This window comes from Streptomyces melanogenes (assembly GCF_014649795.1).
Lineage (GTDB): Bacteria > Actinomycetota > Actinomycetes > Streptomycetales > Streptomycetaceae > Streptomyces > Streptomyces noboritoensis.
Genome location: NZ_BMTS01000027.1, coordinates 1 through 57,671, shown reverse-complemented (window position 1 = coordinate 57,671; position 57,671 = coordinate 1). Strand labels below are relative to the sequence as shown.

The window sequence follows — 57,671 nt, the reverse complement described above, 5'->3', positions numbered from 1 at the left end:
CCTCGGGGCTCAGCGCGGACTGACGCTTCGCTACGACAAGACGTCGGTGGCCCGCTGGGTCTCCAAGGGCATGGTGCCCCAAGGCGCCGCGCCCCATCTGATCGCGGCGGCCATCGGCGCCAAGCTGGGCCGCCCGGTGCCGCTGCACGAGATCGGGCTCGCCGACGCCGACCCGGCGCCGGAGGTCGGTCTGGCGTTCCCGCGCGACGTGGGCGAGGCGGTCCGCTCGGCGACCGAGCTCTACCGGCTCGATCTGGCCGGACGGCGGGCGGGCGGCGGCATCTGGCAGTCGCTGGCCGGATCCTTCGCGGTCACCGCGTACGCGACCCCCGCCTCGCGCTGGCTCATAACCCCCGCCGACTCGTCGGTCGCACGCGACCACGACGGGGCGGCCGGGACACCGCTGAAGGTCGGCCACAGCGATGTGGCCAAACTGCGCGAGGCGGCGGAGGACGCGCGCCGCTGGGACTCCAAGTACGGGGGCGGGGACTGGCGTTCGTCGATGGTTCCCGAGTGCTTACGGGTGGACGCGGCGCCGCTGCTGCTCGGCTCGTACTCCGACGAGGTCGGCCGGGGCCTGTTCGGCGCGACGGCCGAACTGACCAGACTGGCCGGCTGGATGGCCTTCGACACCGGCCAGCAAGAGGCCGCCCAGCGCTACTACATCCAGGCGCTGCGCCTGGCCCGCGCGGCGGCCGACGTGCCGCTGGGCGGCTATGTGCTGGCCTCGATGTCGCTCCAGGCCACCTACCGGGGCTTCGCCGACGAGGGCGTGGACCTGGCGCAGGCCGCCGTCGAGCGCAACCGGGGCCTGGCGACCGCCCGCACCATGAGCTTCTTCCGGCTCGTCGAGGCACGCGCGCACGCGAAGGCGGGCGACGCGCTGGCGGCCGGGGCCGCGCTCAAGGCAGCCGAGGCCTGGCTGGAGCGCTCCCGGGACGGCGACTCGGACCCGTCCTGGCTGGGCTTCTACTCGTACGACCGCTTCGCGGCGGACGCGGCCGAGTGCTACCGCGACCTGAAGGCCCCGCGCCAGGTGCGCCGCTTCACCGAGCAGGCGCTGTCCCGGCCGACCGAGGAGTTCGTGCGCTCCCACGGCCTGCGGCTCGTGGTGTCGGCGGTGGCCGAGCTGGAGTCGGGCAATCTGGACGCGGCGTGCGCGGCGGGCACGCGCGCGGTGGAGGTCGCCGGACGCATCTCCTCGGCGCGCACCACCGAGTACGTGAGGGACCTGCTGCACCGCCTGGAGCCGTACGGGGACGAGCCCCGCGTCGTCGAGCTCCGGGAACGGGCACGGCCGCTCCTGGTCGCCCCGGCATAGATCACTTCCCCCACGGGTTTACGGGCATTGTCAGTGGGCCAGTGCACTATTCGGGTGGGAGGTGTGCGGGTGACCGGGTTCGACTGCGACGTGCTGGTGATCGGCGGCGGGATCGTCGGTCTGTCGACGGCGTATGCCCTGACACAGGCCGCTCCCGGCACACGGGTGACGGTCCTGGAGAAGGAGGACGGCCCGGCGCGCCACCAGACCGGCCGCAACAGCGGCGTGATCCACAGCGGGATCTACTACCGCCCGGACTCCCTGAAGGCGCGGTACGCGGTGCGCGGCGCCGCCGAGATGGTGGCGTTCTGCGCCGAGCAGGGCATCCCGCACGAGGTGACCGGCAAGCTGATCGTGGCCACCGAGCGCACCGAGCTGCCGAGGCTGCACGCGCTGGTCCAGCGCGGCAGGGAGAACGGGATCCCGGTGCGCGAGCTGGGCCCCGCCCAGATCGCGGAGTACGAGCCGGAGGTCCGGGGCCTGGCCGCGATCCACGTCGGCACGACCGGCGTGTGCGACTACCCGGCGGTGGCGGCCCGCCTGGGCGAGCTGTCGGGCGCGGAGATCCGGTACGGGACGGAGGTGGTGCGGATATCGCGCCGCCCCGACACCGGCGTGGCGGTGCTCACCTCGACCGGGGCGGTGCTGCGGGCCCGGGCGCTGGTGAACTGCGCGGGGCTGCACTGCGACCGGGTGGCACGGCTCGCCGGGGACGACCAGGGGGTGCGGATCGTGCCGTTCCGGGGCGAGTACTACGACCTGGCGCGGCCCGGTCTGGTCAAGGGCCTGGTCTATCCGGTCCCGGACCCGGCGTTCCCCTTCCTCGGGGTGCATCTGACCCGAGGGGTGGGCGGCGGCGTCCACGTCGGGCCGAACGCGGTGCCGGCGGCGGCCCGCGAGGGCTACGACTGGCGCACGGTCCGCCCGGCCGAGCTGGCCGCGACCCTGACCTGGCCCGGCTCCTGGCGGATAGCGGGCCGCCACTGGCGGTACGGGGCGGGCGAGATCCACCGCTCGCTGTCCCGCCGCGCCTTCACGGAGGCGGTGCGGCGGCTGCTGCCCGCGGTCGAGGAGGCGGACCTCCACCCGGCGCCGTCGGGGGTGCGCGCGCAGGCGGTGCTGCGCGACGGCACCCTGGTCGACGACTTCCTGATCCGCGAGGCCCCCCGCACGATCCACGTCCTGAACGCCCCGTCCCCGGCGGCCACGGCGTCCCTGCCGATCGGCCGCGAGGTGGCCCGGCGGGCGCTCGGGGTGCTCGGGGTGATGGGGGTCCCCCCTGCTCCTTAAGAGCTTGGGGGAGGGTCTGAGCGGGCGGCCCCGGCGGCCGGGCACGTAGAATCCGGTCATTGTGTCTGAGCAGCCCGCCGCCTCCGCCCGTCGCCCCAAGGGCGAGCCCCGGTTCCCCGGGGGTCCCGTCGCCGATCCCGCCGGATCGCACCACGAGCGGCGGATCCGCAGTTTCCAGCCGCGCCGCAGCCGGGTGACCACCGGCCAGGGCGAGTACCTGGAGCGGCTGTGGCCGGTCTGGGGGCTCGACATCGACGGGCAGGGCAAGCTCGACCTGAACGAGATGTTCGACGGGCTGCCCGTCGTCCTGGAGATCGGCTTCGGGATGGGCGAGGCGACCGCCGAGATGGCCGCCGCCGACCCCGGCACCGGCATCCTCGCCGTCGACGTCCACACCCCCGGCCAGGGCAACCTCCTGGGCCTCGCCGAGCGCGGCGGCCTGACCAACGTGCGCGTCGGCAACGGCGACGCGATCATCCTGCTGCGCGAGATGCTGGAGCCCGAGTCGCTGGACGGGCTGCGCGTCTACTTCCCGGACCCCTGGCCCAAGAAGCGCCACCACAAGCGCCGCATCATCCAGCCCGACTTCCTCACGCTGGCCGCGCCCCGGCTCAAGCCCGGCGCCGTACTGCACTGCGCCACCGACTGGGAGCCGTACGCCGAGCAGATGCTGGAGGTGCTGAACGCGCACCCCGCGTTCGAGAACACCCAGCCGGACGGCGGCTACGCGCCGAGGCCCGCGTTCCGGCCACTCACGCGCTTCGAGGGGCAGGGCCTCGACAAGGGCCATGTGGTCCACGACCTGCTCTTCACCCGCGTCGCCGAGCTGCCCTCCGTCTGACGGCCGCCCCCAGGCACCGTCGCGGATTGTCCGTACCCCTCGTTAGGGTCGTCTGGTGTCGTCCGAGTCGCTTCCGCAACGCCAGCCGCCGGGCCCGCTCCAGCCGGTCCCGGAGCGGGGCGCCGAGCCGCGGTTCGACGCCGTGCCGGAGCGCGCCAAATGGCGCTACCGGCCGCGGCGCGACTTCTGGCGCTCCCGGGCCGTCCGGGCCAGCGCGCTGATCACCCTGCTCGCGCTGTGCGGTCTGGTCATCCTCGCGATCGTGCGGGAGCAGACCGGCACCGAGGGGTTCCTGGTGGGGCTTGCGCTCGCGGTGCTGCCGGTGCCGCTGCTCGGCACCGCGTTCCGCTGGCTCGACCGCGTGGACCCGGGCCCGTGGCGCAATCTGCTGTTCGCCTTCTCCTGGGGCGCGTGCGCCGCCGCGCTGGTGGCGATCATCGCCAACTCGTTCGCGACCAAGTGGATAGCCACCGCGACCGCCGACCCGTCCTCCGCCGACCACCTCGGCGCGACCGTCATCGCGCCGATAGTCGAGGAGAGCGCCAAGGCGGCGGCCGTGCTGCTGCTCTTCCTGTTCCGACGACGGGATTTCAAGGGGATAGTCGACGGCGTCGTCGTCGCGGGCTTCACCGCGACCGGCTTCGCCTTCACCGAGAACATCCTCTATCTGGGCAACGCGTTCGGGGAGGACCAGGTCAGCCACACCGCGGGCCTCTCCTCGACGACCGCAGCGACGTTCTTCGTACGGATCGTGATGTCGCCGTTCGCGCACCCGCTGTTCACGGTGTGCACCGGCATCGGATTCGGCGCGGCCGCGCTCGCCGCGCCGGGCAGCCGGTGGCGCCGGATCGGCCTGCCGGTGCTCGGCCTGCTGTCCGCGATGGGGATGCACGCGCTGTGGAACGGCTCGTCGTCGTTCGGGACGTACGGCTTCTACCTCGTCTACGCCGCGTTCATGGTCCCGGTCTTCGCCCTGCTCACGTGGCTGGCGATCTGGAGCCGCCAGCGGGAGCTGCGCACGGTCGCGGCCGAGCTGCCCGCGTACGCGGCGGCGGGCTGGCTGGGTCCGGCCGAACCGCTCGCGCTCTCCTCGATGCGGGCCCGCTCGATGGCCCGCGACTTCGCGCACCGCACCTACGGCGGCAAGCGGGCGGCGCGGACGGTCGCGGAGTACGAGGCGTTCGCGACCGCGCTGGCGTTCCTGCGCCGCCGGGCCCGCCGCGCCCAGGCCGGCCCGGACTTCACGGCCCGCGAGCAGGAGCTCCTGCACCACCTGTGGGAGCGCCGGGCGGTGGCCGGGCCCGCGCTGCTGTACGCGGCGGGCGCGGCGGGCCGCATCTGGATCCCGCCGCAGCCGTACCCGTACGGGCACCCGGCGCCGTACGGACACCAGGCCCCGTACGGATACGACCAGTCCTCCCCGTACAACCCCTATCTGCGCTGAGGCGCCCGGCGGCTACGCCGAGGCGGTCTTCAGCTCGCTCAGCTCCGCGTCCGTGAGCTCCAGGTCGGCGACCGCGAGGAGCGCGGGCAGCTGCTCGACCGTGCGGGCCGAGGCGATCGGGGCGACCACGGTCGGCTGGGCGGCGAGCCAGGCCAGGGCGACGCTCGCGAGCTCGGCGTCGTGCGCCTGCGCGACGCGGTCGAGCGCGGCGAGCACCTTCGTGCCCCGGTCGGTGTCCAGGTACTGGGCGGCCTTCCCGGCCCGGGCGCTCTGGACGTCCTGGCCCGGGCGGTACTTGCCGGTGAGGAACCCGGCGGCGAGCGCGAAGTAGGGGACGGCGGCCAGGCCCGAGCGGCCCGCGGTGTCCTGGAGGGCGCCCTCGTAGGTGTCGCGGGAGACCAGGTTGTAGTGCGGCTGGAGGGCGACGTACTTGGCCAGGCCCTCGCGGTCGGAGAAGTCCAACGAGTCCGCGAGCCGCTCCGGGGAGATGTTGGAGGCGGCGACCGCGCGCACCTTGCCCTCCCTCACCAGCTGGTCCAGGGCGGTGACGATCTCCTCGACCGGGACGGACTCGTCGTCGAAGTGCGTGTAGTAAAGGTCGATGTAGTCGGTGCCGAGGCGGCGCAGCGAGGCCTCGGCGGCGGCCTTGATCGTGGGGGCCGCGAGCCCCTTGAACTTCGGGTGCGCGCCGACCTTCGTGGCGACGACGACGTCCGCGCGGTTGCCGCGCGCGGCCAGCCACTTGCCGATGATCTCCTCGGACTCGCCCCCCTGGTTGCCGGGGATCCACGCCGAGTACGCGTCGGCCGTGTCCACGAAGTTGCCGCCCGCGGCGGTGTACGCGTCGAGCACCGCGAACGACGCGGCCTCGTCGGCGGTCCAGCCGAAGACGTTGCCACCGAGGGCGAGCGGGAAGACGGAGAGGTCGGAGGAGCCGAGGGGGCGCAGAGAGGTCATAGGGGGTGAACGGGCAGGCGGGGCACGGCTATTCCGCGCCCTGCCCGAACCCCATGCGCCCCCGCGCTCTACGGACGCGTCCCACGGCTCCCGCGCGTCCTACGGGTTCAGGCCCTTCGACTGGAGCCACGCCATCGGGTCGATGCCCGTGCCGCCCGGGGTGTGCACCTCCAGGTGCAGATGCGGGCCCGTCACGTTGCCGGTGGCGCCGACGCGGCCGACGGTCTCGCCGGTCGTCACCTTCTGGCCGGCGCTGACCGCGATCGAGGACTGGTGGCAGTACCAGAGCTCCGAGCCGTCCTCCAGCTCGATGACCGTGCGGTAGCCGTACGAACCGGACCAGCCCGCCGACTTGACCGTGCCGCCGTGGATCGCCTTGAGCGGGGTGCCGGTGGGGGCGGCGAAGTCGAGTCCGGTGTGGTGGCCGGAGGACCACATCGAGCCGGCCTCGCCGAACGTCGAGGTGATCGTGTAGGAGGCGACCGGGAGCGAGAAGCTCTTGGCGAGTTCGGCGAGCCGCGCCTCCTCCGCCTTCTTGGCGGCGGCCTCCTCGGCGGCCTTCTTCGCGGCCGCCGCCTTCTGCTCGGCGGCGCTCTGCGCGGCCTTCGCCTCGGCCGCCGCCTTCTCGGCCGCGGCCTTCTCGACGGCCGCCTTCGCCTCGGCCTCGGCGCCGTTCTGCTGCTGCTCGGCCTGCTGGAGGATGCGGGCGCGCAGGGCCTCGCCCGCGCCGGTGGCGCCCTGTTCGGCATCGGCCCGGGAGACGCCCGCCATGGTGAGCGGGGCGCTCGCGACGGCCTTGTCGGCCTGCGCGGCCGGGGAGGTGTCGGGCTTCTCGTCGCCCGCGATGTCCGATATCAGCGTGCCCACGCCCGGCAGCGACTTGACGTCGGGCAGATTGTCGGCGACCGAGTCGGGCAGGGATATGGAGACCGGCGGCTTGCTCTGCGCGCTGGCCATGCCGCCCGCGCCGACGGCCGCGATGACGCCGACGCCGAGGACGGTGGAGCTGCGGGCGAGCCCGCCGCGCTGCTTGACGACCCGGTGCCGGCCGCGGGTCGCGGCGACGGAGTCCTCGGTGGGGTTCCACTCCTCCCACACCTCGGTGTCACTGGGCGCGGTCCCGTACAGGGAGACGGGGGGAACCGGCGGGGTGCCGAGGGCAGGCTCGTTGGACGCCACGGAGGCGCACTCCTTTCCTTCCTTCTCGCCTACCGGGTTAGCTGACGGGTTCGGAGCAGGAAGGTCTCCTACGGGCACCTCTTCGAAGGGACAAAGGTGCCCGATTCACCCCAAGTTGATGGTTCCCCGGTTCCCTTTCGGGATTCGGCGCGTGCGCACGGTGCCGCCTCTGCGACGGCTGGGACGACCGCGCTGCGTTATCGAACGTTAATAGACAGGGGGACCGGATTCCAAGCAGTTCCCGGTGATCCTTGGGGGCAAGAGTTGACGGTGTGTCAAATGTTATGCACAGGGGCGCTGTTCGGCTACACAGGGTTACGTGTGCGGCTGTCGCGGCACGACTGTCACGGCACCACCGGCATCGTCCGCCGCCGCTCCGGCTGCCGCACCCCCGGCCGCCCCACCGCGAGCAGCGCCATGTCATCGCTCGCGCCCCCGCCCGTATGTCTGCGCACATCGTCGATCAAAGCGTCCAGGACCCGGTCGGGCCCCGGGAAGATCCGGCCGCGCAGCCGCTCGTGCGGGTCGTAGAAGACCCCCGGCGGCTCCACCGAACGCGCCTCGGAGAGGCCGTCGGTGTAGAAGAGCAGCGTCGATCCGGCCGGGAAGGGGTACGTCTCCGCCCGGTCCGGCCACACCCCCAGCTCCGCCATCCCCAGCGGCAGCGCGGGATCGGACGGGGTGAGGGCGTCGAGCGCCCCGTCGGGGTGGAGCAGCAGCGGCTCGGGGTGGCCCCGGTTCACCAGGCGTACCGGCCCGGCGCCGCGCGGGATCTCGGCGAGCACGGCCGTGGTGAACCCCTCGACGGCGTCCAGGCCGTCGCGCCGGGCGCCCTCGCGGGTGAGCGCGCGATCCAGCCGTCCGGCCACGGCCTCCAGGGTCGCCTCCTGCTCGGCCGCCTCCCGGAACGCCCCGATGACCACCGCCACCGCCTCCACCGCCTCAAGGCCCTTGCCGCGTACGTCCCCGACGACCAGGCGCACCCCGTACGGCGTGTCCTGCACGGCGAAGAGGTCCCCGCCGATGAACGCGTCGGCCTGGGCCGCCTCGTACCGCGCGGCCACCTGGAGGCCCCCGATGCGCTCGGCGGGCGTCGGCAGCACGGCGCGCTGGGCGGTCTCCGCGATGACCCGGGCCGAGGCGAGCCGCTCGCCGCTGCGGCGCAGCATGCGGTTGATGAAGAGGGCGAGCGCGCCGACGGTGGTGACGGTGAACAGCTCGCTGACCGCCTCGCCGGTGCTGGGGATGTCGTGCAGATACTCCGTGACCAGCACCGCCCCGACCGCCGATGCGCCCGCGACGGCGGTGCCGACCGGCCCGTAGAAGGGTGCCGCGATCAGGGGAGCGGCGGCGAAGAGCGCGGCGGCGGTCAGATCGGGCGGCGTCGCCACGTCGAGGACGACCCCGACGACCAGCAGCAGCACGGGCAGCAGGCGCGCCAGGGCGAAGCGCCGGGAGCCGTCCCGGCCGCCGCCGTCCGATCGCTGCCGCACCTGTGGCCTCCAGCCCGTCCGCAGGGCCACCGACGTCCCGCACCCCACCCAGGGTGTCGGGCGCGGCGGCACGCGGCGACCTCACCTCGGCCAACCGGGTCAGTGCCGCTCCGCCCCCGTGGCGATCAGCCGCGCCCGGCATCTGCGGGGCCCGGCCCGCCCCCGTACGCACGTCCCCCGGGCGTGCCGCCGGGCCGCCGGGTCGCCGTGCACGGACGGGACGCCGCCCTTCGCGTACGAGGGGGCGGTCACCCAGGGCGCGGCCGGCGTCAGCGGCAGCGAGAACGGCAGGGACAGACACATCAGCAGCGCGCACAGGGCGAGGTACAGCGGCACGGCGGGCACCTTTCGCCGCCTCGCCGCTCGCAGCAGCCCCGCCACGTGCTCACGCATAGCACCCGCGAGACTACTGGACGTACACCGCCGGGCCGGTGAGGTGCGACCGGCGCCCGCCGGCCCGCACGCGGGAATTTGACGTCGCGCAGAGGCCCCCCGCAGGCTCGTGTCCCATGCACGAACTTTGCTCGACCGCCGCCCTGCCCTGTGACCCGCCGCTGCTGTGGGCCGCCCAGGGCCTGACCGGGTCCTCCCGCGCCTGGGCGAGCGAGGACGGCCGCGCCTTCGCCGTCGCCGTCCCCGACCTGTCCCGCCACGACCGGCTGGCCGTCTCGGGACCCGTCGGGTCGCTGGCCCCGCTGGTCGCCGAGGTGCTCGCCGAGACCGGCCCGTCCTACCGCCCGCTGGGCGACGAGACGACCGTACGGCCGCTCCTCGACGCACTGCCGCAGCTGCGTCCGGTGGCCACCTTCGGCTGGATGGACCGCTCGCACCCCCTGTCGTCCGCCGAGGCGGGCGTGGCGGACGAGGGCAAGGCGCGGTGGCTGGCGGACGAGGACGCCGAGGAGATCACCGCGCTGCTCGCCGAGGCCTTCCCCGGCTCGTACGCGGTGCCGGGCGCGCCCGGCGTCGGCCGCTGGGCGGGCACCCGGGACGACGCGAACCGCCTCACCGCGGTCGCGGCGCTCGCCTGGCCGTCCCCCGAGGTCGGGCTGGTCGCGGGTGTCGCGGTGCACCCGTCGGCGCGGGGCCGGGGCCTGGCCCGTACGGTCGTCGCCAAGGTGCTCGCCGAGGCGCTGGCCGTACACGGGACGGCGGGCCTGATGGTGGACGGCGCCAACGACGCGGCGATACGTCTGTACGAGGGCCTGGGCTTCGCCTACCGGCGTTTCCTGGCGGTGGAGCTGGACGTATAGGGAGGGGCGGCCCGGGAATGCCGAAGGCCCGGCACATTCTCATGTGCCGGGCCTTGGGACTTCAGTAGCGGGGACAGGATTTGAACCTGCGACCTCTGGGTTATGAGCCCAGCGAGCTACCGAGCTGCTCCACCCCGCGTCGGTAAACACAACTGTACGGCATGCGGGGCGGTGCTCCGTACCGCTTTACGAGGAGCCCGTGCGGGGGACCTCCGTGCCCGCCGACCAGCGGCCCCGCGAGGCGGCCAGCACGAACCCCGGGCCGAAGCCGATGATCAGGCCCGACTCGCGGTCGCCGGGGGCCTGCGCGAAGGTGCGGGCCAGCACGTCGAGGACGGCCGAGCCGCCCAGGTTCCCGTTGGTGGCCAGGCTCGCCCAGGCGTGCCGCAGATCGCCGCGGTCGCGGTCGCCGTCCAGGCCGAACCCGGCGGCCGCGTCCTCCAGGACCCGGGGCCCGCCGGGGTGGACGACCGCGAACTGGAGGGCCCGGCCGCTCCCGTCGAGCCATTTGCGTACCGCCGGGAGGCTGTCGTTGAGCGCGGCGGTGGCGGCGGCCGTGGAGTCGAAGTGCAGCCCGGCGCCCGAAAGGCGGCCCCGGTAGCGGTCGATGCTGTCGGGCAGGACGTACTCGAAGGTGTCCTCGATGACGAAGCTGGGCCCGCTCCAAGCCGGGTGGTCCGAGACGACGACCGCGCCCGAGCCGTCCCCGAAGAGCACCTTGTAGATCATCGACTCGCGGCTGGTGTCGGTGTGGTTGTACGTGGCCGTCGACAGGCACTCGGCGACGACGACCAGGACGTGGGAGCCCGGGTGCGCGGCGATGTCCTGGTGCGCCCGGACCAGGCCCTGCGCGCCGCCCGCGCAGCCGACGCTCGACATGGGCACGCGCCGCACGTCCGGCCGCAGGCCCAGCTCCCGGACGAGGGCGACGTCGAGGGTGGGCACGGCCCAGGAGGTGGTGTGGCTGGTGATGACGCAGTCGATGTCGTCGGGGGCGAGCCCGGCGTGGGCCAGCGCCTGGCGCCCGGAGCGGACCGCGAGCCCCAACGCGTCCTCGTACGCCGCCCTGTTGCGCTCCTCGACGGTGGCATTTCCAGCCACGGTCGGGGCGTCGAGAGGGCGGGTGAACCGGCGGGTGCGGACGGTGGTGGCCCGGGCTATCCGCAGGTGTGCTTCCAGCCGCGGGCGATCGGGGTTGGCACGCCGGATGTCTGCGCAGATCTCATCCGTTGCGATGACGTGGTCCGGCAGTGCTATGGCGGGGAGGGCTATGTGAGCGGGCACGGGTGGGCTCCCTCGGGTGGCCGACGAGCGAAACCTCAACTTACTTGAGACGGCTGGAATTCGTTCCTGCGAATTCGAACAGAGCTCAGCCGGAGGGAGTCGTTCCGTGCGCGGTCCCGCCTCCCGGGCACGCCGGTCGTGCGCTCAGCTCGTCAACGGCGCGCTCAGCACGGGGTGCCGACTCACGAGGGACGCGCCCGGGGTGTAGAGGAGCAGCATCACCCGGGCCCCGGGCGAGGTGACCGGCTCGGCCACACAGGTCGTCACCCACCCCGGCCCCAACTCGCTGTGCCGGATGGGCCGTTCGGACCCGTCGGGGTACGGGATCGGAGTGGCCCCGGTCTCCCGGTAGAGCGGTCCGGCGACGGGGTCGGCCTGCACCTCGGCCTCCAGGCGGCGCAACTCCGCGTGGTTGGGCCGCATCTCGACGCCGTGCCGCAGCTGCGGCAGCACCATCGGCGCCCAGCGCTCCGACCAGTCCGTCAGCACGTCCTCGCGCGCCTCGGGGTCGAGGGTCATCCACCGCATGGTGTTGGCCGGAACCTCACCGCGCGGGAAGAGGGCGGCGAACTCCGCGTTGTGGGCGAGCAGGTTCCAGGCGGCGTCGGTGATGTAGGCCATCGCCCCGTCGATCTGCTCGACGACCCGCTGCCAGACGCCGGGCACGGACATGCCGGAGTCGCGGTGCAGGGTGTACGGCGGGTACTCGCGCCGGGTGAGCCGCCACAGGAACGTCCACTCCTGCTCGTTGAGGCGCAGGGCGCGGGCCACATTGGTCAGGAACTCGGCAGTGGGGTTCAACTGCCCGTTCTCGAACCGGTTGTACGTGCCCGGCGTGCGCTCCAGGAGGATGTCCATCTGCTCCTGGCTGAGCCCGGCGACCCGTCGGCCCGGCCCCGCCTGACGCGGCGGAAACCCGGCGGACTCCGGGTGGATGGCGGCGCGCCGCTCCTGGAGGAGCGTCTTGAGGGGCATGCGGTCACGGGCGGCGAGCGGCAAAGCGAGACCTTCGTTCACGGGGGGGGCGGGGACGAACGGCTGTCGTCGCGGCGGGACGACGGGCGATGACGGTCTGTCGGCGGCGCTCCCCCTCTTCTCCGGCGCTGATATCCGGGGCCGAATGTTGATGGCTGGATCATTATCTGCAATTCAGCCCCCTGGAAAGGGGGCGGGGTACCCCTCCAGACTGTTCCGCACGAAGCCCTCACGGGACTCGTACGCATCGGCCCAGGCCAAAGCGGTTGCTTGGTGTCCTTCGCAGGACATCGCACTCCGCCTTCGCCCGGGACGCGCCGACCGCCCCTGTGCCGCGGGGACGGCCGGCGTACACGTACCCCATTCAGCGGCCGGTGTCGACAATCGCCAATACGTCGCGTCCTCGACACCGGCCGCCCGCGGCGCGCCGGAGAGCAACATTCCCCCGTCTCCGGCCAGCTCCGGCATGCGGGCCGGGGCTGAACGGCCGGTGCCGTGGAGCGCGCCCACCAGGGCGGCCCCACGGCACCGGCCGTCTTTTTCTGCGCTCCCCTTGCCTTACGAGCGTCCGCTTGGCCGTATATCATGAGAAATGTATCTTGATACATCGAGCTGGATACATGCGAGAGGAGCCCGCTCATGACCCGCACAGTCATCGACCTCGACGACGAGGCTCTGGAAGCAGCCGCCAAGGAGCTCGGCACCACGACCAAGCGGGACACGATCAACACAGCCCTGCGCGAGATCGTCGAGCGCAACCGCCGACTGCGTGCCCTGCACGAGCTGCAGGACCTCACCACCGACGGAGCCCTCGACGCCGAGCTCCTGCTCGACAAGAGCAACTACCGGCGCGGTGCCGCCCGGTGAGCGTTGCCGACTACCTGATCGACACCTCCGCCCTCGCCCGGATCCTGCTGCGCCAGGCGACCGACGACTGGGAACGGCGCATCGGCGCCGGCCTCGTCGCCCTGTGCGACCTCACCGAGCTGGAACTGCTCTACTCCGCCCGCTCGGCCAAGGACCGCGAGAGCATCCGGCTGCGGTTGAGTCAGTTCACCTGGTGCCCCATGCCGGACGGCATCTACCGGCGCTCGCGGGTGGTCCAGGAACAGCTCACGGCAAAGGGCGAGCACCGCAGCGCGGGGACCGTGGACCTGCTCCTGGCCGCGGTCGCCGAGGAGGCCGGGCTGACACTGCTCCACTACGACCAGGACTTCGAGACCATCGCGCGGACGACATCCCAGCCCGTCCGCCGGATCGACCTCAAGTCATAGCTCCGACCACAGCGAAGTGCCCCGCCCAGGAAACCCAGGCGGGGCACTCAAGCGCAGGTCAGAGGCCATATGGCTCCTGCCGCTGCCGGTAGGCCATGTCGGACTCGAACCGACAACCAACGGATTAAAAGACCCGGCAAGATCGTGCCGGGTGGTTTTGGGTGCTCCCTCGGCGTCCTGTTTTACCTGGTCAGCGAGAGGCAGGTTGCCGATCAGTCCGGCCTGAGATGCCCTGTACTGGCGCATCCGCTCACGCATCGCTCACACAATCCGCCTGCTCCCACCACGGGCACCGAGCAGCTCGTGGGCAGACTCTCCAACCTGGTGCCGCCCCGGCAGGACGGGGCCTGCTCCTCCGTATGTCCGACCGCCAAGCGGAATCCCCGCAGGCAGCGGCTGGATCCACCACGGGCCGATGTCCAGTGGAAGGAGTCCAAGTTGCCCGGGCAGGCACCGCTGAAGGATCATGCCGTACACCTCGAATGCCACCCATTGCCTCCACAGCGCAGGCCGCTGCGGTTACACGACAATGGAGCCCCGTCAGGACGGACCTGACGGGGCTCCATTAACGGTCAGATCGCAGAGGTCCCCAGTACTGAGGGCCTGCGCGGATCCACCAGGTTCACGCCGTACTGCTCGAACCGCTCTTCAAGACGTTCCATGCCCCGCCGCCGAACATACGCGGCTTCATTGGCATGGATGGGCACCAGCCACAGGATGGAAATCTCATTCGGTCCATCGCGGACCAGTTCGACTTCTTCCGGGAAGGCGTAGAGCGGCGTCATCAACAGGTGATCGGCTGCACTCCCTGGTACCCATGGCTTGCCGATGGCCAACACGGTACCCACCGAGCCGTCACGGCCCGCAGCCACCCAGTCGGCAACCATGGCGAGTGTCTCCACGTGCCGCTCATCTGCGATAGGCGGCAACAGCGCGAACTCGTGAGGCCACCCCTGAACCGTGGATGCCCCCATGGAGAGGTAGATCCAGGGCTCCGAGGGATCCCGTGTCTCGATGCGCCGGACCCGGAAGCCCGGAAGGGTCTCCTCCACTGGCCCTAGGGTCCAGCGTTCATCGACATGGACATCGCCAGGCCATGACGCACGGAAGTGCCGGTCGAGCACTGCTTGACGTTTGTTTATGGTCGAGGACATCGGTGGCTATCTTTCCATCCCGAATGCATTCGCCACTTTCGTGACAAGTCCAGACAACGTGCCGCCCTGGCTGCTCTGGCATCTACGGCATCGTGTGCCGTCGATTCCTTCTTTCGCATATGCCCTTCGTTCCGCGTTGGTCATTTTCCAGCCGTCACGGAAGTAATAGTGAATGGCGAGCTCAGGCGAGTGCTCTGGTACGGGTTGCGTCTCGGTCCCGCTGATCATCACTTCACCACAGTCCAGGCATCGCTGCCCCTCGCCGGCCTTCTTGGCCGCCCGGCCCGCCGGCCCTCGGGTCTGTGCACCACCGTAGTCGCGCTTCCTGTTATACCTCTTCGTCGGCATCTCCGGTCCCTGGCGGTCAGTCACAGTGCCGTCCGAGTCCGCTTCGAACCTGGGGCTGGGGCAAGTGACGCCATCGGTGTTATGGACGAGGACCGCGAGGTCGCCCGCCACCACGTGGTAGGTGTGCAGCCCGTCGACGCTCAGGTCGTAGGTGGTGCGCTGCGCCTGGTAGCCCCTGACGTTGACGATCTCGGCTTTACCGCCAGCCGCGTCCTGCAGCTTGTGGTGCGCCTTGAGGTCCTTCGCCTGCGTCCAGGAGTTGGCAGTCGCGTCGTAGAACTGGTGGTGTGCGGTGGTCTGGATCGTCTTGGCGCCGGACTTGGTGGCCACGGCGATATCGACGTAGTCACGGTCCGTTTTGGTGACGACCACCGCCTTGACCTGGTGCTTCTCCTTCTTCTTACTGCCGGGCTCGGCGGTGAGGACCCAGTCGCCGACCTTGATTTCGGAGATGGGCTTCGCCGCGCCGCTCGCCAGGACGACTGGGGTGGTGGCGGTGAAGCTGTGCGGGGTGCAGCCCTTGCGGCCGAACTTGCTCGCGGCAGCACCGAAGAGGCCGCCGAGTGCCGCGCCACCGGTCGTTGCCTTGGCGGCGCCGCTGACGCTGCAGCCTCCAGGGCTGCTGGAGCAACTCACGCCGTAGCTCACGGCACCCTCGGCGCCGCCGGCTGCGGCGCCGGTGAGGGCACCACGCGCCAGGGCGCTCGCACCGCTGCTGGCCAGAGCACGCCCGGCGAGGGCACCTGCGCCACCGCCGACCAGACCGGTCAGGCCACCCACGGCCGCAGCACCGAGGTACCCGCTGAGAGTGTGCGGGCCGTCGCTCATCGCGTAGCCGACGGCGTTGGCCACAGCCCCCGCCGCAGCGGCACACGCCACTGCTCCGACACCCGCGGTGAGTGCGGTACACGCGGCTCCGGCCGCGATGCCGACCACCACAGGGACGATGGTGGAGGCGTGCTGCTTCACATAGTGGGCAGTCGCCTTGGCTGCCTTCTTGACGGCTCTGCCGACCTTCTTGGCGGCCTTGACCACCTTGTGGGCGGCGTGTTTGACGGCCTTGGCGGCGTGCTTGACGGCGTGCTTGACGGTCTTGGTGACCTTGTGGACGTACTTCTTTACGCGCTGGTAGGTCCTCTTGACATATTTCTTGACCTTTTTGACGGCGTCGTGGACGTAGTGCACGGCCTTCTTGACCGCGCGCTTGACCGTCCTGACGGCCCTCTTGACGGTCTGCTTGACCTTCTTGGCCGCCGTCCTGACGACCTTGGCGACCTGCTTGACGGCCGCCGTGGTCTTGTGCCAGGTCGACTTGGCAACGCTCGTGACCTTCTTGGTGACCTTCTTCGTGAGCTTCTTCAGCGCGCCGCCGATGCTCCAGTGACCGGTGGGGTCGGTCATGGTCATCGGGTTGTCGTCGCCGTAGGCGAAGCGGTTGGCGCTGACCGATGCCGCCACGTTCGAGACGTCGGCGGTGTCGCGGCTGTTGAACTGGCCGGTCTGCGGCGAGTACCAGCGGGCCGCCATGTTGACCTTGGCGGTGGTCGGGTCGGTCCAGCCGGACTGGTAGCCGAGGCGTCCCAGCATGGTGCTGGACTGCTGGACCTTGCCGAACGGCGAGTAGGTGGTCGAGCCGGTGAGGGCCTCCCCGCCCGCTGTGAACTGCGCGATCACATCGTCGTGCAGATCGGTCATCGCGAGCGCCGACTGGGTGGCGTCCTTCACGCCGACCAGCGAGCCATCGACATTACGGCTGTAGGTCGCCGAGCCGTCGGAGGCCACGTCGTTGCCGGTGCCGCTGTAGGCGAAGGTGAACAGCGGGCCCGTGCCCGGGTCGCTCGCGCTGAGAACCCGGTCCAGACCGTCGTACGTGTACGTCCGGTCGCCCTCGTTGATCACACGGTTGAAGGCGTCCGCGCGGATGGAGGTGGCCTTACCCGCCTCATCCGCCATCGAGCTCATCGTGCCGCGGGCCGTGTAGGAGTAGCTGTTGTGCCCGTCGGAGGTGAGCTGGTTGCGGGCGTCGTAGGTGTAGGTGTCGCCGCCCACGCGCGTCCGGTTGCCGGAGGCGTCGTAGCCGTAGTTCTCGGTGGTGCTCCCGTTGTTCCAGGACGACAGGCGGTTCGCCCAGTCGTAGCTGTACGTGTTGGTCGACGCGCCCGCGACCCCGCTGGTCGTCTTCGACGTCTCGTTGCCGTTCTCGTCGTACCCGTAGTTCACCGAGGCCAGGGTCTTGCCGGTCGGGGAGGTCAGGGTGTCCGACTTGAGCTGCTCCAGGGCGTCGTAGCCGAAGGTGCGCTTGGCCTTGCCGGTGCCGTAGTCGATCGACTTGACGTTGCTGTTGACGTCGTAGCCGTAGGTCAGCGAGGAGCCGGTGGCGCCGTCGTTGACCGTCGACAGGCGCCCAGCGGTGTCATAGCCGTAGGTCGACGTGCCCGCGGCGTCGGTCCGGGAGGTCATCGCTCCGTCGCCGTTGTAGGCGAAGGAGGAGGTGCCGGACGGGCCAGTGGTCGACAGCAGCTGGCCGCGGTCGTCGTAGCCGAAGGTGTCCTTTCCGGTGTCGGAGTCGGTGCCGGTCACCGAGGTGATCCGGTCGTCCGAGTCATAGGTGTAGGTGTGGTCGGCCGTGGCGGCCTCGGCGCCGGTGCCGGTCTGCCGGGTGAGGCGGCCCTTGGCGTCGTAGTCGTTGGTTACGGTCACGCCGCCCGGCGAGCGCTGTTCCTTCACCTGCCCGCTGGCGTCGTACACCGTGGTGAAGGTGCGGTCAGCGGCGTTCGGGTAGGCGGGTGTGGCCGGCTCGATGGCCGACTCCGGCAGCCCCCAGGAGTTGTAGGAGGTCAGGAACGGGTTGCCCCGCCCGTCGGTGAAGCGGGTGCGGTGACCGGCGATGTCGTAGCCGAAGGTCGTGGTGATCGACTCGGTTGCGGACACCGGCTGGACGGCCTTGGTGACCAGACCCGTCGGGTCCACCGTGAGGCGGGTGGTGTGCCCGCGGAAGTCCGTCGTCGAGGTCCGGTTGCTCATCCGGTCGTACGTCGAACCGGTGGTCCGCAGGACCTTCCCCGTCTCGTCCAGATCACTGATCGAGACCAGATCGCCGAACCCGTTGTACGTGTTCCGGGTCGAGGTCCCATCCGGATCGGTCGAGGTCACGACCTCCCCGTCCTTGTCGTACGTGAACCGCGTGGTGTTGTTGGCCCCGTCCGTGGTGGACGTGACCTCACCGAGCGCGTTGTACGTGAACGACTGGGAGACCCCGGCGGGGCTCACCTTCCGGGACAGCTGCTGTCCCGGCGCGTCGTAGGAGTTGATCGCCGTGTAAGCGCGCTGGGTCGGCTGACGCACGATGTCCGTGCTGGTGAGCTCGCGGCCCAGGTAGTCGTAGGTCGACTCCTCGCGCGCGCCGTTGGCGTGCGTGGCCGAGAGCTGGTCACCGTTGGTGTCGTAGGTGTACTTGGTCAGATCGCCGTTGGCATCCTTGACCGAGGCCACGTCACCGAGCTGGGTGTAGGTGTACTCGGTGCGCCTGCCCAGCGGGTCGACTTCGGCCGAGACCTGGCCGAGGTGGTTGTACTCGTTCCAGGACACCGACTTGACCGGCGCCGAGGCGCCCGGCGGGGTGTAGTCCGGAAGCGTCGTCGAAGACTCCTGGCCCTCCCCGTCGTAGGCGGTGACCGTGACGTTGCCGAGCGGGTCCGAGGACTCCGTCTTCTCACCGAAGGTGTTGTAGCCGGTCATCGAGACCGGCCGCACCGAGGCGGGCGTGCCGCCGCTCTGCTCGGCGTTCACGGCCGGCTCGGTCACGCTGGTCTGCTGGCCCGACTCGTCGTAGCCGTAGTCCGTCGTGTTGCCGTTGGCGTCCGTCATCGCGATCGGCATGCCGCGCTGGTCCAGCTTCCAGCTGGTGCTGCGCACCGAGCTGTCAGCGGCGGGCAGCGTCTTGCCGTAGACGCCCGAGACCTGGGTCGCGGTGAGCGCCTCGCCGTAGACCTGGACGTCCGCGAGGGCGCCCTTGTGGTACTCGCCCTGCGTGCCCCCGGACATCCGGCGGCCGATCTGCAACGGCCCGGTGGCCTCCCACGACCCGCTGTACGGAGTGGTCGCCTTCAGCGCGCCGTTGACGTACAGCCGGATCTCCGCAGCCGCCGCGTCGTAGACACCCGTCAGGTGCGTCCAGGTGTTGGCCGTCACCGCCGCCGTACCAGAGGCGGCACGGGTCACGGTCGGGTTCGCCTCGTCACCGGACGTCCGATTGAAGGACCACCCCTGTGAGGTCGAATACCCCAGCTGGAAGGCGTTCTCGGTCTTGCTGTCCTGGGAGACGAAGGTGCGGTTGGCCGTGGTGTCGGCCAGCTTCACCCAGGCCGAGACAGTGAAGCCACCGTTGGTGTTCACCGCCCCGGTAGCCGCCTGGCCGTAGGCATTGGCGGTGCCGTCGAAGACCGCGCTGCCGCCCTGCTCGGTCGAGCGGGTGACGCCGGAGCCGAAGGCGACCTTGTTGTTGCCGCCCGAGGAATCGTCGGCCAGCGTGCCGCTGGTCTCGTTCAGCTTCCAGCGGCCCACCGGAGCAGTGGAGCCGTCGTGGACGGTGGTGCCGGTGACGTTGCCGAGGCGGTCGTAGCGGGTGTCCTTGGTGCTGGTGTCGCCCGACGGATCGAACTCCGTCTCGGAGACGACGTTGTCGTCCGGGTCGTAGGAGACCTTGGTAGTGCGGGCGAGGCCGCCTGGGTCGTGGGTGGTCGAGGTGGTGCGGTCGGCGGCGTCCACCGTGAACGAGGTGGTCGTGGTGCCGTCGTTCGTGACCTGCTTCGTCAGGTTCCCGGCCGCGTCATAGGTGTTCGCCTGCTCGGTGAACGCCTTGTTGTTCTGCGGGTCCCTGCGCACCACGGACGCGGACAGGCCGTCGTCGGTGTAGGTGTACTCGGTCACCCAGCCCATCGCGTCGGTGATCGACGCGAGCCGGCCCGCCGGGTCGTAGGCCCGCGACTCCTGCACCAGCTTGGTGGGAGCGGACGGGCTGTTGGGGTCGCCGGTGTAGTTGAGCAGGCTGGTGGTGAGCGGCCTGCCCTCGGCGTCGAAGGTGTACTCGTTGACGTTCCCGGCCGGGTCCGTCTCCTTGACCTTGTTGCCGTAGACGTCGTACTCGAACGCGGTGGTGTCGCCGCCCGGGTCCGTCCGGGTCGCGACCCGGTTGTACGCGTCGTACGTCATCGACGTGGTCCGAGCCGTGTCGCCACCGCTCGCGTCGGAGACCGTCTGCGAGGAAACGTTTCCGTCCGGGTCGTAGACGGTCATCGACTTCGCCTGGTGCACGGCGCCGGTGACCCGGTTGGTGACCTTCGGGCTGATCTCCGAGACGACCTGGTCGTCCTTGTCGTACGCCAGCGTCGTCGTCAGACCCGCCGGATACGCGTCCGAGACCTCCGTCTTGGTGACCTTGCGCCCCAAGGCGTCGTACGTGAACTTCGCTGAAGCGCCGTTGGCGTCGGTGATCTGCGCCAGATCACCGTTCTTGAAGTAGGTGTACGAGGTCGTGCGCCCGCCCGGCGTGCGCACCGAGGCCACAAGCCCGGCCGGGGCGTAGGTGGTGCCGCCCTCGGCCGCAACCGTGGTCGCGGTGGTGTAGGTGGTGGTGGCGGTCCGTCCGTTCGGCGAGCCCGGGACCGGCGGGGTGGTCACCGACGTGATGTTCCCGGCCGCGTCATAGGTGTGGCTGGTGAGATAGGTGTTGTCGGTAGGACCGGAGGAGCGGCCGTCCCTTTCTGTCAGCAGCAGGTCGTTGCGCGGGTCCATCGCCGGGAACAGCGTGGTCGCGTCCGGGTAGTACGTGTAGTACTCGGTGGCGCAGGTGTTGGCCGCGGTGTTCTGGCAGGTGGTCGTGGAGACCGTGTTGCCGCGCACGTCGTGGCCGGTCACCGAGCGGTTGCCGTTGGCGTCCGTCACCGTGTGCAGGAAGCCGGAGGTGTCGTAGCCGTAGGTGGTCCGGTTGCCGTTGCGGTCGATCTGGGCAAGCAGCCGGTTGTTCAGCTCGGCGTCGTAGACGTAGGTGAGCGTCTTGTCGGTCGGGTCGGTCAGCTTGACCGTGCGGACCGGGGCGACGCCCGAGGACGACTTGGCGGCCGAGTAGTGCTGGCCGATCTCGGCCTCGCCGAGCGCGTGCCCGTAGACCGCGACCTCGGCGATCGAGCCGTTGAAGTAGCTGATGTCAGCAGGTGCGCTGTACCAGCCCTTGGCGAAGCCCGCACCGATGAACGTGCGCGACTTGGCCTCGTCGTTCACGCCGCCCGTCAGGTCGCCCTGCTTCTTGCCGTCCAGATACAGCGTCTGGGTGGAGCCGGAAGCGGAGAGGACCGCGTGGTGCCAGGCGTTGTCGGTCACCGTCGACGTGGAGCCGAAGGCGGTAGCGGTGCTGCCACCGCTGAACCAGTGGCCGTGCAGCTTACTGTCCGCACCCACGTACAGCAGCGGGGCCCAGTCACCTCCCACACCCGCCGGGTCGTTGAGCGCACGCGACTGGTCGGCCGCGATCACACCCGGCTTGGTCGTACGGAACCACAGCTCGATCGCCCGGTTGCCCGAGCGGTGCAGCGGGCCGTAGGGCACCTCGGCGAACGAGGACGTACCGTCGAAGTCCACGGCCGACTGGTCACTGGGACCGAACGGACCCTCTGCACCCTGGGTGACCGTGTTGTACGTACCGAGCCCCGTGTGCAGCTCGTTGGCGGCCTGCGCCGCACCCTGGGTGTCACCGAGGCGCCAGTAGCCGGAGGGCTCCGCGCCCATCACGGACGAGCGGTAGACCTGCGAGGAGCCGGTGACAGTGGCCGGGTTGAGCTTCCAGGTGCCGCCGTCACCGTCCACGGCCTGGATGACCATGTCGTCGGCGGTCGAGTACGTCACGGCCGACTGAGTCTTGCCGTTCGGCGTGGTGATCTTGTTGAGCAGCCCGGCGGGACGGGTCGCTGCCTGGTACTGCGCAGCGATCACCTCCGCGCTGAGCGGCTTGGCGTAGATGGCCGCCTCGGCCATCTGACCGCCGAAGTGGCCAAGCGGATCGCCCGCGTTCATGTTCGGCCAGCCATGGGTGTTCACACCCGCGCCCAGCGTCAGATACGGCTGCGCCCAGTCGTTGATCGTCGCCGACCGGCTGCCTTGCGCCACACCGTCCAGGTACAGCGTCATCGAGGTCGCCGCGCCTGTGAGTACGGCCTGGTGCCACTTGTCGTCGTTGACCGACGCCGACGACACGATCGTCGAGTAGCAGCCGGGCGACGAGGCGAAGCAGCCACGCAGCTTGCCGTCAGTGCCTACATACACGGCCGGCGTGTTGTAGTTCGTCGTACCGGCGGGGTCGGGGTCGCTGAGCGGCTTGTCGCCGTAGTAGAAGAGGACGCCGCCCGTCTGAGACGTCTTGAACCACAGCGAGACCGAGGCGTACGAGGGGGTCGCGCCCGGCGCGCTGGGTATCTCCACGTAGCTGCTGGTGCCGTTGAACGACGCCGTGGGCTGGGTGGACCCGGCGAGCACATTGGCACCGCCGGTGGTCACGTTGTGGTAGATGCCGTTGTACTTGCCCTGGTTGAGGTCGACGGCGTCCTTGGCGACGCCGTCACCGGCCGCCTCGCCGAGCCGCCAGTAGGCGAACGGGTCCTGGTCCAGGACCGTGGTGCGGTAGTGGTTGCCCGTGGCGTAGCCGTAGGTGATGCACTTCGACCAGTCGGCCGGCGGACATACCGAGGTCAGCTGGTCGCCGCTGTAGCCGTATTTCCACGTCTGCGCGGTGTTGGCGTCGGCCGGGTCGGACGGGTCGGTGGCGACCGTCGCGACATGCGCCGCACCAGCCCCCGCCGGAGTCTGCCAGCTGAGGGTCAGCGAACGGTTGGACGTGGTGTTCGTGATCTTCGTCAGCTGGTTGTTGGCGTAAGTGAAGGTCTCGGTGCGGCCCGCGTAGTCCTTGATGGACGCGAGCGCGTAGACACCGGTCTTCCCCGTGGTCTGGGTGAAGGTGTAGGTGGTGAAGTCCTTATCGACCAGCGTGTATCCGCCGGTGACCGCCTGGAAGCGGGCGTAGCGGCCCAGTGGCGGGACGAAGGTGCCGTCGGTGTTGCGGCCGAAGGCGACCTGCTCGCCGCCGGGGTAGGTGATCACCACGCTGGTGACCGCGCCGGAGCCGTCCTTGACCTCGGCGGCCTTCATGTCGGCGATCGTCGACCAGCCCGCACCGAAGGCGCTGTCGAGCCGGGGGTCGAGGCTGTTGTAGGAGCGCTCGATGGACAGTGACGGTCCGGTGACCTCGACGTCTGCGTCGGTGTCGTCGGTGGTGTAGTTGCCGTCGCTCGGGTCGAACTCGTGCCCGTTGGTGTTCTGCGACAGGCCCGAGGTCACCGGCGGCTGCGGCACGGCGGTGGTGAAGCGGCTGCTGTAGCTGGAGGAGTTGACGCCGTCCGAGACGGTAGTGATCCACAGGTAGTTCTTGGACCACTTCAGCTTCCCGGCCGGGACCACCCAGGCGCCCTTGGACAGCGCCCCGGAGGAGGCCAGCGCGGCTTGGTTCTGGTCACTGGAGTCGGCGTCGAACACGTCGAAGGCGTACGTCAGGGGGTTCGGGCCCTTGTCCGCATCGGTCGCGTAGGTCGTCAGCTCCGGCTGGAGGGTGTTGGCCTGGTAGTTCTCCGGCGGGTACTGCGCGTTGACCTGCGGGGCGACGTTCGCCGTGTAGGTCAGGTCCAGGGCCGGGCGGAAGCCGGCGGTGGTGGCGTTGTCGGAGTGGAACTTCTTCCAGTGCAGCCCGTCACTGGTGATCGCGCTCAGCGCCAGGCCGTAGTTGGCCGCGCCGCCCGCGATGTTGTTGAACCACGTGGTGTTCAGCGGCACCGGCATCTTCACACCGACGCTCGTCGAGCCCGAGGAGTTCGAGCACGACGCTCCCGGCGCGACAGTGGCCGAGCCGATGGCGGCTCCGAAGGACGGACCCGGGTAGCTGGTCACGCCCGAAGGCGTCCAGGCCTGGGTGATCGGGTGGACGTTGAACGGCTCGGCCGTGCAGGTCGCCGACCACAGGGCATACACGTTCAGGGTCGCGGCGGTGACCTTCTGGCCCGCCAGCGTGGTGCCCAGCGAGGAGAACTGGAGGAACGAGTTCGCCTTGTTGGTGCCCGAGTCGTAGGACCCCACCTTGATCATGTTCTCGGTGGAGTGGTCCCCGCCGATGGTGTTCTGGGTGTACGTCGAGTTGCTGGCCGTCACCGTCGGGTCGACGGTCACCGGGAAGACCCGCTTCGGGTCGTCCAGCCAGGCCCGGTCGGCGGTCATCCGCAGCGCGGGCTTGCCGTCCACCGTGGTCAGCTCGTAGGACACCGCGCGCGACTGGGCGAAGTCGCCCGAGCGCGGGTCGATCTTCGAGTCCTCCATGAACGCGTGCGGGATGGTCGCCACGGTCTTGCCGTCGGCGTCCGTGAAGACGACGTCACCGTCCTCGGCGATCCTCGGCGTGAGGCCCTTGACCTCCAGCGGGAAGAGCCACGAGTTCGGCGCGTCCTTCGACTTCAGGACCAGCCGCTCCTTGAAGCCTTCCGCCAGTGGTGACAGCTTCAGGTCGGTGTCCTTGAAGACTTCCTTGTACGTGGCCGTGGAGTCGCCGTCCACCACTGCCGGCACCTTCGCGGCGCCGCGCAGGCTGTACGCCAGAGAACGACCGGAGCCGAAACCCACCGAGGCAAGCTGCGCTGCGGCAGCGTCCGTTGCGAACGCGACGCCCAGCGAGTTGGCGGTCTCGGCCAGGACACCGCTGCTGCCGACCCGCAAGGTGGTGTCGATCGGCTTCCAGGTCCCGTCCGGCGCCTTGAAGTTCGTCCGGGCTGTGTAATGGCGCACCGTGGTGGAGCCGTCGGCGTTGGCGAAGACGTCCGCGGTCGCTGTCGACTTCTTCGCGTCGCGCTTGCTGGTGCGCGCGTCGAAGCTCTTGGCACCCCCGACCGCCTTGCCCGTCTTGACAGGCTTGGTCCGGTCCTGCGGCCGCTGGTACTCGGTCAGCTCACCCTTGCCCTTGCCGGGCTTGTGGCCGCTGCCGCCCTTGGCGCGGGTCTGCTTCGCCGTGGCGAAGTGACTCTTGCCCTTGGCCGTACCGCTCTGCTGGTCCGGGGTGTCGAGCGGGGACTTGTTCGCCCACTGCCACAGACCCGACAGCGACCACTTCGGCATCGACAGGCGCGGCAGCGTCGCGCCGGTGGCCTGAGCCGTCTCGGTGGTGAGCATGAACGAAAACGCCAGCAGGACCAGAAGGGCGACCCTTCTGGCCCGGCGGCGTCCGGGCGGGCCCGGAGGGAACAACAGACGGGACGTACGAGCCCATCTACCATGCATTTTGAAACAGCCTTTACTTACACGTGGCTTATAGAAGACAAAGCCCCGCGATACTGCCTCACCCCTCCCAGAGAGCCGCCCCCACCCCCAGCTTCTTTAGCTTGCCTTTACTCATTTCGGCGTGTCGGAACCAATGGTTCCTATCTACACGGCTGTATTGACCCCACGGTTGACGGCTCGGGCCACGTCCGCACGCAGGCCATCACCGGACTCGACCGCCGTCACGTTGCCCCCGTTCGCCTGCCCGTCGACCAGAACGAAGCGGACCTTGGGGTGCCCCTTCGCCGCTGCGGCAGCCGCAGCCACTGGCGCCTTGCCAGCCGCGACCACCACATCGCAGGAGCGCTGCACGAGACCGTTGACGAACGGTGTCGCATTGGCCTGCGTCTGCTCGCCGGTCACGGGGACGAAGTTGACCCGGGCGTGCGTCGCGGAGGAGGCGTCCTGCATCCCGGCCCACACCGACGCGCCCAACGTCCCCTCGGCCACGCCCTGCGGCCCGGTCAGCAGACACGCGTCGATATTCCGGTACTGACGGGCCCGCGCGTCCGGCGGCCCCGGCTTGTCGTCCGAGGCGAGCAGCGACCCGGCGACAGCGGCGCCGGTCACGGCAACCGCCACTCCTGCACCCAGCCAGACCCAGCGCCGGTGCGCCCGCGCGCCCCCGACAAGATCCGCGAGTCGCCGCCGAGCGCGCACGTGCCGCCCGCGCTTGCCCTGCTCGGCCTGGGCAGACTTCGCCTGCTGAGCCTGACTGACCTGCTTGACCTGCTTCACCGCTGCCCACCCGCCGAACCGCGCCCAGTCGGCCCCGCCACCCACGCATGGACAGCCGCCCCGGCCGTCGACAGCGCAAGCAGCAGCACATCGGCGGCGAACTCCACGCCGTACGTGTCCTCCGCGGTCATGGCGTTCTGCGCCACCCAACACGCCCATACCGCGCAGAAGGCAGCGAATGCCACCCAGTCGGAGGCCCGGCGCCGCCGCAGAGCGATCACGAACGACGGCACAGGGCACAGCAGGCCGAGCGTGGCGAAGGGGACCAGCGCGAGCCCGGCACGCACACCACGTGCACGATGCTCTCGTTCTGGGCATATCGGATGCCGCGAGGGAGTGGCGGCCGCACTCTGAGGGGAATTCACAAACGGACTCTACAATTCCGCATGACGGTACGCGGAAGCATGCAGCCCTTCCACCACCGCCCGACGGCCACCCTCACCAGGAAGAGAGCAGCCTGGACAAGCCAGGCTACCCAGCCCCCTTCTCGCAGACATGGACGAAGTCGTCACACATCACAGACCAGCGGTCTGAGGCTTCACCGTGGTAGATAGGTTTGCTGCCACTCCAGCGACGGCATGCTGAGCGCAGCTTCAGCGAGGGCCCTGGCAGAGGGCGTTTTCAAGCTCGCGAGGCTGGTGTCGATCCAGTTCTGTACGTTCGCGTAGCCCTGCTCGCGGTATTCGACGGCCTGGACGAGGCATTCGAGCTTGTCGGCGTCGTGGGCGACGATCACTTCGGGGCTGTCGCCGTTCTCGTACTCCTCGACGATCCGCTGGACGCCGGCGGTGACGGCGGGGTGTGCGGCGGATACCTGGTCGGCGGTGACCTCCTCGTTGGAGGCGGCCTTCAGGTAGCGGCGGCCGATGCGCGGGATGTCGCTGACGCGCGTCTCCTGGGTGTCGTGGAAGACCGCGAGCAGCGCGGCCTTCGCCGGATCCGCGCCCTCCATCATGGCCAGGACGCTCGCGATGATCGCCGTGCGGAAGCTGTGCTCGGCGATGGTCTCCGGGTCCTTGACTCCGACGATCCACCAGCCGGACCGCTTGGCCCTCTTGAGCATCCCCATCTCGAACAGGAACCCTGCGGTGCCGCGGCTCTGGTCGTCTGCCATGTGTGGCCCTCCGTTGCTCATGTGCGGTTGCCCAGCCGGTGCTGCACGGCGCCGAGATCGCGCCGGCATCGGGGAGAGATCTCGCTGACGTCGAGGATGTGTCCGACCCTCTCACCGAGTACGGCGGCCACGGAAGGGGTGGCCTGCGGGAGCCAGGGGTGCGCGTACAGGAGGGCCCAGAGGGAGTGGACGTACAGCTCGGCGTAGGTGGGGGCTTCGTGGAGCCCTTGGACGAGGAGGCGCAGGAGGGTGAGGGGGTCCCAGCCGGTGAGGTCGCGGTCGCGCATGAACAGGTCGCTGGGCTGGGGGCAGGAGGCGGCGCCGAGCCAGTAGGCCCAGTAGTTCAGGTTCGCGGCCTCGCCCGCGTCGTCGTCGACCAGGGCCCGCTCGATGAAGTCGCGCAGCGGCTGCGGATCTCCCTGCCGGGCGAGGGCGGTCGCGGTCGACCGGGCTTCGGGCCACGAAGAGGACCAGCCGCGCAGCGACAGGGCGCCCCGGCCCTTGTGGAGCACCTGGGCGGTCCACGCCGAGGTGTCGGGGCTGTCGTCGTACGAGGCGAGGTAGGCGGCCTGACGGCGCAGCAACACCCCGGCACCGGAGGCTCTCTCGGCGACGTCCCGCAGGTGCGCGAAGAGGTCGAGTCGCTGCTGCACGGGGATGATCGGGGCGCGGGGCACGGCTCCGCGGCGGCGTGGGGTGGGTTGGTTGGCCAGCGCGGGCGGTGGAGCGCCGTTGACGGCCCAGGCGAACATGTGGGCGGTCGCCCGGGTGTGGACCCATTCGGCGAGGGGGTGCTGCTCCAGGCGGTCCGGTGGGCCGAGCGCGCCGCTGAGGATGCGGTCGGCGTCCATGGCCGCGTCCAGGAGCTGCAGCAGCTGTGTGTCGGCGCCCAGGGCGGGTAAGCGACGGCGCAGTTCGAGGAGCGCTCCCGCCTTCATGTTGGCCATGGGGCGGCGTCCGGACTCCCAACCTTGAAGGGTCGCGAGGTCGACGCCCAGGGCTTCGGCCAGTGCGGTCTGCGTGTACGGGATGCTCTCGCGGGCCAGGCGCAGGACGTAGCCGGACACGATCCCGCTGATGCTGAGCCTGCGTGGCGGCGGCCCGTGGCCCATGACGCCCTCCCGTCCTGGCGCGGCGCTCGGTTTAACACGTACCCGCGGTCAGTCCTATCGCATTCCCCGCGCTCATACGGTCGTTGTGACCGATCGGGTGGCTCTTCCGGGAGCCGGTTTTCGCGAGGAGGGCGTGGTGGGCACCGTGACCCGTGAGAAGGCCGGGGACAGCTCGCCGACCGCCGTGCCGGCGGTGAGCGAGCTGGAGCTGATCGCACTGGACTGCGATCGGGCGCTGGGGGGGCTTCGTCCCTCGGCCGGACCCGGAGGAGCACGCCCGCCAGGTCGTGGCCATGACCGACCATGGTGAGCGGCTGGCGCACCTGGCGCGGACGATCCCCGAAGCGGAGCAGGACGTCCGGGTGGCAGGGGCGCTGCGGGACTGGGTCCAGTTGCTGGCGCGCGGCCCCGGCGAGGGGCCGTTCGCGAACTGGACCTATCTGCGGAGCCTGGCCCGCTCGGTCCGCTCACTCACCCAGTTCCTCCAGGAACAGAACCGCCCGCGCCCCTTATAACGGCACGACTTCCAAGTCCTCCCGCGTGGTGCCCCCGAAGAAGGACAGGGCGCGGGAGCAGCGGGGCCGCCCCACTCCCTTTGACCGGGCCCCCGCGCCGGTCGCGGTCTTCCTTCCCTTGGTGCTCGGGCAGGCCGCGACCGGCACCCCATCCCATCGCCTTCTGTACGTGCCTTCGCCCGTTTCCCTCCGGAGGACACCGTGAGCGCTACCGCACCCCTTGCCGTCCCGCAGGCGGTCGACTGGACCGCCTTACGGAACTTCGCTGCCCTGCGGGGCCAGTTCAGGGTCTCCCTGACGCCCCGCTGCAACCTCGGCTGCTTCTTCTGCCACAACGAGGACGACGTCCCACCGCCCCGGACACTGCGCGATCGCAGCCAGCAGCCCCGTCGGCAGGTCCTGTCCGCGAGGGACTTCCTGATGCTCATCGGGGCGGTGATCAGGGCGGGGCTTCGACGGGTGTACTTCAGCGGCGGCGAGCCACTGGTGTCCCCGCTGGCCCGCGAGGTGCTGACCAGCCTCCCGGCGATCGGTCCCGACGGCTCGTACACGCTGATCACCAACGGCACCCGGCTGCGCCGACACCAGGACTGGCTTGCCCTGACCCGACTCGACAAGGTCAAGGTGTCCCTGCACTACCTCTCCGACGAGTCGCTGTTCGCCATCGCCGGGGTCCGCACGGGCATCGCCCCCATCCTCGACGGCATCGAGGCAGCCCGCGAGACCTTCCCGCAGGTCGAGCTCAACTGCCTTCTGCTGCGCCAGAACGAGCACGAGATCCAGTCCATCCTCGACCACGCCCTCCAGCGGCGCCTGCCCGTGCAGTTCATCGAGCTGGTGCCCACCGATTTCAACAAGGGCGACGCCACCAACGCCTTCCCGGCCAAGGAGATCGTCCGACACCTTCGGACCCTCACGCGAGAGGAGCACGTCGAGGTGGCCGGTGTCGGCCAAGGGCGGAGGGTGTTCCGCGTCGACGGCGTGGAGATCGACGTCATCGAGCGCGGTCTCGGTCGCCACCACGTCGGCCAGTGCGGCACCTGCCCGCTCCGTGCCCAGTGCGTGGAGGGCTTCTGGGCCCTGCGCGCCGACCACGCCGCCGGTATCCAGCCCTGCCTGCTCCGCGGGGACCTGCGCCTGGACATCAAGGACCTGCTCGACGCCCCGGACCTGCTCGCCGAAGCCGTTGCCCGCCATGTCACCGCCTTCACCAAGGGGACCCTGTGAGCCTTCCGACCGCGTACTCGCCGATCGCGTACGACGACTATCCCCGCAGTGTCTTCTGCGTCCTGGAGGGCGTGTCCGGCGTCGGCAAGTCCACCCTCGCCCGTCTGCTCGCCAAGCGGCTCGGCGGGACCGCCCTGCACACGCTGGCCTCGCCGCACGAAGGCTGGGCGGAAGAGGTACGCCACCAACTGCGGGCGCTGCCCCAGTTCGCCTTCTACCTGTCGGGCCTGCTGCACGCGTCCGACAGGGCGCGGCAGTCACTCACCGCCGCGCCGGTGATAGCCGACCGTTACGCCTCGTCCGTCATCGCCTGCCACGGTGCGGCCCACGGAGTCGACCCCGAGGACGTGACCCGCCTCCTGGCCCCGTTCCGTGACTATCTCGCCGCCCCGGACCACACCTTCTACCTGCGCTGCTCCGAGGAAGTACTGCGGGAGCGGATGCATGGCAAGGGGGACCGCAAGCAGGACGACGCCGATCTGTTCGAGAAGCCCGGCCGGCTCAAGCAGCTCCTCGCCAACTTCGAAGCCGTCGCTGCCACCGACCCGACCGCCATCGTCCTGGAAACCGACGGCCGAACCCCGGACCAGCTCAGCGACATGATCGTCCTACACGTGGAGACAAGCCGTGCTTAACCCCATCGACACGGACAAGGTCATCCGGGACGGCGGCGCGCATGGCCGCTTTCCCGGCGAGGTCCACGAGGCGGTCGGCTGGTGGCTCGGCGCCTGCCTCGTCACTGAGCTGAAGGTGCACCGCATCGCCGTTGCCCACGACGGCAGGGCCAGCAGCGTGGTGTTCTTCCAGCGGCTGTGCCGAGGCGCGGTCAACGCCCAGCACTACACCTGCACCGTGCTGTCCCTGCGCGTGGCTGACGAGGACATCCTGCGGCGGGCGATGGACGAGCTGGGCGGGGTGCCGGGCGCGCGCGTATCCAGCAGCGGCCCCGACGGCGCCGAGACGATCTCGATCATCCTGTACGGAGCGGACGGCAAGCACCTCGACGAAGACACCGGCCTCGCCGCCATCCGGCGCGCGATCGCCCTGGACCGCGTCCCCATCCCCGTCAATGCCGCCGCCAAGGGACGGGTCGAGCACTATCCCCACCCTGTGGAAGCCAGCCCCACGGAGAAGGGAGACTTACAGTGATCGATGCGGCCGACATCATCAGCCACCGGGACCCCATCCTCTTCGTCACCCTGGACTCCCTGCGCTACGACACCGCCCGCACCGCGCTGGATGACGGCATGACCCCGAACCTGGGTCGGCTGCTGCCGGCCGGAGGCTGGGAGTTACGCCAGACCCCAGGCTCCTTCACCCTGCCCGCGCATGTGGCGTTCTTTTCCGGGTTCCTGCCCAAGCTCCCCCAGCCCGAGCAGCCCGCCCGCCTGTGGGAGTGCCGCCCTCCGGCCTTCAAGGCCGTGCCACCGGAGACGTTCGTTTTCGACGCCCCGAGCCTGCTCGCTGGTCTCGGCCAGCACGGCTACCGCACCGTGTGCATCGGCGGTGTCACCTACTTCTCGCGGGAGACGCCGCTCGGCTCCGTGCTGCCGGACATGTTCGACGAGGACCACTGGCGCCCCGAGTTCTGCTCACCGGAACCCGACTCCACCCGCCACCAGGTCGACCGGGCCCTGGAGGTCACCGAGTTCTTCGACCACCAGGCCCTCTTCCTGTTCGTCAACGTCTCCGCCACCCACGTCCCCCACGGCCACTACCTGGGCGACAGCCACGACAGCACCGCCTCCCAGCGCGCCGCCCTGGCCTACGCCGACCAGCACCTGGGCCGCCTCATCAGCACCCTCGCGGCCCACCGCCGCTGGCTGATCATCCTGTGCGCCGACCACGGCGACGCCTTCGGCGAGGACGGCTTCCACGGCCGAGGCATCGCCCACCCCGTCGTGATGAACGTCCCGTACGCGGCCATGGTGCGCGGCTGATCGCCGCTACGCTCGCCGGGCATGAGCGACGAACGCACAGGCCCGGTCCGCGACGCTTCAGTCATCGTGGCGCGGGACGACAGCGGTCGAGTGGCGATCCTGACCGCAGACTTCCCCCGCCACGGCGGCGAATGCCTCTTCCTCCCCGGCGGCCGCCGAGAAGACGGCGAAACCCCCGAGGAATGCGCCCGGCGCGAGCTGCGCGAAGAAGCCGGCATCACCGCCGCCGAGTGGCACCCCCTCGGCGACTATGCCATGACGCTCGCCTCACCAGCCCGCATCCACCTGTTCGAAGCACACGGTCTCACCCTTGGCCCACAGCAACTGAATCCAAGCGAAGAGGACTTCAAACTTTCGTGGTGGACGATGCGCGAGGCCATCGCCGCCGCCAACCGTTTCCTTCTCCCCGCCGGACCGCTGGCACTCATGATCGCGGACAGGCGCGTCACACCGTAGCCACTGGGCGGAGACAGCGCCCTCCACTCACTCCTTGCACAGCTGCACCCACGTTCGCTGTGCCCCGCCCCCGTTGCGGCGAATTCCAGAGGGCGGGGACACCGGGCGGATGACGAATCACTACGGCCGGGGACGGGCATTCCGCCCCGGGCTCGCAGCAGGTTGGGCCGGCTGCATTGTGGGCGTTCCATGGCCAGCGCCTCCCATCCCGGTGGTGGTGCGTCGGCGGGCGGCTTCGGCGCGGCGGTTGGGGGCGGGGTTGCGGCTGGTGTGCTGGATACGGGTGATCAGGACACGGGCGGGCTGGCGGGCGCTGCCGAGTTCGCGTTGGGCAGCGGCCTCTCTGAGGAGCTGGTGGGGCTGGTGACCGCGAGCCTCGGCGTCCACGAGGACGGTAGCAAGGGCGGGCCAGGCGGGGTCGGTGAGGATGCGGTCGACGTGGTCGGGAACGGCGGCGCGCGCGTCGTGGGCGAGGATGCGGCGGGCCGCCTCGTTCGGGCGGCGGGTTTCCAGGTCGGCGAGGACCGGGGTGACGGCACGGTCCGCGGCTCTTTGGAGGTGCTGGAGGGCTTCGCGGGCGGCGTCTGCCTGCTGGGCGTGGCCATGGGCTTCGTGCCAGCGCCTCGCGGTGATGGTGGCCCAGAGGAGTGCGGCGAGCAGGGCGGCTAGGAGGCTTGCGTCGGGGCCGGTGGCGGTGTGGATGATGTCGCGGGCAGCGATCCGTACGGTGGCGGCGGCGCGGTCTTCGGCCCGGATGCGGGAGCGCTCGGCGCGGGCGAACGCCGTTGCTGCGGCATTGAGTTCAGCTTGCAGATGGGCGGGGGCTTTCTGGGCGGTGGCTTCGATCAGTTCGCCGAGGGCGCTGATGTGGGCTTGGGCGTGGGTGTCGTCGGCCATGCCGGTCTGGAGGGCGTCGAGGGCGTGGGTGGCCTGCTGCCAGGGGGTGGCGGGCTGGTTGCGGCGGGCGGTGGGGTGTTCCTCTGGAACGACGGTTTCCAGGCGGGCCTTCAGTCTGGGCAGGGTGAGGTCGGGGGCGATCTTCCCGCCGGGGTGGAAGATCTGCTCGCCCTTGTCGTTCACGTCGCCGGGGCGGCGGGCGGCATAGCCGAGGAGGTCTCCGGAGGGGCCTCGGCGGGCCTTGACGGGGATGCCGTCGGCTTCGAGGTAGGCGAGGAGTTCCTCGGCGCTCCCGGCGTGGGGGATGGCGGCGCGGATGCGGCCCTCCAGCCATTCGCGGCTGGTCTGCTCCCAGCCCAGCCGCTTGGCCTTGTGCATCTCGGCCTGGGTGGGACTGCGGGTGGCGGTCTGGTCGCCCTTGTTCAGTCGGCGCAGCCCGAAGTCCTTTTCGATCTGGCGGCAGGCATTGCCGACCCGTCGGCCGCTGTCGTGGAGTTTGGGACGGCGGCCGTCCTCGCGGACGGTGGTGGCGAGAATGTGGATGTGGTCGTCGGCGTGGCGTACGGCGATCCAGCGGCAGGCGAGATCGTCGCCGGGCGGGGCGATGCCGGCGGCTTCGACGATGCGCTGGGCGATCTCGGCCCACTCGGTGTCGGAGAGGTGGCGGTCTTCGGGTGCGGTGCGGACGGGGCAGTGCCAGACGTGGTCGGTGACCTTGCGGCCGAACTCGCTGTTGCGCAGCCGTACGGGCTCGTCGAGGTAGCGGGCGAGGTCGGTGAGGGTGGCCGCTTCGTTGCGGCCGGGGTCGGGCAGGGCGAGCATGGCGAAACCCGCGACGATGTGGGGGTCGAGGTGCTCGTCGTGGCGTCCGCGTCCGTAGAGGTAGGCGAGCAGACCGCGGGTGTTGGAACCGGCCGGTTTGATGGCAGCGATCACGCGGCGGCCTCCTCTTCGTCCGGTTCGGTGGGCTGACGCAGGGCCTCTGCAATCAGGGTCAGCAGGCCCTGGAGTTCGTCGAGTCGGTCGCGCAGGTCGGGCGGGGTGAGGTCGCTGTTGAGGGCGCGGGCGATCTGGTTGATGTTGACGCCGATGCGGTTGAGCTCGCGCAGCACCTGGGCGCGGAACATGTGGGTGCGACGGCGGTCCTCGGACAGCGGCAGGTTCGCGGTGAACCGACCGGCGATGAAGGCGAGGACGATGTCGGCGGCGAAGCCGGATTCGCCCTTGTAGCCGTGCTCGGCGGCAGCCTCCTGGAGGACGGCGTGCTCGTCGCCGGTGAACCGCAGCGGGCCGACCCGGACGATCCGTTTGGTGCCGGTGAAACGACGGATCGTCGGCTGGACGCCCTGCACAGTTCGCTCGCCGGCCGTCGCCATGCTGGCGGGGGCGGGGCGGAGTATCTGCTGCTGGACGGTGTGAAGTTCGTCCGGGTCAGGGCCGCCCTCGGCCTCGACCTGATGGTCCGGCGCCCCCTGGCGCTGGGCCGTCTCCGCCACCCCCGGGGCGGAGATCCCCGAAGACCGGCCCTGAGTCGGACTCGGGGTACTACTGGCTCCGCCAGGGGCACCCCGTCCGAACGCCCGCCGCCAACGCTGCCTCAGTGTCTGCGACTTCGTCAGCGGCAGCTGCTCGGCGGCGCTGGCCTCGGGGTGGTGCGGGTCGTGCGTCACGGGCGGTTCTCCGGAACAGGGCAGGAAAGGCGGGCGGACGGGTGGGGAAAGCCAGCGAAGGACGAATGTCCACCGCCTGGTCCACAGGTGTGGACAAGCGAACGGCGGACGGCGGCGGTGACCGGTGTGGCGGGTGACCGGAAGGGTTCCGGTCACCCACTGCGCCAGGAGGTCAGCTGCTGTCCGGGCCGGTTGCGGTGTTGGGCTGGAACCCGGACCTGAGGATGTTCATCACCTCGGTCAGCCGTGCGCCGCTGGCGGTGAGCCCCTTGTCCCGTATCGCCTCGCTGACCACGGCCCGGGTGAGCTTTCCCTGCTCGGCGACGGCGATCCGGCCGATCTCCACGAGCTCCTCGATGGTGGCGCTCGCGGGGCGGCCACCGCGCGGCTTGCCCTGCGCAGCCCGGGACGGTGACGCCATCGGCCGGTCGCCTGCGACGGCCGGTAGGTCGGCGGGCCGGGTGGACACGGCGACCGGGGGCTGGGCGGAAGTGGGGTCCGGGTGGCCGGTGGGCTGGTCGACGAGCTGGTGGATCTGGCGCATCAGGACGCCGAAGGCCAGCAGCGCGGCGGTCGGCGGGATGGCAGCGACCACATAGTCGAGCAGCGGGACCGTACTGGCGCTGTCGGTGCCGCTGACCCCGGCGACGTTGAGCGCGATGGACCCGACCGACCCGGTAGCGGTCGCGGCGATGGCCCATCGGTCGGTGACCTGGCGCAGGCCCGCGCGGAGCATCAGCAGCTCCCCCGCGACGATGAACGCGTCCAAGGTGGCAGGCCAGGCCCATCGGCGGGGCGGGGAGGCGTTCAGCCCGTGTCGGCCGGCTACCTCAGCCAGGTGCGCGTACGAGAGCCAGAACGCTCCGGCGGTCAGGGCCACGATGACGGTACCCGCCGCCGCAAGCGCGTACCGCTCAGCTGCCTGCTTCGTCATCGCCGCCCGCCCGTCTCCGGGCCGAGCGCCTGGCGGACCGCAGTGCGGGGCAGGAGCAGATGCAGGGGCAGGGTTTGGAAGGTCAAGCGGGAATCTCCAGGGGTAGTGGCATGGTGCGTATTTGCCGTCTTGGCCGTTGCATCGCAGGTCAGAGCGGTTACGGCAGCGGTCGTGGTGCCGTCCCAGCGGGCGCTGCCAGCGTCCTCGGCCTGCCTGTGAGCGGCTGATCCCGGCCGTCCGTCGTGCCCACACCTCCCGGTTGCGGTGTGCCCCTGTCCGGCCGGGACGATGGCGTTGCGCCATCCGTCCCGACTAAAGGGCTGTGACCTGCAGTGATACGGCAGGGACGCGTAGGACGGCACAAGACGGGTGCGGGCGGCGTTCTGGCTGGCAGCGCCCCCGGTTGTGACGCGTTGCCGTCTTGGCCCCGGCTGCCGTCTTGGCCGTATACCGGTTGACCTGCGAGATCACGGCGGGGACGGCAAGGACGGCAACCGGGGGTGCCGGGGGACTCAGCCCTTGCCGAGGGCGGGGGCGGCGTCGATGGGGTGGACGGTGGGGCAGTAGCGCCGCCATGCGTCCAGGAACTTGTTGCGCGTGTAGCCCTTGAGCTGGGTTCCGTCGGCGGTACGGACGTTGGCGGATTTGATGCCGAACTCGCGCAGCATGTCCGACAGATGCCGGGCAGTCAGCCCGTCACGACCCCGCTTCCTCCAGGGGCTCTCCAGGTCCTTGCACAGCTCGTGCAGCAGGTCCTCGGTGGTGATGCTGTCGACCTCGTGCCGGGCGACGAAAACCCGCCGGATGTCAGCGAGGATCCGCGCTCCGCTGGCGTGCTCCTGCTCGGCCTCGACCTCGGCATCGACCATCTGCGCACAGGCCATACGGGCACGGCGGGGCCATGCGCCAGCGGCCAGGTCAGCGACGATCACCAGAGGTTCCCAGGTGTCGGCGGCACGGTCTTCGACCGGCATCTTCGGTTCCAGGTCCGCCGCTTGGTCCAGCAGCGGCCCGGCCCATCCAGCGATCCGGTCACGCAGAGCGTGCAGGGCTGGGGTGTCACGGCGAGAGCGGAACGGCTTGACGCTCTCCCCCTCGGCGCGACGGCGCATGCGGATGACGACCGCCCGATCCATGACGGTGTCGGGCAGGTCGCCGATCCCCGCGATGGCCGCCATGGCGAAGGTCGCGAAGCGGTGCGGGGTGTGGTCGTTGCCGACGACCCGGGTGACGTACCGGCCCCGCTGGTGCCCGGCGTTGAGCAGGCCGCGCATCTCCTCGTTCTTCTCCGCCGCCTTCGGGGTGCCGAAGATGGTGTCCGCCTCGTCCACCAGCAGCGTCGGCGGGTTCTCCTCGGCGATCGAGCGGAAGATCGCCGCCGGGGTGGTGTTGATGGTCAGCATCGGCTCGTGGACCGTCTCGGTCAGCACGTCCAGCAGGCGCGACTTGCCGCACCGCTTCGCAGGCCCCACCACTGCCAGGCGCGGGGCATGCTGCCAGGCGGGCTGCAGATGGGTGGCCGCTACCCACAGCGTCACCGCGTCCAAAGCCTCCTGGGAGGGCAGGATCACGAACCGGGCGATCTGCGCGCGCAGCTCATCCAGCAGCTCCGAGCCGTCTGTCGGGTCCGGATCCGGGCCCGGCACCACATCGTCCGGCGGAGGGCCCGCCGGGCCCGGCGCGACGTCACCGGCGGCCGGATCGGGATCGGTGTCGGTGTCGATGCCGGTGTCGGGTATGTGGTCGCCGGGCTTGCCCGGGGCCGCGACCGGCGGCCAGAGGGCCGGAGTGGAGGCGGGGGTGGAATGGGGCATGGGGTCAGTGGGTTGCACCAGGCGGCTCCTCGTCTGGCGGCAGGCGTAAGCGCGCATGTGGGCGTGCCTGCCGTCGGGTTGGTGAATTTCAGTCCGTACAGGGGAGCTGACGGGGCCTCCGGCGTCGCACCGCCGGGGGCCTCCCCCCTCTTCGCAGGCCGTCGGCCCCGACGAGGGACCACGAACCGTACGTCCACGCCCCGCCGCAGTCCAGCGCTTCTGTGTCAGCTCAGCGCAGAAGCGTCTGCTACGGGGCCGCGCGTTCATGCGGCCAGACCCAGCAGGTTCAGCAGGTCGGCGGTCACCACCCGGTAGGCGTTACCCAGCCGCAGCACCCTGCACGGGTACTGGCCGCACTTGGCCATGTCGTACCCCTTGCTCCGCCCCAGCCCCAGGGCCCGGTTGCCGGTCTCCAGGTCAACCGCAGCGGGCAGGGCCAGCAGTTCCTCCCGACTCATCCCCTTCGACCGGCCGGCGATCTCGTCCTCGCGCACACGCACTCCATCCACGACTGAGCCCTCGGCGAACGCGGCGATCACGTCCGGCTCCCGGCATGAAAACAACTGTGCCCAGAGCTACTGTGTTGGCATGACACAACCCGATTTCGATGATGGGTTCCATGACGAAGACGACGAATACGAGGATGAGGTCTACGGCCCGAAGTGGGCCGACCACGTCCAGGCGACCGTGGCGGCCGAGATCCGGCGCCGCCGGAAGGCGCTGCGGATGAGCGCCCAGGACCTGGCCGACAAGTGCGAGGAGATCGGCTACCCGATCCCCCGCAACGTCATCGCCAACATGGAGTCCGGCCGCCGCGCCGTGATTCCCCTCGTGGAGATCATGGTCCTGGCCGAGGCCCTGCGCACGCCTCCGATCTGCCTGCTCTACCCCATCGGGTATGTCGAGCAGGTCCACCGACTCCCCTTCGAGGAACCGGTGTCGCCCTGGACGGCGATCCACTGGTTCAGCGGCGAGGCGGAGGGCTTGGGCATCAGGGACTCCATGCTCCGCCGCTTCCACGCCCACGCCAGTGACCAACAGGCAGCCCTCGCGGCCCTGGAAGGCGCACGGCGCGAACGCTGGAACGCGGAGACCGCCACCACCACCGCTAAACGCGACGAGGCCCAGCGCGCCCAGGCCGACTACGACGAGCTAGCCGTCCTGGCCAAGTACCGGCTCCGCCAACTCCGCATCACCATCCGCGAGGACGGCGGTACACCGCCCCGGCTCCCCGTCGAACTCTCGGACGTCGACCCACCTGGCCAGGCTCCACCCCCCAAGCACCCTGAGAAAGAGGACATTTGAAGGGCTCCACCTACCGCCGCTGCTCCTGTCGCGACCCCAAGACAGGCAGACCGCTCGGCAAGAGCTGCCCCAAGCTCTCCGGGCGCAAGCACGGCACCTATTCCGTACGCCAGGAGCTCCCGCCCCGCGAAGACGGCACACGCCGGTCCTTCAGTCGCGGCGGCTACGAGACCTCGAAGGCCGCCCAGGCCGACCTCGACCACATACGCGCCCTCCTGGCGCTCGCCGACGCGGACGAGCCCGAGGACCTCGCGCGGATCGTCGCCCTGCTGGAGCAGGTGGTCGAGGAGAAGGCCCCGCTCCCCGATATCGAGGAGACCCGGCGCAGGCTGCGCGCCGGGCAGAACCTCGTCGGCAAGATGACCGTCGGCGAGTGGCTGGACATCTGGCTCGCCGGCAAGAAGAGCCGCAAGACCACCGTCAATGGGTACGCCTCGCACATCCGCGTCCACCTCAAGCCCCGAATCGGCCACGTCCGTCTGGACCGGCTGAACGTCGGCCACCTGGTGGAGATGTTCGACGCGATCGCCGACGAGAACGAAGCGATCGCGTCCGAGAACGCGGCCCGGGTCGCGCAGATCGCCCGGTGCAAGCCGAGCAAGCCGGGACGTCCGGTCGCGGCCGAGCGCGAGCGACTGGTAAGGGAGCGGGCCGCGCTCGCGGAGATGAAACCTTTCCGCAGGCAGACCGGCCCAGCGACCCGCCAGAGCATCCGCCGCACCCTGCGGGCGGCCCTCAACGCCGCGATCAGTCGACAGTACATCACCTTCAACCCGGCCTCCCACGTCGAGCTGGAGTCGGGCAAGCGGCCCAAGCCTCTCCTGTGGACCGATGAGCGGGTGGCGCGCTGGCGAGCGACCGGCGAGAAGCCCTCCGCCGTCATGGTGTGGACCCCGGCCCAGTTCGGCGTCTTCCTCGACGCCGCCGAGGGCGACCGCCTGTACCCCCTCTTCCACCTCATGGGCTCTCGCGGGCTGCGGCGCGGCGAGGGCGTCGGCCAGGAGTGGACGGACGTCGACCTCGACGCCGGTCAGATCACCCCGGCCAAGGAGCTGGTCGTCGACGGCTGGGACCCGTACGAATCGGCGCCCAAGACGGACGGCAGCGCGAGCACCATCGCGCTCGACAGCCTGAACGTTGCCGTACTGCGGGCGCACCGAGAACGCCAGAACGCGGAGCACGAGAAGTGGGGCGACGCCTGGAAGGCGACCGGCAAGGTCTTCACGCAGGAAGACGGCTCGTGGCTCCACCCCGAGACGGCCTCCGCGACTTTCCGCCGGATCCTCGCCACCACCGACCTGCCGCCGATCACCCTCCGGGACCTCCGGCACGTCGCCGCGACGCTCACGCACGGGGGCGGTGGCGACCTCCACACGATCAAGGAGACGCTGCGGCACTCCACGATCACGCTGACCTCGGACACGTACACGAGCCTGCTCCCCGAGATCGACCAGGCTGCGGCCGAAGCGGCGGCGAAGCTGATACCTCGTGCCCGCCCGTCCGCCTCCTGACCAGGCCCTGACGGCGCATCCGCTCACGCATCGCTCACGCACGGACCCCGAAACGACCGAGCGCCCCAGCCAGTAATTCCCGGCTGGGGCGCTCCGCCGCAGGTCAGAGGGGTTTTCCCCTGCCTGCACCCGGTAGGCCATGTCGGACTCGAACCGACAACCAACGGATTAAAAGTCCGCTGCTCTGCCAATTGAGCTAATGGCCCTTGGCATACCGCACCCCCGCAGCATAGCCCGACGGGGCCCGGCAGCCGATCGGGTATCGGCTTCCGGGCCCGGTGGGGCCCGTTCGGCGGTCAGTGGGGCGTGGATGCGCAGGTCATCGGGGTGGGGTGGACGGGGGGCGGAGGAACCAGTGGCGGGCCGAGACCGTCCACCACACCGCCGCGAAGCCCAGGACCACCAGGACCGCGACCGGGGCGTAGTTGAAGTTCTCCCAGGTCACCGGGGAGAGCTGGGGCAGCATGAACAGGACCGTGATCAACGCCACCCAGGCCACCGCCGCCACGCCGATCGGGCGGGACCAGCGGCCCAGGTGCCAGGGGCCGCGTTCGAACGACTCGCCCCGCAGCAGGCGCAGCAGCGTCGGGATCACGTACGCGATGTACAAGCCGATCACCGCTATCGACGTCACCGCCGCGTACGCCGTCACATTGATCAGGTACGGCAGGCCCAGCGCCAGCGCGCCCGCCGTCGCCAGCCAGACCGCCGCCACCGGGGTGCGGGTGCGGGGGCTCACCGTGTGCCAGACGCGTGAGAACGGGAGCGCGCCGTCGCGCGAAAAGGCGTAGATCATACGGGAGTTGGCCGTCACCGAGGCCATTCCGCAGAACAGTTGGGCTCCGATCACCACCAGCAGGAGGAGCTTGCCCGTCGTCGCGCCGAGCGCGTCCAGGAGGATCTGGGCCGGGGGCGCGCCCGTCGCCGAGCCGAGCTCGTCGTCGTACGACTGGATGGCGTACGTGAAGCCCAGGAGCAGGACGAAGCCCGCTATCCAGGATGTCCAGATCGCGCGCACGATCCCGCGCGGGCCCGCCGTCGAGGCGTCGTGGGTCTCCTCCGTCATGTGCGCGGAGGCGTCGTAGCCGGTGAAGGTGTACTGGGCCATCAGGAGGCCGATGAGGACCACGTAGAAGCCGCTGCCCCAGCCCGTGTTGTTCACGTAGTGGGTGAAGACGAAGCTCGTGGAGCGATGGTGGTCCGGTGTGAAGGTCAGCGCGCCCACGATCACCGCCACGCCCAGCACGTGCCACCACACGCTCACGCCGTTGAGGATCGCCACGATCCGTACGCCGAAGGTGTTCAGGAGGCCGTGGAGGACGAGGATCGCCGCGAACAGCAGGATCGTCCGCCCGGGCGTCACCTCGAAGTCCCACTGGAGGTTCAGGTACGCGCCCAGGAACGACGCCGCCCCGAAGTCGATCCCGGCCGTCACCGCGACCTGGCCGAGCACGTTGAACCAGCCCGTGAACCAGGCCCAGGCCGCCGCGCTGCGCTCGGGCGCCAGCCGGTGCGCCCAGAAATACAGGCCCGCCGACGTCGGGTACGCCGAGCAGATCTCGGCCATCGACAGGCCGACCAGCAGTGTCATCAGGCCCACCCCGACCCAGCCCCAGGTGATCAGGGCCGGGCCGCCGGTGTTCATGCCGAACGCGTACATCGTCAGGCAGCCGGAGAGCACCGAGATGATGGTGAACGAGACGGCGTAGTTGGCGAAGCCGGACATCCGGCGGGCCAGCACCTGGGTGTAGCCGAGCTGCGCCAGCCGCTCTTCGTCGGACGTCGCGCCGCCGGCCGCCGCGGCGACCCCGCTCCCGCTCACCGCGCCGCCGCCCGCCGGACCGAGACCGTCCGGAGCCCCTTGGGCGTCCGGATTCGTACTCGCGTCACTTGTCATGCCCCCAGCGATTCCCTCGCCGGGGGCATGACATGCGCCAACTGTTGGCCAAAAATCGGCCCAGGGGCGTTGGACAGCGCAGCTGTCAGAACAGGAACTTGTACATCTGCCAGCCCCCGCCGACCTTCACCCGGCCGCCGAAGTTCCCCTTGCCGTCACCCGGGTACGCCCACAGCACACCGTCCGTGCCCCGGGCGAGGAGGTCCGGCTTGGCGTCGCCGTTCAGGTCGCCCGCGCCCACCAGCGCGTTGTAGACCTGCCAGCCACCACCGACCTTCACCCGCGTGGCCAGCGCACCGCTGCCCGTGCCCGGGTACAGCCACAGGACACCCGCCGCGTCACGCGCCAGCAGATCCGCCTTGCCGTCGCCGTTCACGTCACCCGCGCCCGACGCCGGCAGGTAGTTCTGGAAGCCGGTGCCGATCTTCACGCGGGACTTGAAGTTGCCCGCGCCGTTCGCCTCGTACAGGTAGAGGTCGCCGCTCGACGCCTCGCGGGCGAGCAGGTCCGCGCGGCCGTCGCCGGTCATGTCACCCGGGGACGTCAGCGCGTCGAAGATGTTCCAGCCCGAGCCGATCTTCGCGTACGGGGTGGAGGGGGTCAGCGCCTTGCCGCCCGGCTTGTACGCGCGGAGCTCGCCGCTCGTCAGGCGGACCAGGACGTCGTTCTTGCCGTCGCCGTCCACGTCGTCGAACGGGACCGCCGCCGACACCTCGTTCGCGCCCGTCCAGCCGCTGCCCGACACCTTCGCGTCGACCTTGCCGTCGCCGCCCGCGCGGAAGTCCGCGACTCCGGCCGGGGTGACGGCGAGCAGGTCGCCCAGGCCGTCGGCGCCGACGTAGTCGCGCGGGGCCGCGGCGGTGGCCTTCACCTCGAACGGGGTGGTGAACGTCTGGTCCGGGCCGCCGTCGGCGGGGACCGCCGTCACGTTCCAGGCGTACTTGCCCGCCGGGAGGTCCTGGCCGGAGGAGTTCTTGCCGTCCCAGTCCAGGCGGACCTGGCCGCGCGTCTCCTGGCCGGTGGCCGTGCGGACCGTGTTGCGTGTCGCCAGGTCCACCAGGCTCAGGTCCCACGACACCAGCGGCTTCGACGCCCACCAACGGACCGTCCGCGCCGCCGACTTGGCGTCGACCGTCGCCGGGAAGTCCTCGTCCAGCGCGCGTACGGGAGCGCTCTGCACCCCGGACGGGGCCACGTGCGTGTCACCGGCCGCGTCCACGTACGCCACCGCGCCGCCGAAGCGGTCGACCGTCCAGCCCTGGCCGGGCTTGGCCACGGCGGGCTTGCCGACCTTGTGCGTGCCGGTGGTGCCGCGCAGGTCCGTGACGCTCAGCTCGCCGTCCTTCTGCCAGGCGACGAAGCCGTCGCCGAGCAGGGCGCCCTGGTGGGCGGGCAGCTCGATGTTCTTGTCGGCCGCCGTGTCGTACACCCCGGACTTGTCCCGGTCGCACTCCCAGTAGACGTCGCCGCCCTGGGCCTGGAGGGAGGTCATCATGCAGGGGGCGGACATCCCCTTGCCGGTGGCCTTGCCCGTACGGACGTCGACCGCCTGGGCCACGCCCGGCTCGCCGCCGGTCCACAGCGTGCTGCCGGAGAGGGCGAAGGTGCGGGTGTTGACGCCGGTGTAGACGACCGAGCCCGTGTCGAGGTCGGTGACCCGGAGCTGCTCGCCCTGGCGGTGCGTGGCGGCGTAACGGCCCGACACCCGCAGCTCGTCCGCCTTGACGGCCAGCGTGCGCGCGGGCAGCTTGGCGCCCTCGTCGAGCACCTTCACCGTGCCGTCGGCGAGCCGGTACACCAGGCGGCCGTCGCCGGTGGCCTGGATCTCCGGGGTCTCACCGGTCGTGTCCGCGCCCCGGTCGGTGCGCTGACCGGCCGTCAGCGGGCCCGTGACCGACAGGTCGATGCCGCGCAGCCGCGCCTCGGGGCCGTCCTCGCCCGGCACCCGGTCCACCGTGTTCAGGCGGCCCTGCGCCAGGGCGAGCGCGGTCGGCACCGAGGTGAGGGCGGGCGACTCGCGGACCTTGGTGACGTCCAGCGCGGAGCCCACCGCGTACACGCCCTGGTGGCCGTCGACCACCGCGCCGATCAGCATCGTCCCGTCGGGCTTGAAGCGGGCCATCGCGGACGCCTTCTCCAGGACGACCCGCTCGGGGCCGCCCTTGAGCGGCACGGCGACCACCTTGTAGTCGAGCGAGGAGTACCGCTCCTGGCCGCCGGTGGAGACGCGGCGCGCCACCAGGACGTTGTCGCCGACCGCGCCGAGCAGCTGGGAGTTGTCGTAACCGCCGATCGTGAGCTGGTCCGTGGACGCCCAGAAGTCCGAGGTCTTCCAGACCGTGGCCTTGCCGTCCTTGGTCCACTGGACCGCGCGGTCGCCGCCGACCTCGATCTTGCCGTTGTCGAACTGCTCCGCCTGGAGGTGCGTGGAGCGGGCGATCCCGTCGCGGCCCAGCCAGCAGATCTGGGTCATGCCGGACAGGTCCCGCTGGACGAACATGCCGTCCTTGTTCCCCGTGTAGAGCGAGTGGAGCTGCCCGGCCCCGCTGACCGCCGTCTCCTTGACCGCACCGTCCTCCCAGGTCAGCAGGCGCATGCCGAGTGGGCCGTCGGTGACCACGACGTCGCCGAAGGTCCCGGCGAACAGCTGGCCCTTGGGCAGCGCCAGGGTCCGCTGCGAGCCGTCCTTCATGTTGCGCTGGACGACCGAGGCGACGTCCTTGCCGGTCAGGACGAGGGTGTCCGTGCCGGTGCCCCATGCGGTGGTCATGCCCTGCGGCATGGCGACCGGCGCGGTGGAGCCGTCCGCGTACGAGGTCCAGTTGAACCCGACCTGGGTCCAGCCGGACAGATAGCCGGTCTCGCCCGCGCCGTTGATCACGGTGGCGTTGTAGTCGGGCGTGCGCTCGGCGGGAACGGTGAGTTCCGCCGGGGCGTCCGCCGCGAAGGCCGGGGTCGTGGCGAGCGGAGCGACGGCGGCCGCGATGCCGAGCGCCGTGACCGCGGCGATCGCGTTCCGTACGAGTGTGTGACGTCTCAAGTTGATGCTCCCGAAGCCGTTCAGGCATGGGAGGGCGCACGGCGCGCGGTGTGTGGCGCGACAGCGTTGCGCAGAAAAGCCCCCCGGCTCTCTGAAACCCCCCATGAGTGGTTTGACCCTAACAGCAGCCGCACGTCCTGCGACGTGGGATTACGGGGGCAAACGGAAGGGCCCGTACCACACCCGGTGGGTGCCGTACGGGCCCTTCATTTGCTACTGGGGCTCAGCCTCAGCCGTTGCGCTTCCAGCGCGGCTTGTCGTCACGGCGCCCGAAGGAGCCGGTGTTCGAGCCGGCGCCGCCACCGCGGTGGTCGTCACGGCGGCCGTAGGGACGGTCGCCGCTGCCGCCGGAGCGGAAGCCGCCCGCGGGACGGTCGTTGCGGTCACGGTTGAACGGGCGGTCGCCGCCACCGGAGCGGAAGCCGCCGGAGGGACGGTCGCCACGGTCGTCGCGGCGGAAGCCGCCACCACGGTTGTCGTCACGACGCTCGAAGCCACGGTCGTTGCGGTCGCGGTTGAAACCGCCCGACGGACGGTCGTCGCGACGGAAGCCGCCGGAGGGACGGTCGTTGCGGTCACGGTTGAAGCCGCCACCGCGGTTGTCGTCACGACGCTCGAAACCGCGGTCGTTGCGGTCGCGGTTGAAGCCACCGGAGGGACGGTCGTTGCGGTCGCGGTTGAAGCCGCCGCCACGGTTGTCGTCACGGCGGTCGTCGCGGCGGAAGCCGCCACCACGGTTGTCGTCACGACGCTCGAAGCCACGGTCGTTGCGGTCGCGGTTGAAGCCACCGGACGGGCGGTCGTCGCGGCGGAAGCCACCACGGTCACCGCGGTCGTCACGACGGTCGCGGCGCTCGAAGTTGCCCCGGTCGTCACGGCGGTCACGGTCGTACGCCGGGCGCTCGGCGCGCTCCTGCGCGACCGGCTCGGCGGCCACGACGGCGGCCGCGACCTCGGCCTCGGCGGCCTCGGCCACCTCGGCGACGGCGGCCTCCGGGTCCTCGCCGCGCTCACGGGCGGCGCGGGCCACCAGACGGTCGGCCTCGGAGCGCAGCTCGGCGGCGCGGCGCTGGGCACGCTCCAGCTCCTTGGTGAGCTGGGCGACCTCGCGCTCGGCCTGCTTGGCCGCGTTGTCGGAGGCGTCGGCCTGGACCTCGGTGAGCGAACGCGCACCGGTGATCTCGGCGACCTCCGGCTCGAAGGCGCCGGCGCTCTGGATGATGTGGCGCGAGGCGTCGACGCCCGCGTCCTCCATCAGCCGGAAGATCTGGCGACGCTGGTGCGGCAGCGACAGCGAGACCACGACACCCGACTTGCCGGCACGGGCGGTACGGCCCGAGCGGTGCAGGTAGTCCTTGTGGTCACCGGCCGGGTCCACGTTCAGGACCAGGTCGATGCCGTCGACGTGGATGCCTCGGGCGGCGACGTCGGTGGCGACCAGCGCGTTGACGTAACCGTCCTTGAAGTCCGCGAGGACGCGGGTACGGGCGCCCTGCGTCATGCCGCCGTGCAGCGCGTCGGCCTTCACGCCCGCCTCGACGAGCTGCTCGGCGATGCGGTCGGCGCCCAGCTGGGTGCGGACGAAGATGATCGTGCGGCCCTTGCGGGCGGCGATGGCGGCCGTGACCGGCGCCTTGTCCTTCGGCTTCACGACGAGGACGTGGTGGGTCATCGTGGTGACGTTGCCCTGGGCGCTGTCGACCTCGTGGCTGACCGGGTTCTTCAGGTAGCGCTTGACCAGCGTGCCGATCTCGTTCTCCATGGTGGCGGAGAAGAGCATGCGCTGGCCGCCCTCGGGGATCTGGTCGAACAGCTCGGTGACCTCGGGCAGGAAGCCCAGGTCCGACATCTGGTCGGCCTCGTCGAGGACCGCGACCTGGACGTTCTCCAGGGAGCAGGCGCCACGGTTGATGATGTCGCGCAGTCGGCCCGGGGTGGCGACGAGGATGTCGACGCCGCGCTCCAGGGCGTAGATCTGGTTGCCCATCGACGTACCGCCGCAGACGACCTTGATCTTCAGGCCGAGCACGTCGCCGTACGGCTGGAGGGCGTCCGCGACCTGCATCGCGAGCTCGCGGGTCGGGGTCAGGATGACCGCGCGGGGCTTCTTCTTCTCGGTGTGGCCGCCGGCCAGCTGGGCCAGGGTCGGCAGACCGAAGGAGAGGGTCTTGCCGGAGCCGGTGCGGCCGCGGCCGAGGATGTCCTTGCCGGCCAGGGCGTCCGGGATGGTCGCGGCCTGGATCGGGAAGGGGGTGGTCACGCCGTTCTGGGCGAGCTTGCGCACGACGCCCTCGGGCAGACCGAGGTCCGCGAAGGTGACGGTCGGCTCGGCGGCCTCGTCGGCCTCGACGACCTCGGTGATCTCGGTCTCGACGGCCTCGTCGACGGCGACGATCTCGGTGATCTCGTCGTTCTCGGGCATGACAGCGTGGTCAGAACTGGAAATGGACATGCGAAATGCGAAACCTTCCGGAGTCTCGGCACGCGCCCAAACTCCGTGAATCGCAATTCGACCGCCTCAATGCGGTCAGCCACGGCTAGGGAGAGTACGCGCCACACGGCGCTCTTCTGTGTCGGCGCCGGGCAATGGGATCAAACGATCTACCACCATACGCACTCCCCCCACAGGAGGTCAAACCGCTCCCCTGCGATCCACCTCACACCGGCCCCGCCGCCCCCCTCCTAAACCGGCCCCACCTGCGGCGATGCCGCCGGCTCGGTCCTGGAGGCGGACCCGTCGCCGAGGTCGCGCAGGGCCGTGGTGCGGGTGTCGGCGGCCGGGGAGGCGGACGGCGAGTCGCTCGGCTTGGGGGTCACCGGCGGGTCCGGCGGCGGCGTGCTGGCCGGGGGCTCGGGCGGGGTCGGCGAGGCGGGCGGCGGGGAGGGCTGCTGCGGGGGCGCGGAGGGGCCGCCCGCGGTGCCGCCGCCGGGGGGCGGCGGGTTCTGCGGCCGGGGGTGCCCGCCGGGCGAGACCGGGCCCGCCCCGGGCGCCGCCGACCCGCTCGGGCTCGGGGCCGCCGAGGCGCCGGGGGACGCCTTCGCGCCGTGCTTGCCGGGCCGGCCCTTGCCGGTCCCGGCGGAGACCGCGGCCACCCCGTCCGACTCGGCCGCCGCCCCCTCGTGCCCGGCGGAGACCGACGGCTTGGGGGCCTTCCCGTCGTCGCTCACACTCATGCAGCCCGCCGACGCCGCGACCACCAGCGCGGTCACGGCCAAACGGACGGGGGCGGACAACTGGCGCACGAGCGGCCTCCGGGGCGCGGGGCGGGGCAGGGTCGCCGTGCCCAACTCCCTTTTCCCCGCCGGGGACACGCCCGAGGACCCGCCCGTACGAACGAGATTCCGACGGGTGGTCCCGCGACGGCGAATCCGGTCCCACCCGATCAGGTCGGGGGCGGACCCGGTCGCGTTACGCCAGAGTGCCGCCGGTCAGCCCGGCCCCCAGGAACACCGCGCCGAGCCCGACGAGCACCGAGGCCGCCACGTTCGCCGCCGCCAGGAACCGCCAGCCGCGCTCGGCCAGCCGGAGCGTCTCGTACGAGAACGTCGAGTACGTGGTGAGCGCGCCGCACAGTCCGGTGCCGAGCAGCGCGTACGTGTCCGTGGTGGCGGCGGCGCCGGTGAGCGCGCCGAGCAGCAGGCTCCCGGCCGCGTTGACGACGAACGTCCCCCAGGGGAACACCGAGTCGTGGCGGGCCTGCACCGCACGGTCCGTCAGATACCGCAGCGGCGCGCCGACGGCCGCGCCCACGATCACCAGCAGCCAGGTCACGGCGTGCGCACCCCGTACTCCGCCCCCGTCCGCGCGGCCAGCGCCCGCCGGGTCGCCGTCGCCGCCAGCGACACCGCGCCGAGCGCCCCGAGGAGCGTCCCGGCCGCGTACGCCATCGCGAGCCCCGCCTGTTGGCGGGCGAGCAGCCGGGAGACCTCCACGGCGTACGTCGAGAACGTGGTGAAGCCGCCGAGCACGCCGACCCCGAGGAAGGGCCGCACCAGGTGGTGGGCGCGCCGTCCCCCCTCGCTGATCAGCGGCATCAGGACGCCGATGAGGGCGCAGCCCAGGACGTTGATCGCCAGCGTCGACCAGGGAAAGCCGCCCACCGGCACCGGCCAGGCCAGCGCGAGCCCGTACCGGGCGCTCGCCCCCAGCGCCCCGCCCGCCGAGATCACCGCGAGCACCGGCCACTTCGCACCGCCGACCGTCTCGGCGCGCTGGTCGGGAACGTGGAGGTCGACGTCCGGGTCGATGGCCTCCGGGCGCTCGCTCACCCGTAGCCCAGGGCGTGCAGCCGCTCGTCGTCGATGCCGAAGTGGTGGGCGATCTCGTGCACGCAGAAACGCCCATCAGTAACCACTTCTGGGCCGTGACCACGGCCGTACTGGGGGCGAAGGGGAGGCTTGCATGTCACCACGGGAACCATTCTCGCGCGTCACGGCAGTGCTGCGCGCGATCTTGTACCTGCGGATCTCGGATCTCACGGACACGTCCACGTCCATCCCGCGCCAGGAGAAGGCGGGCCGCAACAAGGCGGAGGACCTGGGCGCGGAAGTGATCAAGGTCCTGAAGGACGAGGACAAATCGGGATTCCTTCCCCACGTGTCCCGGCCCGACTGGGACGCCGCCCTGGACATGCTCCGCCAGCGCCTGGCGGACGTGCTGATCGTCTTCAAAGTGGACCGGGCTACACGCCAGGGCATCCCCCAGGCGTCGGAGATCATCCGTGTGGTCTACGAGACCGGCTGCCGCTTCATATCGATCGCGGACGGGATCGACTCGAACAACGAGGGCTGGGAGCTCCAGCTCATGTTGGCCGCCCATCAGGCCCATAAAGAGAGCAAGAACACATCCATCCGGGTCACGGACCTCCGGGCGGACGAACGGGACGGGGGCCGCTGGATGGGGCCGCGCCCTTACGGCTTCCTGGTCACCCCCGAGCGAAAGCTGGAGCTCCACGAAGAGGAGGCCAAGGTCATCCGAGCGGTCGTGAAGAAGCTCCTGGACCCGAAGAAGCCCGCGACTCTGCGGGGCGTAGCGGCCTGGGTGAACGCCCAGGGCCACGACGCTCCGCGCTGGGCAAGCCGCAAGATCCGCATTGCCCAGTTGGAAGCCAAGGGGGAGCCGCTGAAGGCCCAGAAGCTCCGGGAGAAGCCTCTGAAGTCGCCCAACTCTTGGTCTTGGCCCGTCGTGCGCCAACTGGTCACGTCACCCGTGATGACCGGCCACCTGCCGCACAAGGGCGCGATATACCGACACTCGCAGAGCGGAGAAATGGTCCGTGTCGGCCCAAAGGTGATCTCTCTGGCGGACTGGACACGGCTCAGAGCGATGTTCGGGGAGCGCGTCCCCACCCACTGGAAGCGGTCGGCGGTCCCCAGCACCAAGTCCAGGGACACGGGCCGCCGGGTGACCGGGCTCCTGTCCGACTACCTCCACTGCGGCGAGTGCGGGTCCCGCGAGTCGTACGACGCGTACTACGTCCGAAACGGGAAGCCCTGGCCCCGGTACCGCTGCATCCGCCGCCACTTCAGCGGGCGGTGCCCCGGAACCCTGATGAAGGGCCCCCACGCGGATCACTTCGTGACCCAGGCCATGGTCACGCGACTGAACGCCCTGGAGGACGATCACCCCGCCCTGTTGGCCATCGCGGAGCGGTGGAACGACCTGCGGCACCCCGAGCACGCGGCCAGGCGCCACGACCTGGAGGCCCGCATCCAGGAGGAGGAGCAGTTCCTGGACCGCCTGGAGGAGGAGAAGCTGAGCGGCCTGTTCCCGGGAGCACGGGGTGAGGCTCGATTCCGGGGCCGCTACGACGCCGCGAATGAGCGGCTGACGACGTACGAGAAGGAGCTTCAGTCCCTGCCTACCGGCACGGCCCTGGACATCACGTTCCTGCGGGATTCAGTGCTCTTCGAAGAGGCGTGGGAGGGGTGGGATCTCTCGACGAAGCGAGACATCCTCGGCCTGGTTCTGGAACAGGCATGGCTTTTCAAAGCCCCGGCCTCCGGCGTGAAGCCGTCCATTGACCGGTTCCGGTTCTGGTGGGTGGGAGACCCGGAGCCGACGGATATCGGCGTTTCGTTGACGCTCTCTGACGAGACCGTGTAGCACCTGGCGCCACACAGGCCCGCCTGTCCCCATCGGGGAGAGGCGGGCCTTTTTTCGGCATCCGCCGGTACCGGCACTCCCCGCCGAAGTAAGCGCCCAAAGGCCCAGCGGGTGGAGTGCAGCAGAAAAGTTGCTGCCCGGCCCTTCTTTCTCCATGTGTGTGTAGAAAAAGAAGGATCTGGCAGCAACTTTTCTGCTGCACTCTGCCGAGAGGAGCGGGAGCGTCAGACAGGGGCTGACTGTAACGGCTCTCAGTTTATGTGAGTGAGGACGCCTACCTTTCGGCTCCCTCACCCGGCGGCACCGGGAGCGCCTTCTGTGGCGCGCATGAAATGGCCACTCAACCTCGCGTCCCGGCACCTCGGGTCGTGGGGTTTTTGCATGTCTGCATACCGCTACTCACACGGGGGTTACCCATGCTGGCCGAACGAATCAACCTACTGCGACGGGTAATCGCCGCTCTCTCCGACGCGCTCCACCTGGCGAACGGCCTGGGTGAGAGTGAGCGTGCCGCCGAGTTCTACGCCCTGCGGGATTCCGCCGCGCGGGAGTTGAACATGACTGTGGAGCAGGCGTTCACAAACGGCGTGCTGACAGACGCAGAAGTCCGCAACGCCCGGCGGCCGATTTACGGAGCCCAGCATGAAGCGGTGAACGCCCATGTCTGAGCCGGGCGGCTTTCCGCCCGCTCCGGCTGATGAGCAGCCACTCTCGCCAGAGCCTGGCGACTCGACCGAGACGGAGGCCGAACGGCTTCGGGCCGAACTGGCGGAAGCAAGGGAGGAAGAGGCTCGCTACCGGGGTCAGGCAGAGGCAGCGGCGGAACGGGAGACGGAACTCCAGCGCGAACGCCTGGGCCGCAAGTACAGCCTTCCCGACGTGTTCGCGGCCCTGATCCAGGGAGATGACGACGACGCCCGGGAGGCGCACGCCAAGGCCCTGGCGGAGGCATTCCACGCCCGGCCCGTCCGCCTTGGTAACGGCGGCCTGGACCCGACCGGCGGCGACCGCCAGGCCGTCACCTGGGACCGCCTGTTCGCCCGAGCCCGCCAGAACCGAGCGCACGGCCAGGGCGCCACCATCGTCGGCGGACTCCGCTGACCACCACGACCAGGAGCAGAACCGTATGTCTCTACTGACCAGCTCCGCCGGTGTCGGCGGCATCACCCCTGACGATTACGGGCCGCTCATTGTTCAGCCCGTGGAGCGAGAGAGCGTGGCTCTCCAGGTGGCCACCCAACTGACCACCACCAGCACCACCGTTCGCATCCCCGTGGTGCAGACCGACGCGGGCGCCAGTTACGTGGCGGAGGGCGCCGAGATAGCCCCCTCGGACGCTGCCCTGGGCGAACTTGTGATCACCCCGCCCAAGCTCGCTGGCCTGTCAATCGTCTCCAGCGAACTGTCCGAGGACTCCAATCCGGCGGCGCAGCAGATGATCGGAAATGGCCTGGCCCGCTCCATCGCCCGAGCCCTGGATTCGGCGTTCTTCAACGCTCTTCCGGCGCCAGCTCCGCCAGGCCTGGAGGCTGTGTCCGGCGTGGGCACGGTGAAGGCCGGGGCCACGATCAACAACGCGGACGCCTTCCTGACCGCGATCAGCCAGGCCGAGGAGCAGGGCGCGACTCTGACAGCATTCGTCGCTCATCCCAGTGACGCCCTGGCGCTCGGGAAGCTAAAGCAGGGCAAGGATTCCAACGTGCCTTTGCTGGGGAACGACCCGACTCTCCCAACTCGCCGCACAATCCTTGGTGTTCCGCTCCATGTGTGCAGTGCGGTGAAGCCCGGCACGATCTGGGGCCTGCCCAAGGATCGGGTCATGGTGGTTATGCGGCGGGACGTGCGGGTGGACGTGTCCACTGACGCCAAGTTCACGAGCGATCAGGTCGCGGTGAAGGCCACGATGCGGGCGGCCGGAGCCTTCCCTCACCCGGCCGCCATCCAGAAGATCACCGTGGGCGCGGCCTGATGTCACGCTATTCGCGCCACCGCCGGGCCTTCACAAGTACCCGGCCCGGCGGGGCTGTGGGAACACTGCCCCGAGAGACGGCCGGAGCGACCGTCCATGCGGACCCCTTGACCGGCTTACGCGGCTGCGATGGGGGATTGACTTACCGGGGCGCCGGCGACGGGGTGGACGCGGGCCATGTGCGCCCGCTGTCCCTCGGTGGCGAGGACATAGACAGCATCGTTCAGGTGCTGTGTCACGGGTGCCATGGGTTGAAGACGCGTACGGAGTTCGGGGCGCTCGCATGATTGGTGTCACAGGTTCGCCCGGGTTGGCTATCGGCGTCGCTCCTCCTCCATTGGCATCTCGAACAATGCCAGAGGCGCGATGTTGTACTTGTCGTGGGCGGTGAACATTGCGCGCGGCTCACCGGAGTTGCCTACGACCGTCAGGCTCGCCGGAATGTACTTCCCGCCGCTGACGACAACGACGGGCTGGTCGTCGCGGTACTCGATCGCCAGCGTGCCGATGTCCTCGGGCTTGACCTGGTCGGCCGGGATGATCCGGCTGGATTGTTGAGCCAGGGGCATGCGGGTTTGGCCGCCGACCAAAATCACGTCGTGGATACCGGCAACGTCGATTCCGGGGTCGCGAAGCCGCCGCTCTGACACCGACACCGACTCGAAGGCACGCACGAGTTCAACGAGTGCAGCCGATGACCGGCCTTCGGACCGCTCCGTGACGAGTTCGGCTTCGCGAGCAATGGCCGCGAGCAGTGCGTTACGGGTCTCGGTGACGGCGCGGGGTTGAGTCACGGTGATCTGCGCCGAGATGGTGCTCCCGTCGGGTGCCTCGGACGTGACTTGTTCGTATGACATGAGCGTCCCCTCCCAGGTCGACCCCTTGTCGACCTGGTCAGAGCGTCGCAGGACGCAGCGTCACTAGACAGTGACTCTCGGCGGAACGGCCGGGAATCGACAGAGTGGCGTAAAGGTGCTGCCACGTAGGCCTGTTGGAGGTTCGCGTGGCGTGGGAGACCAGCGACCGGCGCTCACGCCTGCCCAGCGACTGCCCAAGCGGCGTGCGGTTGTCCTGCGGCGTGACGGCTATCAGTGCGTGGCCAGGCTGCTGGACGGCCCACGGTGTCCCGAGCCTGGTACGGACGTGGACCACATCGAGCCTGGTGACAACCACGACGTGACGAACCTTCAGGCGCTCTGCGCCTGGCACCACTCGCGCAAGACAGCGCACGAGGCTGCGGTGGCCAGGGTGCGGAGGCAGGGGCCACGGCGTACCCGTCCGGAGCGTCGGCATCCTGGCGACCTGGCTTGATGGTCATCCGAATTGGGCTCAATCACAGTCAGTGATCAATGTTCGATTTCATCATCTTGACTCTGATGTCTGAATTGGGTGGGGGTGACCCCCTTTTGGATCTTGAGAAGCATCGAAGCGTGATACCGCCTCGGTCCCTGTACGGGTTCCAGGGTCCGCCTGGACCCCTTGCCTGACGCCTCGCATACGGCCTGACCAGTAGAAACGCCCAATTAAGGGGGTTCACCCCCGGCCCACAAGCGCCCCTAACGGCGCTTTCGCTACCTAGGCCCCGCCTCCGTTGCCCCTCCAGGCGCCGGAGCCGGGGCCTCTTCGCGCTCACGCGGCGCCGTCGAGTACCGCCCGAACCTCCGGAATGTCTCGGTAGTCGTCCAGTCGTGCCAGCACGACCCGGACGCGCTCAGCCGTCCGTTCGCTGGCCACGTCCGCGCTCAACGTGATGACCCGCTCCGCCGTGGCTGCCGCTTCTTCGGGCTCGTTGGCGTCCGCCAGCGCGATGGCGAGCCACGACAGGTACAGGGCGAGTTCCCGCGTGTGCGTGGCGTCGTACCGGCCGAGCACGTCGCGGAGCAGTGGAACAGCCCGGAGTGGTCGGCGTAGCTCCGTGTAGACGCGAGACTCCATGACCTGTAGTTCCCCGGAGTCGACCCAATACAGGTAGGGCGGGCTCGCGCTCCCTTCGCTGTCCTGGCTCAGCGCCTCGCTGGCCTCTCCGAGCGCCCGCATGGCGGGCTGAGCCTGACCAGCCTTGGTGTGCGCCCATGCGACCCGATCGAGGTACAGCGCGCGAGCCTTGGCGGGTGCATCCGTTCCAGCCCCGTCGAGAGCGGCACGGGCAAGCTGGATGCCCTCAACCTCCCGGCCTGTATTGCTGAGTTGGTAGGCGAGCGACCCGGCGAGATTCCCGGCTAACGTGTCGTCCTCTGCCTGCCGTGCGGCACTGAGCCCCAGCCGGTAGATCGACTCCGCCTCTGCGTACTGTCCAGCATCACTGGCGATCCATCCGGCAATCTGCGCCAACTCGCCGACTTGTCGCAGGAGTTCGCGGCCTACCTCCCCGCTGTGGCTGCCTTCTCGGTAGAGCTTCACTGCCGACCGGAGTTCGCGGAGCGCGGGACGGATGAGGTCACCACCAGCCAGAACGTCATCAGCAAGCCTGAGCCCGTGGACGCGCTGCTGTAGGTCGTCTACCTGCCCCATGCCGATACGGCGCCCCGCGCGGGCGCTGAGAGGCGCTAGCGGATCACCGGTGGGCAAGTAGTCAGCGAGCGTCGGCAACGGGGGTTCAGCGGGCTTCTGCGGCTCTGTGAGCGCGCCCACGGGGATGCCGAGAGCGGCAGCGATGAACGGCAACCACTCGCGAGGCTTGCGCTTTCCCGTCTCCCATCGGCTGACCTCCTGGCGGCCTACCGGTTCGCCCTGAACCCCGGCAACGCGGCATACCTCCCGTGCTAGGCGTGCCTGACTCCACCCGCACCGGTCCCGCTCGCGCCGGATGTTGGCCCCGATGTTCCCCGACATGCGCCCAGTCTGGCCGACAGCTGGCCTACACGGGGCCGCTAGTCGGCATTCCTCGGTAGCAGGACGATCAAGGCCCACAACGGCCGAGGGGATAGCGACATGAGCCAGGAGGAACCGGCGCAGGCGGCGCGCTACATGATTGACCGCTCCGGGAAGGTCGGGGAGGTGGTCGGTTCCTACCTGGGGAGCGTCTACCTCCGGCCGCCGGGCGGGGGATTGGAGTGGTCGGTCCGCCCGGACACGCTGAGGGACCCGACGCCGCAGGAGCTGGGCGCCGCGCTCCGGCCCATGGGACCGGTCGGCGGTGGCCGCTGATGTGGGCGGTGCGATCGAGCATGCCGGAGGTGACCGGCGGACTGCCGCTCCGGCCCGACCTGGAACCGCTCGCGCATCCGGAGTGCGTCATCTGCCGGGACATGGCGCACCTGCGGTCCGACGCCCGCGAGAGGGGCGACCGGGAGGCCGTGGCGGACTGCAACGCCCACATCGGCAACCACCCCCACACGCAGACGCCGAAGACATCCGCGCTGACGCAGGGGAGCAGAGCGTGAGCACCAAAGCCCTGTTCACGTACGCCGTGCACCGGATCGGCCGGCACCCGGAGGCGGAGGTCACCATGACGGCCCGGTGCCTGGCCGCCACGTGCGGGTGGGAGCTTGCTCCGACCGGTGACCTGGCGGCCGGGGACGAAGCGTGCATGACCCACACCGGCCTCCGCCCCGGCCACGACCGGTTCGAACGCCAGTGGTCCGAAGTGTCGCTGGTGACCCGTGCGAACGGGGCCGCCGTGTCCCGGGCGGGGAGTGCGAGATGACTCACCCGTTACTGCGGGCGGCCCTGGCCCGCATGGCCGAGTTCCCCGACGGCCAGGGCGCCGGGTTCAGCGCCGATTGCCTGGCGGACGGATGCGGATGGAACCAGGAGGTCACTGCGGATTTCATCGCGGCCCACACGGTCCTGGAGGACCACGCCCTGGAGAGCGGCCACACGATCTTCAGCACCGTGGTGGCCACGATCAGTGTCGTGGACGTTCCCGGGGTGGAGGAGCTGCGCCGGGAGGGCCGCAAGGAGCGGTGGAGGGCGGACAGTCCCGCCGGACAGGCCCCCGCGTGAAGCGCCAGGCTCTGGCCGTCACGCTCGGCGCGGTCCTGTGGATCGTGACCGTGGCCCTGATGGCCAGACGCCTCTAACACTCCCGGCCCCGTTGGCCGTTCAGGTTCTCGGCTACGGATCGAAACGGCCAACGGGGTTCGGGGCAAGCTCCGCTCCCAGGGCACTAGTGCCGCATCAGGTGACGTTTGCCCCAACATGGGTCTGCTGGGTGGCAGTTGGCGGTCAGAATGGTGGGATGGCCGAGCGTGTGCGGGTGCGGGAGATCGA

At 70.3% G+C, this 57,671-nt stretch carries 48 protein-coding genes, 2 tRNA genes, 1 pseudogene and 1 riboswitch (1 of these 52 running past the window's edge); of the genes and pseudogenes, 23 read left to right on the top strand and 28 right to left on the bottom strand.

The genetic code is table 11. The annotated features are described in order from the left end of the window. From IE252_RS36490 to IE252_RS36475, 4 genes are all read left to right on the top strand, one after another. Positions 1–1,321: the 3' portion of an NsdA family TPR-like regulatory protein gene (locus IE252_RS36490; protein WP_101389311.1), read on the top strand. It extends 95 nt beyond the left edge of the window; only the last 1,321 of its 1,416 coding nucleotides appear in the window; its start codon lies beyond the left edge, outside the window; it ends in the stop codon at positions 1,319–1,321. Between the two features lie 63 nt (positions 1,322–1,384). Then, positions 1,385–2,611, top strand: coding sequence for an L-2-hydroxyglutarate dehydrogenase (lhgD, locus tag IE252_RS36485; RefSeq protein ID WP_373298674.1), 1,227 nt, complete (start codon positions 1,385–1,387; stop codon positions 2,609–2,611). A 61-nt stretch (positions 2,612–2,672) separates the two neighbouring features. Then, positions 2,673–3,452, top strand: a complete 780-nt coding sequence (gene trmB, locus IE252_RS36480) for a tRNA (guanosine(46)-N7)-methyltransferase TrmB (RefSeq protein ID WP_229849027.1) — start codon at positions 2,673–2,675, stop codon at positions 3,450–3,452. 55 nt (positions 3,453–3,507) lie between these two features. Continuing rightward, positions 3,508–4,896, top strand: coding sequence for a PrsW family intramembrane metalloprotease (locus tag IE252_RS36475; protein ID WP_190093766.1), 1,389 nt, complete (start codon positions 3,508–3,510; stop codon positions 4,894–4,896). 12 nt (positions 4,897–4,908) lie between these two features. Here the strand turns inward: IE252_RS36475 and IE252_RS36470 are convergent, their stop codons facing one another. The 4 genes from IE252_RS36470 to IE252_RS36455 all read right to left on the bottom strand — a co-directional run bounded on the left by IE252_RS36470 (position 4,909) and on the right by IE252_RS36455 (position 8,918). Continuing rightward, on the bottom strand, positions 4,909–5,853 hold the full coding sequence (locus IE252_RS36470) for an aldo/keto reductase (RefSeq protein WP_190093765.1): 945 nt from the start codon (positions 5,851–5,853) through the stop codon (positions 4,909–4,911). A gap of 99 nt (positions 5,854–5,952) precedes the next feature. Next, on the bottom strand, positions 5,953–7,032 hold the full coding sequence (locus tag IE252_RS36465) for a M23 family metallopeptidase (protein ID WP_373298672.1): 1,080 nt from the start codon (positions 7,030–7,032) through the stop codon (positions 5,953–5,955). A gap of 11 nt (positions 7,033–7,043) precedes the next feature. Beyond that, a riboswitch (cyclic di-AMP (ydaO/yuaA leader) is annotated at positions 7,044–7,192 on the bottom strand. Positions 7,193–7,376: 184 nt separating this feature from the next. Then, positions 7,377–8,549 (bottom strand): PP2C family protein-serine/threonine phosphatase, encoded by a 1,173-nt coding sequence (locus IE252_RS36460; protein ID WP_190093779.1) that lies wholly within the window; start codon positions 8,547–8,549, stop codon positions 7,377–7,379. A gap of 75 nt (positions 8,550–8,624) precedes the next feature. Beyond that, positions 8,625–8,918: a hypothetical protein gene (locus IE252_RS36455; protein ID WP_190093764.1), complete on the bottom strand. Its 294-nt coding sequence runs from the start codon at positions 8,916–8,918 to the stop codon at positions 8,625–8,627. A 116-nt stretch (positions 8,919–9,034) separates the two neighbouring features. Here IE252_RS36455 and IE252_RS36450 point away from each other — a divergent pair, with 116 nt between their 5' ends. Beyond that, positions 9,035–9,778, top strand: a complete 744-nt coding sequence (locus tag IE252_RS36450; protein ID WP_190093763.1) for a GNAT family N-acetyltransferase — start codon at positions 9,035–9,037, stop codon at positions 9,776–9,778. Positions 9,779–9,843: 65 nt separating this feature from the next. On the opposite strand, the gene IE252_RS36445 is transcribed toward IE252_RS36450, so the two are convergent. The 3 genes from IE252_RS36445 to IE252_RS36435 all read right to left on the bottom strand — a co-directional run bounded on the left by IE252_RS36445 (position 9,844) and on the right by IE252_RS36435 (position 12,037). Further along, positions 9,844–9,917 (bottom strand) — tRNA-Met (locus IE252_RS36445). 47 nt (positions 9,918–9,964) lie between these two features. Beyond that, positions 9,965–11,062 carry a beta-ketoacyl-[acyl-carrier-protein] synthase family protein gene (locus IE252_RS36440; RefSeq protein WP_190093762.1) on the bottom strand — a complete coding sequence of 366 codons (1,098 nt, stop codon included), beginning with the start codon at positions 11,060–11,062 and terminating at the stop codon, positions 9,965–9,967. Between the two features lie 144 nt (positions 11,063–11,206). Next, positions 11,207–12,037, bottom strand: coding sequence for a helix-turn-helix domain-containing protein (locus IE252_RS36435; protein WP_190093761.1), 831 nt, complete (start codon positions 12,035–12,037; stop codon positions 11,207–11,209). A 639-nt stretch (positions 12,038–12,676) separates the two neighbouring features. On the opposite strand from IE252_RS36435, the gene IE252_RS36430 reads away from it, so the two are divergent. Both IE252_RS36430 and IE252_RS36425 read left to right on the top strand, forming a co-directional pair. After that, positions 12,677–12,904, top strand: coding sequence for a type II toxin-antitoxin system VapB family antitoxin (locus IE252_RS36430; protein WP_190093760.1), 228 nt, complete (start codon positions 12,677–12,679; stop codon positions 12,902–12,904). Further along, complete coding sequence (locus IE252_RS36425) at positions 12,901–13,311, top strand: PIN domain nuclease (protein ID WP_190093759.1); 411 nt, start codon at positions 12,901–12,903, stop codon at positions 13,309–13,311. Before IE252_RS36430 ends, IE252_RS36425 begins: the two co-directional genes overlap by 4 nt. 572 nt (positions 13,312–13,883) lie before the next feature. Here IE252_RS36425 and IE252_RS36420 read toward each other — a convergent pair. From IE252_RS36420 to IE252_RS36395, 6 genes are all read right to left on the bottom strand, one after another. Beyond that, a complete protein-coding gene (locus tag IE252_RS36420; protein WP_190093758.1) occupies positions 13,884–14,363 on the bottom strand; it encodes a suppressor of fused domain protein in 480 nt (159 codons plus the stop codon). Between the two features lie 108 nt (positions 14,364–14,471). Next, positions 14,472–25,067 carry a LamG-like jellyroll fold domain-containing protein gene (locus IE252_RS36415; RefSeq protein WP_229849025.1) on the bottom strand — a complete coding sequence of 3,532 codons (10,596 nt, stop codon included), beginning with the start codon at positions 25,065–25,067 and terminating at the stop codon, positions 14,472–14,474. 252 nt (positions 25,068–25,319) lie between these two features. Then, positions 25,320–25,952, bottom strand: coding sequence for a BMP family ABC transporter substrate-binding protein (locus IE252_RS36410; RefSeq protein ID WP_229849024.1), 633 nt, complete (start codon positions 25,950–25,952; stop codon positions 25,320–25,322). Then, positions 25,949–26,239 (bottom strand): hypothetical protein, encoded by a 291-nt coding sequence (locus tag IE252_RS36405; RefSeq protein WP_190093756.1) that lies wholly within the window; start codon positions 26,237–26,239, stop codon positions 25,949–25,951. Before IE252_RS36405 ends, IE252_RS36410 begins: the two co-directional genes overlap by 4 nt. A 251-nt stretch (positions 26,240–26,490) precedes the next feature. Further along, entirely contained in the window at positions 26,491–27,066 is a 576-nt protein-coding gene (locus tag IE252_RS36400) for an HD domain-containing protein (protein WP_190093755.1), read from the bottom strand. A 17-nt stretch (positions 27,067–27,083) separates the two neighbouring features. Further along, entirely contained in the window at positions 27,084–28,178 is a 1,095-nt protein-coding gene (locus IE252_RS36395; protein WP_229849023.1) for a helix-turn-helix domain-containing protein, read from the bottom strand. Positions 28,179–28,405: 227 nt separating this feature from the next. Between IE252_RS36395 and IE252_RS36390 the strand changes: the two genes are divergently transcribed. The 6 genes from IE252_RS36390 (at position 28,406) to IE252_RS36365 (ending at position 32,316) form a co-directional block, all read left to right on the top strand. Next, positions 28,406–28,693 carry a DUF6415 family natural product biosynthesis protein gene (locus tag IE252_RS36390; RefSeq protein ID WP_268248451.1) on the top strand — a complete coding sequence of 96 codons (288 nt, stop codon included), beginning with the start codon at positions 28,406–28,408 and terminating at the stop codon, positions 28,691–28,693. Between the two features lie 201 nt (positions 28,694–28,894). Then, complete coding sequence (locus tag IE252_RS36385; protein ID WP_190093753.1) at positions 28,895–29,920, top strand: radical SAM protein; 1,026 nt, start codon at positions 28,895–28,897, stop codon at positions 29,918–29,920. After that, entirely contained in the window at positions 29,917–30,555 is a 639-nt protein-coding gene (locus IE252_RS36380) for a dTMP kinase (protein WP_190093752.1), read from the top strand. The genes IE252_RS36385 and IE252_RS36380 overlap by 4 nt, the downstream gene beginning before the upstream one ends. Next, positions 30,548–31,069, top strand: coding sequence for a hypothetical protein (locus IE252_RS36375; protein ID WP_190093751.1), 522 nt, complete (start codon positions 30,548–30,550; stop codon positions 31,067–31,069). The genes IE252_RS36380 and IE252_RS36375 overlap by 8 nt, the downstream gene beginning before the upstream one ends. Continuing rightward, complete coding sequence (locus IE252_RS36370; protein WP_190093750.1) at positions 31,066–31,860, top strand: STM4013/SEN3800 family hydrolase; 795 nt, start codon at positions 31,066–31,068, stop codon at positions 31,858–31,860. Before IE252_RS36375 ends, IE252_RS36370 begins: the two co-directional genes overlap by 4 nt. A 21-nt stretch (positions 31,861–31,881) precedes the next feature. Continuing rightward, positions 31,882–32,316, top strand: coding sequence for an NUDIX hydrolase (locus IE252_RS36365; RefSeq protein WP_190093749.1), 435 nt, complete (start codon positions 31,882–31,884; stop codon positions 32,314–32,316). Positions 32,317–32,436: 120 nt separating this feature from the next. Here the strand turns inward: IE252_RS36365 and IE252_RS36360 are convergent, their stop codons facing one another. From IE252_RS36360 to IE252_RS36340, 5 genes are all read right to left on the bottom strand, one after another. Next, complete coding sequence (locus tag IE252_RS36360) at positions 32,437–34,149, bottom strand: relaxase/mobilization nuclease domain-containing protein (protein WP_229849022.1); 1,713 nt, start codon at positions 34,147–34,149, stop codon at positions 32,437–32,439. Continuing rightward, the gene (locus IE252_RS36355; RefSeq protein ID WP_190093748.1) at positions 34,146–34,709 is read right to left on the bottom strand and encodes a MobC family plasmid mobilization relaxosome protein; all 564 of its coding nucleotides are present in this window, start codon (positions 34,707–34,709) and stop codon (positions 34,146–34,148) included. The genes IE252_RS36360 and IE252_RS36355 overlap by 4 nt, the downstream gene beginning before the upstream one ends. Positions 34,710–35,055: 346 nt before the next feature. Next, positions 35,056–35,817, bottom strand: a complete 762-nt coding sequence (locus IE252_RS36350; protein ID WP_190093747.1) for a DUF2637 domain-containing protein — start codon at positions 35,815–35,817, stop codon at positions 35,056–35,058. A 512-nt stretch (positions 35,818–36,329) separates the two neighbouring features. Next, positions 36,330–37,649 (bottom strand): DUF3631 domain-containing protein, encoded by a 1,320-nt coding sequence (locus IE252_RS36345; protein WP_190093746.1) that lies wholly within the window; start codon positions 37,647–37,649, stop codon positions 36,330–36,332. A 245-nt stretch (positions 37,650–37,894) separates the two neighbouring features. Then, a complete protein-coding gene (locus IE252_RS36340; protein WP_373298673.1) occupies positions 37,895–38,089 on the bottom strand; it encodes a hypothetical protein in 195 nt (64 codons plus the stop codon). 130 nt (positions 38,090–38,219) lie between these two features. Here IE252_RS36340 and IE252_RS36335 point away from each other — a divergent pair, with 130 nt between their 5' ends. After that, the gene (locus tag IE252_RS36335) at positions 38,220–38,936 is read left to right on the top strand and encodes a helix-turn-helix domain-containing protein (protein ID WP_190093745.1); all 717 of its coding nucleotides are present in this window, start codon (positions 38,220–38,222) and stop codon (positions 38,934–38,936) included. Beyond that, positions 38,933–40,447: a site-specific integrase gene (locus IE252_RS36330; RefSeq protein ID WP_190093744.1), complete on the top strand. Its 1,515-nt coding sequence runs from the start codon at positions 38,933–38,935 to the stop codon at positions 40,445–40,447. The genes IE252_RS36335 and IE252_RS36330 overlap by 4 nt, the downstream gene beginning before the upstream one ends. Positions 40,448–40,580: 133 nt before the next feature. Here the strand turns inward: IE252_RS36330 and IE252_RS36325 are convergent. From IE252_RS36325 to IE252_RS36290, 8 genes are all read right to left on the bottom strand, one after another. Beyond that, positions 40,581–40,653: transfer RNA gene (locus IE252_RS36325), tRNA-Lys, on the bottom strand. A 113-nt stretch (positions 40,654–40,766) separates the two neighbouring features. Next, positions 40,767–42,344 (bottom strand): amino acid permease, encoded by a 1,578-nt coding sequence (locus IE252_RS36320; protein ID WP_190093743.1) that lies wholly within the window; start codon positions 42,342–42,344, stop codon positions 40,767–40,769. An 85-nt stretch (positions 42,345–42,429) separates the two neighbouring features. Then, positions 42,430–45,384: an FG-GAP repeat domain-containing protein gene (locus IE252_RS36315; protein WP_229849021.1), complete on the bottom strand. Its 2,955-nt coding sequence runs from the start codon at positions 45,382–45,384 to the stop codon at positions 42,430–42,432. Between the two features lie 229 nt (positions 45,385–45,613). Continuing rightward, a complete protein-coding gene (locus IE252_RS36310; protein WP_190093741.1) occupies positions 45,614–47,836 on the bottom strand; it encodes a DEAD/DEAH box helicase in 2,223 nt (740 codons plus the stop codon). Between the two features lie 230 nt (positions 47,837–48,066). After that, positions 48,067–48,627 carry a hypothetical protein gene (locus IE252_RS36305; RefSeq protein WP_229849019.1) on the bottom strand — a complete coding sequence of 187 codons (561 nt, stop codon included), beginning with the start codon at positions 48,625–48,627 and terminating at the stop codon, positions 48,067–48,069. Between the two features lie 166 nt (positions 48,628–48,793). Then, a complete protein-coding gene (locus tag IE252_RS36300; protein ID WP_190093740.1) occupies positions 48,794–49,156 on the bottom strand; it encodes a fluoride efflux transporter FluC in 363 nt (120 codons plus the stop codon). Further along, positions 49,153–49,653 carry a fluoride efflux transporter FluC gene (locus IE252_RS36295; RefSeq protein ID WP_229849018.1) on the bottom strand — a complete coding sequence of 167 codons (501 nt, stop codon included), beginning with the start codon at positions 49,651–49,653 and terminating at the stop codon, positions 49,153–49,155. The genes IE252_RS36300 and IE252_RS36295 overlap by 4 nt, the downstream gene beginning before the upstream one ends. After that, positions 49,650–49,739 (bottom strand): metallopeptidase family protein, encoded by a 90-nt coding sequence (locus IE252_RS36290; RefSeq protein ID WP_506417301.1) that lies wholly within the window; start codon positions 49,737–49,739, stop codon positions 49,650–49,652. Before IE252_RS36290 ends, IE252_RS36295 begins: the two co-directional genes overlap by 4 nt. A 47-nt stretch (positions 49,740–49,786) precedes the next feature. On the opposite strand from IE252_RS36290, the gene IE252_RS36285 reads away from it, so the two are divergent. The 4 genes and pseudogenes from IE252_RS36285 to IE252_RS36275 form a co-directional block, all read left to right on the top strand. Beyond that, on the top strand, positions 49,787–51,490 hold the full coding sequence (locus tag IE252_RS36285; RefSeq protein ID WP_190093739.1) for a recombinase family protein: 1,704 nt from the start codon (positions 49,787–49,789) through the stop codon (positions 51,488–51,490). 416 nt (positions 51,491–51,906) lie between these two features. Next, the gene (locus tag IE252_RS36280) at positions 51,907–52,158 is read left to right on the top strand and encodes a hypothetical protein (protein WP_190093738.1); all 252 of its coding nucleotides are present in this window, start codon (positions 51,907–51,909) and stop codon (positions 52,156–52,158) included. Further along, positions 52,151–52,591 carry a hypothetical protein gene (locus tag IE252_RS43575; RefSeq protein WP_229849017.1) on the top strand — a complete coding sequence of 147 codons (441 nt, stop codon included), beginning with the start codon at positions 52,151–52,153 and terminating at the stop codon, positions 52,589–52,591. The genes IE252_RS36280 and IE252_RS43575 overlap by 8 nt, the downstream gene beginning before the upstream one ends. Positions 52,592–52,604: 13 nt before the next feature. Beyond that, positions 52,605–53,459, top strand: a pseudogene (locus IE252_RS36275) (phage major capsid protein); the annotation flags it as partial. A gap of 314 nt (positions 53,460–53,773) precedes the next feature. Here IE252_RS36275 and IE252_RS43570 read toward each other — a convergent pair. After that, a complete protein-coding gene (locus IE252_RS43570) occupies positions 53,774–54,316 on the bottom strand; it encodes an Hsp70 family protein (protein ID WP_229849015.1) in 543 nt (180 codons plus the stop codon). A 772-nt stretch (positions 54,317–55,088) separates the two neighbouring features. Further along, positions 55,089–56,291, bottom strand: a complete 1,203-nt coding sequence (locus IE252_RS36265; RefSeq protein ID WP_190093736.1) for a helix-turn-helix transcriptional regulator — start codon at positions 56,289–56,291, stop codon at positions 55,089–55,091. 99 nt (positions 56,292–56,390) lie between these two features. On the opposite strand from IE252_RS36265, the gene IE252_RS36260 reads away from it, so the two are divergent. Genes IE252_RS36260 through IE252_RS36245 form a run of 4 tightly spaced genes read left to right on the top strand, consistent with a single transcriptional unit; the run spans position 56,391 to position 57,404 of the window. Next, positions 56,391–56,606 (top strand): hypothetical protein, encoded by a 216-nt coding sequence (locus IE252_RS36260; RefSeq protein WP_190093735.1) that lies wholly within the window; start codon positions 56,391–56,393, stop codon positions 56,604–56,606. Between the two features lie 20 nt (positions 56,607–56,626). Continuing rightward, positions 56,627–56,842 carry a hypothetical protein gene (locus IE252_RS36255; RefSeq protein WP_190093734.1) on the top strand — a complete coding sequence of 72 codons (216 nt, stop codon included), beginning with the start codon at positions 56,627–56,629 and terminating at the stop codon, positions 56,840–56,842. After that, positions 56,839–57,105: a DUF7848 domain-containing protein gene (locus IE252_RS36250; RefSeq protein WP_190093733.1), complete on the top strand. Its 267-nt coding sequence runs from the start codon at positions 56,839–56,841 to the stop codon at positions 57,103–57,105. Before IE252_RS36255 ends, IE252_RS36250 begins: the two co-directional genes overlap by 4 nt. Then, a complete protein-coding gene (locus tag IE252_RS36245; protein WP_190093732.1) occupies positions 57,102–57,404 on the top strand; it encodes a hypothetical protein in 303 nt (100 codons plus the stop codon). The genes IE252_RS36250 and IE252_RS36245 overlap by 4 nt, the downstream gene beginning before the upstream one ends. Positions 57,405–57,671: the final 267 nt, after the last annotated feature.

What these genes read in the sequence shown, in the direction of transcription:
- IE252_RS36285 (WP_190093739.1), top strand. Translation starts at nt 49,787, where the DNA reads ATGTCACCACGGGAACCATTCTCGCGCGTCACGGCAGTGCTGCGCGCG.
- IE252_RS36365 (WP_190093749.1), top strand. Translation starts at nt 31,882, where the DNA reads ATGAGCGACGAACGCACAGGCCCGGTCCGCGACGCTTCAGTCATCGTG.
- IE252_RS36415 (WP_229849025.1), bottom strand. Translation starts at nt 25,067, where the DNA reads ATGCTCACCACCGAGACGGCTCAGGCCACCGGCGCGACGCTGCCGCGC.
- IE252_RS36400 (WP_190093755.1), bottom strand. Translation starts at nt 27,066, where the DNA reads ATGGCAGACGACCAGAGCCGCGGCACCGCAGGGTTCCTGTTCGAGATG.
- IE252_RS36435 (WP_190093761.1), bottom strand. Translation starts at nt 12,037, where the DNA reads ATGCCCCTCAAGACGCTCCTCCAGGAGCGGCGCGCCGCCATCCACCCG.
- IE252_RS36430 (WP_190093760.1), top strand. Translation starts at nt 12,677, where the DNA reads ATGACCCGCACAGTCATCGACCTCGACGACGAGGCTCTGGAAGCAGCC.
- IE252_RS43575 (WP_229849017.1), top strand. Translation starts at nt 52,151, where the DNA reads ATGTCTGAGCCGGGCGGCTTTCCGCCCGCTCCGGCTGATGAGCAGCCA.
- IE252_RS36260 (WP_190093735.1), top strand. Translation starts at nt 56,391, where the DNA reads ATGAGCCAGGAGGAACCGGCGCAGGCGGCGCGCTACATGATTGACCGC.
- IE252_RS36395 (WP_229849023.1), bottom strand. Translation starts at nt 28,178, where the DNA reads ATGGGCCACGGGCCGCCGCCACGCAGGCTCAGCATCAGCGGGATCGTG.
- IE252_RS43570 (WP_229849015.1), bottom strand. Translation starts at nt 54,316, where the DNA reads ATGTCATACGAACAAGTCACGTCCGAGGCACCCGACGGGAGCACCATC.
- IE252_RS36470 (WP_190093765.1), bottom strand. Translation starts at nt 5,853, where the DNA reads ATGACCTCTCTGCGCCCCCTCGGCTCCTCCGACCTCTCCGTCTTCCCG.
- IE252_RS36450 (WP_190093763.1), top strand. Translation starts at nt 9,035, where the DNA reads ATGCACGAACTTTGCTCGACCGCCGCCCTGCCCTGTGACCCGCCGCTG.
- IE252_RS36320 (WP_190093743.1), bottom strand. Translation starts at nt 42,344, where the DNA reads ATGACAAGTGACGCGAGTACGAATCCGGACGCCCAAGGGGCTCCGGAC.
- IE252_RS36255 (WP_190093734.1), top strand. Translation starts at nt 56,627, where the DNA reads ATGCCGGAGGTGACCGGCGGACTGCCGCTCCGGCCCGACCTGGAACCG.
- IE252_RS36265 (WP_190093736.1), bottom strand. Translation starts at nt 56,291, where the DNA reads ATGTCGGGGAACATCGGGGCCAACATCCGGCGCGAGCGGGACCGGTGC.
- IE252_RS36310 (WP_190093741.1), bottom strand. Translation starts at nt 47,836, where the DNA reads ATGTCCATTTCCAGTTCTGACCACGCTGTCATGCCCGAGAACGACGAG.
- IE252_RS36350 (WP_190093747.1), bottom strand. Translation starts at nt 35,817, where the DNA reads ATGACGAAGCAGGCAGCTGAGCGGTACGCGCTTGCGGCGGCGGGTACC.
- IE252_RS36245 (WP_190093732.1), top strand. Translation starts at nt 57,102, where the DNA reads ATGACTCACCCGTTACTGCGGGCGGCCCTGGCCCGCATGGCCGAGTTC.
- IE252_RS36335 (WP_190093745.1), top strand. Translation starts at nt 38,220, where the DNA reads ATGACACAACCCGATTTCGATGATGGGTTCCATGACGAAGACGACGAA.
- IE252_RS36280 (WP_190093738.1), top strand. Translation starts at nt 51,907, where the DNA reads ATGCTGGCCGAACGAATCAACCTACTGCGACGGGTAATCGCCGCTCTC.
- IE252_RS36455 (WP_190093764.1), bottom strand. Translation starts at nt 8,918, where the DNA reads ATGCGTGAGCACGTGGCGGGGCTGCTGCGAGCGGCGAGGCGGCGAAAG.
- IE252_RS36340 (WP_373298673.1), bottom strand. Translation starts at nt 38,089, where the DNA reads ATGAGTCGGGAGGAACTGCTGGCCCTGCCCGCTGCGGTTGACCTGGAG.